General features: G+C 71.3%; 57 protein-coding genes (1 of these 57 only partly in view). 27 read left to right on the top strand and 30 right to left on the bottom strand.

Annotated features, from left to right (window positions below):
- Positions 1 to 1167 carry the 3' portion of a TonB-dependent siderophore receptor gene (locus Q392_RS19575; RefSeq protein ID WP_051953776.1) on the top strand. 1038 nt of this gene lie to the left of the window's left edge, so the window shows 1167 of its 2205 coding nt (coding positions 1039-2205); its start codon lies beyond the left edge, outside the window; the stop codon is at positions 1165 to 1167.
- 21 nt (positions 1168 to 1188) lie between these two features.
- Here the strand turns inward: Q392_RS19575 and phhA are convergent, their stop codons facing one another.
- Together phhA and hppD are read right to left on the bottom strand one after the other, a co-directional pair.
- Positions 1189 to 2061, bottom strand: a complete 873-nt coding sequence (gene phhA, locus Q392_RS19570; RefSeq protein ID WP_038211314.1) for a phenylalanine 4-monooxygenase — start codon at positions 2059 to 2061, stop codon at positions 1189 to 1191.
- 22 nt (positions 2062 to 2083) lie between these two features.
- Positions 2084 to 3208, bottom strand: a complete 1125-nt coding sequence (hppD, locus tag Q392_RS19565) for a 4-hydroxyphenylpyruvate dioxygenase (RefSeq protein WP_038211294.1) — start codon at positions 3206 to 3208, stop codon at positions 2084 to 2086.
- A gap of 138 nt (positions 3209 to 3346) precedes the next feature.
- On the opposite strand from hppD, the gene Q392_RS19560 reads away from it, so the two are divergent.
- From Q392_RS19560 to Q392_RS19520, 9 genes are all read left to right on the top strand, one after another.
- On the top strand, positions 3347 to 3820 hold the full coding sequence (locus Q392_RS19560; RefSeq protein WP_038211293.1) for an Lrp/AsnC family transcriptional regulator: 474 nt from the start codon (positions 3347 to 3349) through the stop codon (positions 3818 to 3820).
- Positions 3821 to 3954: 134 nt separating this feature from the next.
- The gene (locus tag Q392_RS19555) at positions 3955 to 4689 is read left to right on the top strand and encodes a GNAT family N-acetyltransferase (RefSeq protein ID WP_038211290.1); all 735 of its coding nucleotides are present in this window, start codon (positions 3955 to 3957) and stop codon (positions 4687 to 4689) included.
- Positions 4690 to 4767: 78 nt separating this feature from the next.
- Positions 4768 to 5649: a CorC family transporter gene (locus tag Q392_RS19550; protein WP_038211288.1), complete on the top strand. Its 882-nt coding sequence runs from the start codon at positions 4768 to 4770 to the stop codon at positions 5647 to 5649.
- Positions 5646 to 7220: an apolipoprotein N-acyltransferase gene (gene lnt, locus Q392_RS19545; RefSeq protein ID WP_038211279.1), complete on the top strand. Its 1575-nt coding sequence runs from the start codon at positions 5646 to 5648 to the stop codon at positions 7218 to 7220. The genes Q392_RS19550 and lnt overlap by 4 nt, the downstream gene beginning before the upstream one ends.
- 231 nt (positions 7221 to 7451) lie before the next feature.
- Positions 7452 to 8366, top strand: coding sequence for a glycine--tRNA ligase subunit alpha (glyQ, locus tag Q392_RS19540; RefSeq protein WP_038211277.1), 915 nt, complete (start codon positions 7452 to 7454; stop codon positions 8364 to 8366).
- A gap of 1 nt (position 8367) precedes the next feature.
- Positions 8368 to 10494 carry a glycine--tRNA ligase subunit beta gene (gene glyS / locus Q392_RS19535; protein ID WP_038211275.1) on the top strand — a complete coding sequence of 709 codons (2127 nt, stop codon included), beginning with the start codon at positions 8368 to 8370 and terminating at the stop codon, positions 10492 to 10494.
- Between the two features lie 24 nt (positions 10495 to 10518).
- Positions 10519 to 11112, top strand: a complete 594-nt coding sequence (gene gmhB, locus Q392_RS19530) for a D-glycero-beta-D-manno-heptose 1,7-bisphosphate 7-phosphatase (protein ID WP_038211274.1) — start codon at positions 10519 to 10521, stop codon at positions 11110 to 11112.
- Entirely contained in the window at positions 11112 to 11855 is a 744-nt protein-coding gene (locus Q392_RS19525) for a lysophospholipid acyltransferase family protein (RefSeq protein ID WP_038211273.1), read from the top strand. Before gmhB ends, Q392_RS19525 begins: the two co-directional genes overlap by 1 nt.
- A 10-nt stretch (positions 11856 to 11865) precedes the next feature.
- A complete protein-coding gene (locus Q392_RS19520) occupies positions 11866 to 12777 on the top strand; it encodes a M48 family metallopeptidase (protein ID WP_038211272.1) in 912 nt (303 codons plus the stop codon).
- 36 nt (positions 12778 to 12813) lie between these two features.
- On the opposite strand, the gene Q392_RS19515 is transcribed toward Q392_RS19520, so the two are convergent.
- Entirely contained in the window at positions 12814 to 14331 is a 1518-nt protein-coding gene (locus tag Q392_RS19515; RefSeq protein ID WP_038211271.1) for a tripartite tricarboxylate transporter permease, read from the bottom strand.
- A 15-nt stretch (positions 14332 to 14346) separates the two neighbouring features.
- Complete coding sequence (locus Q392_RS19510) at positions 14347 to 14835, bottom strand: tripartite tricarboxylate transporter TctB family protein (RefSeq protein ID WP_038211269.1); 489 nt, start codon at positions 14833 to 14835, stop codon at positions 14347 to 14349.
- Positions 14836 to 15156: 321 nt separating this feature from the next.
- Between Q392_RS19510 and Q392_RS19505 the strand changes: the two genes are divergently transcribed.
- The gene (locus Q392_RS19505; RefSeq protein ID WP_038211267.1) at positions 15157 to 16149 is read left to right on the top strand and encodes a Bug family tripartite tricarboxylate transporter substrate binding protein; all 993 of its coding nucleotides are present in this window, start codon (positions 15157 to 15159) and stop codon (positions 16147 to 16149) included.
- A 95-nt stretch (positions 16150 to 16244) separates the two neighbouring features.
- A complete protein-coding gene (locus Q392_RS19500; protein WP_038211266.1) occupies positions 16245 to 16466 on the top strand; it encodes an HP1242/YdcH family protein in 222 nt (73 codons plus the stop codon).
- A gap of 265 nt (positions 16467 to 16731) precedes the next feature.
- Here the strand turns inward: Q392_RS19500 and Q392_RS19495 are convergent, their stop codons facing one another.
- The 4 genes from Q392_RS19495 to Q392_RS19480 are packed head-to-tail and all read right to left on the bottom strand — an operon-like array spanning position 16732 to position 20520.
- Complete coding sequence (locus tag Q392_RS19495; protein WP_038211263.1) at positions 16732 to 16962, bottom strand: DUF3820 family protein; 231 nt, start codon at positions 16960 to 16962, stop codon at positions 16732 to 16734.
- A 58-nt stretch (positions 16963 to 17020) separates the two neighbouring features.
- Positions 17021 to 17998, bottom strand: a complete 978-nt coding sequence (locus Q392_RS19490) for a Bug family tripartite tricarboxylate transporter substrate binding protein (RefSeq protein ID WP_038211262.1) — start codon at positions 17996 to 17998, stop codon at positions 17021 to 17023.
- A 32-nt stretch (positions 17999 to 18030) separates the two neighbouring features.
- Positions 18031 to 19296 carry a DUF1254 domain-containing protein gene (locus Q392_RS19485; RefSeq protein WP_038211341.1) on the bottom strand — a complete coding sequence of 422 codons (1266 nt, stop codon included), beginning with the start codon at positions 19294 to 19296 and terminating at the stop codon, positions 18031 to 18033.
- 12 nt (positions 19297 to 19308) lie between these two features.
- Positions 19309 to 20520 carry a CaiB/BaiF CoA transferase family protein gene (locus Q392_RS19480; protein WP_051953774.1) on the bottom strand — a complete coding sequence of 404 codons (1212 nt, stop codon included), beginning with the start codon at positions 20518 to 20520 and terminating at the stop codon, positions 19309 to 19311.
- Positions 20521 to 20618: 98 nt separating this feature from the next.
- On the opposite strand from Q392_RS19480, the gene Q392_RS19475 reads away from it, so the two are divergent.
- Positions 20619 to 21584, top strand: a complete 966-nt coding sequence (locus Q392_RS19475; protein ID WP_038211339.1) for a LysR family transcriptional regulator — start codon at positions 20619 to 20621, stop codon at positions 21582 to 21584.
- On the opposite strand, the gene Q392_RS19470 is transcribed toward Q392_RS19475, so the two are convergent.
- Positions 21581 to 22738, bottom strand: a complete 1158-nt coding sequence (locus tag Q392_RS19470; RefSeq protein ID WP_038211259.1) for an acyl-CoA dehydrogenase family protein — start codon at positions 22736 to 22738, stop codon at positions 21581 to 21583. The genes Q392_RS19475 and Q392_RS19470 overlap by 4 nt on opposite strands.
- A gap of 144 nt (positions 22739 to 22882) precedes the next feature.
- Here Q392_RS19470 and purT point away from each other — a divergent pair, with 144 nt between their 5' ends.
- Positions 22883 to 24088, top strand: coding sequence for a formate-dependent phosphoribosylglycinamide formyltransferase (gene purT / locus Q392_RS19465; RefSeq protein ID WP_038211257.1), 1206 nt, complete (start codon positions 22883 to 22885; stop codon positions 24086 to 24088).
- On the opposite strand, the gene Q392_RS31400 is transcribed toward purT, so the two are convergent.
- The 3 genes from Q392_RS31400 to Q392_RS19450 all read right to left on the bottom strand — a co-directional run bounded on the left by Q392_RS31400 (position 24066) and on the right by Q392_RS19450 (position 26254).
- Positions 24066 to 24440: a hypothetical protein gene (locus Q392_RS31400; protein ID WP_051953773.1), complete on the bottom strand. Its 375-nt coding sequence runs from the start codon at positions 24438 to 24440 to the stop codon at positions 24066 to 24068. The genes purT and Q392_RS31400 overlap by 23 nt on opposite strands.
- 91 nt (positions 24441 to 24531) lie before the next feature.
- Entirely contained in the window at positions 24532 to 25428 is an 897-nt protein-coding gene (locus Q392_RS19455; RefSeq protein ID WP_084217219.1) for an ABC transporter permease, read from the bottom strand.
- Positions 25325 to 26254, bottom strand: coding sequence for an ATP-binding cassette domain-containing protein (locus Q392_RS19450; RefSeq protein ID WP_038211253.1), 930 nt, complete (start codon positions 26252 to 26254; stop codon positions 25325 to 25327). Before Q392_RS19450 ends, Q392_RS19455 begins: the two co-directional genes overlap by 104 nt.
- Positions 26255 to 26349: 95 nt before the next feature.
- Here Q392_RS19450 and Q392_RS19445 point away from each other — a divergent pair, with 95 nt between their 5' ends.
- Positions 26350 to 26658, top strand: coding sequence for a hypothetical protein (locus Q392_RS19445; RefSeq protein ID WP_038211251.1), 309 nt, complete (start codon positions 26350 to 26352; stop codon positions 26656 to 26658).
- A 12-nt stretch (positions 26659 to 26670) separates the two neighbouring features.
- On the opposite strand, the gene Q392_RS19440 is transcribed toward Q392_RS19445, so the two are convergent.
- Both Q392_RS19440 and Q392_RS19435 read right to left on the bottom strand, forming a co-directional pair.
- A complete protein-coding gene (locus tag Q392_RS19440; protein ID WP_038211249.1) occupies positions 26671 to 27015 on the bottom strand; it encodes an antibiotic biosynthesis monooxygenase family protein in 345 nt (114 codons plus the stop codon).
- Positions 27012 to 28127 (bottom strand): cytochrome P450, encoded by a 1116-nt coding sequence (locus Q392_RS19435; RefSeq protein WP_038211247.1) that lies wholly within the window; start codon positions 28125 to 28127, stop codon positions 27012 to 27014. Before Q392_RS19435 ends, Q392_RS19440 begins: the two co-directional genes overlap by 4 nt.
- Before the next feature lie 89 nt (positions 28128 to 28216).
- On the opposite strand from Q392_RS19435, the gene Q392_RS19430 reads away from it, so the two are divergent.
- Positions 28217 to 28909 carry an ArsR/SmtB family transcription factor gene (locus tag Q392_RS19430; RefSeq protein ID WP_038211337.1) on the top strand — a complete coding sequence of 231 codons (693 nt, stop codon included), beginning with the start codon at positions 28217 to 28219 and terminating at the stop codon, positions 28907 to 28909.
- Between the two features lie 9 nt (positions 28910 to 28918).
- Here Q392_RS19430 and Q392_RS19425 read toward each other — a convergent pair whose 3' ends face one another.
- Positions 28919 to 29815 (bottom strand): amidohydrolase family protein, encoded by an 897-nt coding sequence (locus Q392_RS19425; protein WP_038211243.1) that lies wholly within the window; start codon positions 29813 to 29815, stop codon positions 28919 to 28921.
- Between the two features lie 11 nt (positions 29816 to 29826).
- Positions 29827 to 31344 (bottom strand): AMP nucleosidase, encoded by a 1518-nt coding sequence (locus Q392_RS19420; protein ID WP_038211242.1) that lies wholly within the window; start codon positions 31342 to 31344, stop codon positions 29827 to 29829.
- A 64-nt stretch (positions 31345 to 31408) separates the two neighbouring features.
- On the opposite strand from Q392_RS19420, the gene Q392_RS19415 reads away from it, so the two are divergent.
- The gene (locus Q392_RS19415; protein WP_051953772.1) at positions 31409 to 32191 is read left to right on the top strand and encodes an enoyl-CoA hydratase/isomerase family protein; all 783 of its coding nucleotides are present in this window, start codon (positions 31409 to 31411) and stop codon (positions 32189 to 32191) included.
- 111 nt (positions 32192 to 32302) lie between these two features.
- On the opposite strand, the gene Q392_RS19410 is transcribed toward Q392_RS19415, so the two are convergent.
- The 5 genes from Q392_RS19410 to Q392_RS19390 form a co-directional block, all read right to left on the bottom strand.
- Entirely contained in the window at positions 32303 to 32866 is a 564-nt protein-coding gene (locus Q392_RS19410) for a TIGR00725 family protein (protein ID WP_425425189.1), read from the bottom strand.
- A complete protein-coding gene (locus Q392_RS19405) occupies positions 32829 to 33644 on the bottom strand; it encodes an ABC transporter permease (RefSeq protein ID WP_038211334.1) in 816 nt (271 codons plus the stop codon). Before Q392_RS19405 ends, Q392_RS19410 begins: the two co-directional genes overlap by 38 nt.
- Before the next feature lie 13 nt (positions 33645 to 33657).
- Positions 33658 to 34734 carry an extracellular solute-binding protein gene (locus tag Q392_RS19400; protein WP_038211239.1) on the bottom strand — a complete coding sequence of 359 codons (1077 nt, stop codon included), beginning with the start codon at positions 34732 to 34734 and terminating at the stop codon, positions 33658 to 33660.
- A 214-nt stretch (positions 34735 to 34948) separates the two neighbouring features.
- Positions 34949 to 35977: an ABC transporter ATP-binding protein gene (locus tag Q392_RS19395; protein WP_038211238.1), complete on the bottom strand. Its 1029-nt coding sequence runs from the start codon at positions 35975 to 35977 to the stop codon at positions 34949 to 34951.
- Positions 35974 to 36741, bottom strand: coding sequence for an ABC transporter permease (locus Q392_RS19390; RefSeq protein ID WP_038211236.1), 768 nt, complete (start codon positions 36739 to 36741; stop codon positions 35974 to 35976). The genes Q392_RS19395 and Q392_RS19390 overlap by 4 nt, the downstream gene beginning before the upstream one ends.
- 167 nt (positions 36742 to 36908) lie before the next feature.
- Between Q392_RS19390 and Q392_RS19385 the strand changes: the two genes are divergently transcribed.
- On the top strand, positions 36909 to 37817 hold the full coding sequence (locus tag Q392_RS19385) for a LysR substrate-binding domain-containing protein (RefSeq protein WP_038211235.1): 909 nt from the start codon (positions 36909 to 36911) through the stop codon (positions 37815 to 37817).
- Positions 37818 to 37959: 142 nt separating this feature from the next.
- On the opposite strand, the gene gorA is transcribed toward Q392_RS19385, so the two are convergent.
- The 4 genes from gorA to Q392_RS19365 form a co-directional block, all read right to left on the bottom strand.
- Entirely contained in the window at positions 37960 to 39354 is a 1395-nt protein-coding gene (gene gorA, locus Q392_RS19380; RefSeq protein ID WP_051953770.1) for a glutathione-disulfide reductase, read from the bottom strand.
- A 97-nt stretch (positions 39355 to 39451) separates the two neighbouring features.
- On the bottom strand, positions 39452 to 41407 hold the full coding sequence (locus tag Q392_RS19375; protein ID WP_038211234.1) for a TRAP transporter large permease: 1956 nt from the start codon (positions 41405 to 41407) through the stop codon (positions 39452 to 39454).
- On the bottom strand, positions 41404 to 42027 hold the full coding sequence (locus Q392_RS19370; protein ID WP_038211233.1) for a TRAP transporter small permease subunit: 624 nt from the start codon (positions 42025 to 42027) through the stop codon (positions 41404 to 41406). The genes Q392_RS19375 and Q392_RS19370 overlap by 4 nt, the downstream gene beginning before the upstream one ends.
- A 108-nt stretch (positions 42028 to 42135) precedes the next feature.
- Positions 42136 to 43254: a TRAP transporter substrate-binding protein gene (locus tag Q392_RS19365; RefSeq protein WP_038211232.1), complete on the bottom strand. Its 1119-nt coding sequence runs from the start codon at positions 43252 to 43254 to the stop codon at positions 42136 to 42138.
- 208 nt (positions 43255 to 43462) lie between these two features.
- Between Q392_RS19365 and Q392_RS19360 the strand changes: the two genes are divergently transcribed.
- Entirely contained in the window at positions 43463 to 43894 is a 432-nt protein-coding gene (locus Q392_RS19360) for a rhodanese-like domain-containing protein (protein WP_038211231.1), read from the top strand.
- Between the two features lie 41 nt (positions 43895 to 43935).
- On the top strand, positions 43936 to 44745 hold the full coding sequence (locus Q392_RS19355; protein WP_038211329.1) for a type III pantothenate kinase: 810 nt from the start codon (positions 43936 to 43938) through the stop codon (positions 44743 to 44745).
- Between the two features lie 13 nt (positions 44746 to 44758).
- Here Q392_RS19355 and Q392_RS19350 read toward each other — a convergent pair whose 3' ends face one another.
- From Q392_RS19350 to Q392_RS19340, 3 genes are all read right to left on the bottom strand, one after another.
- Entirely contained in the window at positions 44759 to 45529 is a 771-nt protein-coding gene (locus tag Q392_RS19350; protein ID WP_038211229.1) for an SDR family oxidoreductase, read from the bottom strand.
- 66 nt (positions 45530 to 45595) lie between these two features.
- On the bottom strand, positions 45596 to 46948 hold the full coding sequence (locus Q392_RS19345; protein ID WP_038211228.1) for a leucine-rich repeat-containing protein kinase family protein: 1353 nt from the start codon (positions 46946 to 46948) through the stop codon (positions 45596 to 45598).
- 159 nt (positions 46949 to 47107) lie between these two features.
- Positions 47108 to 48163, bottom strand: a complete 1056-nt coding sequence (locus Q392_RS19340) for an MBL fold metallo-hydrolase (protein WP_038211227.1) — start codon at positions 48161 to 48163, stop codon at positions 47108 to 47110.
- A 107-nt stretch (positions 48164 to 48270) separates the two neighbouring features.
- Between Q392_RS19340 and Q392_RS19335 the strand changes: the two genes are divergently transcribed.
- The 6 genes from Q392_RS19335 (at position 48271) to Q392_RS19310 (ending at position 53575) form a co-directional block, all read left to right on the top strand.
- Positions 48271 to 48723: a MerR family transcriptional regulator gene (locus Q392_RS19335; protein WP_038211226.1), complete on the top strand. Its 453-nt coding sequence runs from the start codon at positions 48271 to 48273 to the stop codon at positions 48721 to 48723.
- A gap of 66 nt (positions 48724 to 48789) precedes the next feature.
- Positions 48790 to 49500: a carbonate dehydratase gene (gene can / locus Q392_RS19330; RefSeq protein WP_038211225.1), complete on the top strand. Its 711-nt coding sequence runs from the start codon at positions 48790 to 48792 to the stop codon at positions 49498 to 49500.
- 48 nt (positions 49501 to 49548) lie between these two features.
- Entirely contained in the window at positions 49549 to 50733 is a 1185-nt protein-coding gene (locus Q392_RS19325; protein ID WP_038211223.1) for an acetyl-CoA C-acyltransferase, read from the top strand.
- A 37-nt stretch (positions 50734 to 50770) separates the two neighbouring features.
- Positions 50771 to 52018 carry a glutamate carboxypeptidase gene (locus tag Q392_RS19320; RefSeq protein WP_038211220.1) on the top strand — a complete coding sequence of 416 codons (1248 nt, stop codon included), beginning with the start codon at positions 50771 to 50773 and terminating at the stop codon, positions 52016 to 52018.
- Between the two features lie 25 nt (positions 52019 to 52043).
- A complete protein-coding gene (locus tag Q392_RS19315; protein ID WP_038211218.1) occupies positions 52044 to 53174 on the top strand; it encodes an acyl-CoA dehydrogenase family protein in 1131 nt (376 codons plus the stop codon).
- A complete protein-coding gene (locus tag Q392_RS19310; RefSeq protein ID WP_038211215.1) occupies positions 53174 to 53575 on the top strand; it encodes a YchJ family protein in 402 nt (133 codons plus the stop codon). The genes Q392_RS19315 and Q392_RS19310 overlap by 1 nt, the downstream gene beginning before the upstream one ends.
- A gap of 25 nt (positions 53576 to 53600) precedes the next feature.
- Here the strand turns inward: Q392_RS19310 and Q392_RS19305 are convergent, their stop codons facing one another.
- Positions 53601 to 53864, bottom strand: coding sequence for an acyl-CoA-binding protein (locus tag Q392_RS19305; RefSeq protein ID WP_038211209.1), 264 nt, complete (start codon positions 53862 to 53864; stop codon positions 53601 to 53603).
- A gap of 112 nt (positions 53865 to 53976) precedes the next feature.
- Here Q392_RS19305 and Q392_RS32895 point away from each other — a divergent pair, with 112 nt between their 5' ends.
- Positions 53977 to 54582 (top strand): hypothetical protein, encoded by a 606-nt coding sequence (locus Q392_RS32895; protein ID WP_211260256.1) that lies wholly within the window; start codon positions 53977 to 53979, stop codon positions 54580 to 54582.
- On the opposite strand, the gene Q392_RS19300 is transcribed toward Q392_RS32895, so the two are convergent.
- Positions 54497 to 54789 (bottom strand): transposase domain-containing protein (locus Q392_RS19300; protein ID WP_038211205.1); only part of this gene is annotated, 293 nt, incomplete at its 5' end. The genes Q392_RS32895 and Q392_RS19300 overlap by 86 nt on opposite strands.

Below are 54789 nucleotides of genomic sequence, written 5' to 3'. Positions count from 1 at the left end.
TCGGGCTATCCCAGCCTGCTCACGGGCGAAGGCATGTTCGCCTTCCCGGCCTCCTACGACGTGCGCACGCGCCAGCACGACTTCAGCGTGCAGGGCAGCGGCGGCTTCCGCCTGTTCGGCCGCGAGCACGAGGCAGCCTTCGGCTATGCGAGTTCCACGCAGAAGTTCAACGCCTACAGCCGCTCGGCGCTGACCAACTCCTTCGTGGCGCTCGGCAACTTCAACCTGCTGGGTGCCGACTACCCCGAGCCCGTCTGGAGCGGCCTGTCGTACTACGGCAAGAGCTACACGCGGCAGGAGGCGGTGTACGGCGCGGCACGCCTGAGCCTGGCCGATCCGCTCAAGCTGATCCTCGGCGCACGCGTGACCAACTACCAGCGGCGCGGCGACGATGTCTACAGCAACCCCTACCGGCTGAAATACGGCAGCGAGGTCACGCCCTATGCCGGCCTGGTGTTCGACGTCAGCAAGGAACTGTCGGTCTACGCCAGCTACACCGACATCTTCCAGCCGCAGAACGCGCGCGACATCAACGGCACCTACATCGAGCCGATCAAGGGCAAGAGCACGGAGGTCGGCGTCAAGGGCGAGTTCTTCGACGGCCGCCTGAACGCCTCGGCCGCGGTGTTCCGCATCAAGCAGCAAAACCTGGCGGTCGAGACGGGCGAGACCATCCCCGGCCTTGGCGGCCTGCCCGAGGCGGTCTACCGCGCCTCCAACGGCGCCACCAGCAAGGGCTTCGAGCTGGAGGTGTCAGGCGAACTGGCGCGCGGCTGGAACCTCAATGCCGGCTACACGCAGTTCAGTCTCAAGGACGCGGACCGCCAGGACGTGAACACGATCTATCCGCGCAAGACGCTGCGGCTGTTCACGACCTACCGCCTGTCGGGTGCGCTGAGCGGCCTGACCCTGGGCGGCGGCGTGAGCTGGCAGAGCAGCACCTACGGGAACGCCGCCAATCCGCTCGGGCTGACCCAGCGTGTGGACCAGGGCGCCTTCGCCCTGGTCAACCTGATGGCGCGCTACGACTTCAACGACCGCCTGTCCGCCCAGCTCAACATCGAGAACGCGACGGACAAGAAGCACTACGACACGTTCCAGGCCTACGGCCAGCTCACCTACATGGAGCCGCGCCGGGCCAGCCTGACGATGAAGTACCGGTTCTGATCGCGCGCGGCGGCCAGGGCCTCAGCCCAGCCCCAGGCTGCGCTCGCCGGGCAGCAGCGCGCCGGCCTCGATGTCCGGCTCGGACTTCAGCCGCTCGTACAGCGGCGCGAAGTCCGGCGCCGTCATGTCGAACAGCTGGTCGAAGCTGTCGATGACGAAGTAGGTGCTCTGGTAGCTGTCGATCTTGTAGCGCGAGCGCATGGTGCGCACCAGGTCCAGCGGCAGGCGGTGCGGCTGCGGGCTGCGCACCGCATGCTGCAGCTCGCCGACCGAGCTGAGGATGCCGGCGCCGTAGGCGCGCAGGCCCTGCGGCTGGCGGATCAGGCCGAACTCCACCGTGTACCAGTACAGGCGCGCCAGCTTCTCGCCGGCGCCCAGGTGGTGGGCCTTGATGCCGCCCTCGCCGTAGCGCTGCACGTAGTCGGCGAAGGTCGGGTCGAACAGCATCGGCACGTGGCCGAACAAGTCGTGGAACACGTCGGGCTCGACGATGTAGTCGAACTCCTCGGGCCGGCGGATCCAGTCGGTGACGGGGAACCTGCGGTTCGCCAGCAACTGGAAGAAGGGCAGCTCGGGGATCAGCCCGGGCACGGCCACGATCTCCCAGCCCGTCGCCTGCCGCAGCCGCGCGTTGATGTCCTCGAAGCGCGGGATGCGGTCCTTGACGCCGAGCGAGGGCAGCGCCGCGATGAAGGCGTCGCAGGCCAGCCCCGGCAGTTGCGCCGCCTGGCGCTCGTACAGGCGCCGGTAGGTGTCGTGGTCGGCGTCCGTGTAGCTCGCGTAGTCCTGCGGGCAGGTGTAGTCCGCCTGCACCTGGCCGCCGCGGGCGTAGTCGCCGCGCGGCGGGCGCTCCGATTCGCCGTAGACGGCCGGGGTCGGGCTGCCGGTGTTCATGGTGATGGCCGGGCCGCCCGCCTCACTTGGCGGCGCTGAGCACGCCGCGGCGCATCTGGTCCAGCTCGATGCTCTCGAACAGCGCCTTGAAGTTGCCGTTGCCGAAGCCGTCGTCGCCCTTGCGCTGGATGAACTCGAAGAAGATCGGCCCGAGCTGGTTCTCGCTGAAGATCTGCAGCAGCAGCGCGTCCTTCTTGCCGTCGATCAGGATCTTGCGCTTGTGCAGCTCCTCCACGCTTTCGCCGTGGCCGGGGATGCGCTTGTCGACCAGTTCGTAGTAGGTGTCGATGGTGTCCAGCAGCGTGACGCCGTTCTCGCGCAGCTTGTCGACCGTCCTGTAGAGGTCGTCAGAGCCCATCGCGATGTGCTGGATGCCTTCGCCGTGGTACATGTCCAGGTACTCCTGGATCTGGCCGGGCTGCTCCTTGCCTTCCTCGTTGATCGGGATGCGGATCTTGCCGCAGGGGCTGGTCATCGCCTTGCTCTTCACGCCGGTGACCTGGCCCTCGATGTCGAAGTACTTGATCTCGCGGAAGTTGAACAGGCGCTCGTAGAAGTCGGCCCACTCGTTCATGCGGCCGCGGTGCACGTTGTGCGTCAGGTGGTCGATGTAGGTCAGGCCGTTGCCCTCGGGCGCCAGCGCCTCCTCGGCCGTCAGGCCCGGCAGCGCCTCGAAGTCCACGTCGTAGAAGCCGATGTTGCCGATGTCGCCCGGCTTGGCGCCGTTCTTGCCGCGCCAGCGGTCCACCAGGTAGATCAGGCTGTCGCCGATGCCCTTGATGGCGGGGATGTTCAGCTCGCCCGGGCCGGCCTTGTCGGCGAAGCCCCAGGCACCCAGCGACACGGCGCGCTCGTAGGCGGCCTTGGCGTCCTGCACGCGGAAGGCGATGGCGCACACGCTGGGCCCGTGCTGGCGCGCGAAGCGCTGGGCGAAGGAGTCCGGCTCGGCGTTGACGATGAAGTTGATCGTGCCCTGACGGTAGAGCAGCACGTTCTTGTGGCGGTGCTTCGCGACGGCGCGGAAGCCCATGCGCTCGAACACCTTGCCCATGGCGGCCGGGTCGGGGGCGGCGTATTCGATGAACTCGAAGCCGTCGGTGCCCATGGGGTTGTCCCAGGGCTGGAAGGCGGGGGTGGTGTCGCTCATGGGGCTGTCTCCTGCGTCGCGCGGATGGAAGGGATGAAAAAGGGGATGGCAGGACTGTAGGGGCGCTGGGGATCAGTTTTTCTGCGTTTTCAAGCCTGTTTTCGAGGTTGAAAGCAGAAAAAGTGCAAAATCCATCGAATGGATGCACTTGACAAGCAGGATCGCCTCATTCTGCGCATGCTTCAGGCGGACGGCCGTGCCACCTACGAGCAACTGGCCGAGCAGGTCAGCCTGTCGCCCAGCGCCGTGCTGCGGCGGGTGCGGCGGCTGGAGGAAAGCCGCGTCATCGACCGCTACGTGGCGCTGGTCAAGCCCGAAGCCGTCGGCCTGGGCCTGACGGCCTACCTGAACGTGCGGCTGGAAAAGCACACCGAAACCCACAAGCGCAACCCCATGGACCTGTTCCGCGCCAGCGTACAGACCTGGCCCGAAGTCGTCGAATGCGCTGCCCTCACCGGCGAAATGGACTATCTGCTGCGTGTCGTGGTGGCCGACATGGCGCACTACAGCCGCTTCATCATGGACACCCTGCTCAAGCACCCCAGCGTGCAGGACTGCAAGACCAGCTTCGTGCTCGACCGGGTCAAGGCCACCACCGCGGTGCCCGTCTGAGCCTCGCCGCGAGGGTTGCGCAGGCGCCACGGCCCATGGTGTTTCGGCCCGCAAGCCGGTAAAAGCACGCACTGCGGTGACATATCGATGGCACTTCGGCTTGTAGGTTAAGGGAAAACCCTTATATTCCCCCCATGCTTTCTGCACGGACCTTCCTGAGCACGGCGCTGGGCGTCGGCGGCTTCCTGCGCCCGCCGGTGGTGGCGGCGCAGCCCGCCGCCGCACCGGCACGCGCGCCGGCGCCGGTGCTCGTGCCGATCCGCTCGATCGGGCCGCGCGAGCGCGGCCGCATCCGCCAGCACCTGCTGGGCCTGTCCGAGCGCGACCGCTACCTGCGCTTCGGCTACGCCGCCTCGGACGAGCAGATCGAGCGCTACGTGAGCGGGCTGGACTTCGAGCGCGACGAGCTGTTCGGCATCTACAACCGCCGCCTGGACCTGATCGCCATGGCGCACCTGGCCTTCTCGCCCGACGAGGCGCACCGCGACTGCGCCGAGTTCGGCGTGTCGGTCTCCGAGCACGCGCGCGGGCGCGGCTTCGGCGCGCGGCTGTTCGAGCGCGCGGTGGTCTCGGCGCGCAACGAGGGCGTGAAGATGCTCTTCATCCACGCGCTGAGCGAGAACACCGCGATGCTGAAGATCGCGCGCAACGCGGGGGCCACCGTGGAGCGCAGCGGTTCCGAGTCCGAGGCCTTCCTCAAGCTGCCGGAGGCCACCTTCGACAGCCGCATGAACGAGATCGCGCTGGACCACTTCGCCGAGGTGGACTACCAGCTCAAGACGCGCGCCAAGCAGTTCTGGTCCTTCCTGGCCGGCCTGCAGGAAGTGCGCAGCGGCGTGCGCGCCGCGCGCGACCAGTCCTCGCCCTGAGGCGCGGGCAGCGGGCGCGGTGGCGGCGGCCGCCGGCCATCCGGTATCCTTGTCCTTCCGCAACTATCGCCCCCCGCAGTGGCAGACCCCCACCCTGAGCGCGCGCCCGGACCGGTCCGGGAGGACAAGCGCAGCTTCCTGCAGAAACTCGTCGAGTTCATCAACCCCGGTCCCGATTCCCGCGACGAGCTGATCGAAACCCTGGCCGATGCCGAGGACAACGAGGTCATCGGCGCCGAGTCCCGCGTCATGCTCGAAGGCGTGCTGCGCATGGCCGACATGACGGCCGGCGACGTGATGGTGGCGGCGCCGCGCATGGACCTGATCGACATCGACTCGCCCTACGACGAGCTGCTGCACCTGGTCATCGACACCGCGCACTCGCGCTTCCCGGTGTACGAAGGCGACAAGGAAAACATCATCGGCATCCTGCTGGCGAAGGACCTGCTCAAGCTGCAGCGTTCGCCGGAGCTGAACATCCGCGCGCTGCTGCGCCCGGCCGCCTTCATCCCCGAGAGCAAGGGCCTGAACGACCTGCTGCGCGAGTTCCGCGGCAACCGCAACCACCTGGCGATCGTGATCGACGAGTTCGGCCGCGTGGCGGGCCTGATCACCATCGAGGACGTGCTCGAGCAGATCGTCGGCGAGATCGAGGACGAGTTCGACGAGGAGGAGGACGAGGGCGACATCTTCGGCCTGGCCGACCACACCTACCGCGTCAGCGGCGACACGCCGCTGGAGCGCGTGGCCGAGGCCTTCGGCATCCGCTTCACCGAGGAGCAGGAGAGCGAGGACTTCGACACCATCGGCGGCCTGGTCGCGCACGAGATGGGCCACGTGCCCAAGCGCGGCGAGCGGCATGCGGTGGGCGGCTTCGACTTCGTCGTGATGCACACCCGCGGCGGCGCGGTGCGCTGGTTCAAGGTGTCGCCGGCGCGCGGCGACGACGCCGCGGATTGAGGACGGCCGCGCTGCGCACGCTGGGCTTCCTCGTCGCCGGCCTGCTGCAGGCCGCATCCATCGCCTGGCCCGTCGGCGGTCGCCCGCTGTGGTGGCTGCAGCTGCTGTCGCTGGCGCTGCTGTGCGCGCTGCTCGATGCCGAACGCGCCGCCGGCGCCCGCTGGCGGCGCGCTGGCCTGTGCGGCTGGCTGTTCGGCACCGCCTGGCTGGCCGCCAGCTTCTGGTGGCTGTTCATCTCCATGCACACCTACGGCGGGCTGCCCGCGCCGCTGGCGGCGCTGGCGGTGCTCGCCCTGGCGGCGGCGCTGGCGTTGTATTACGCGGCGGCCTGCGCCGCCTACGTGGCCTGGGCACCGGCGCGGCCGGCCGGCGCGGTGCTGCTGTTCGCGGCGCTGTGGACGCTGGCGGAACTGCTGCGCGGCCACTGGTTCACCGGCTTCCCCTGGGGCGCGGGCGGCTATGCGCACGTCGAGGGGCCGCTGGCCGGCTATGCGCCCTGGGTGGGTGTGTACGGCATCGGCGCGCTGGCGGCGGCGCTGGCCGCCTGCCTGGGCCGGGTGATGCGCGTCGGGCGCCCCGCGCGCGCCGGTGCCGTCCTGGCGCCGGCGGCGGCGGTCGCCGTGCTGGCGCTGGCGCCGCTGGGGCTGCGTGTCCTGCACGACGACGGCGGCGCCTCGCAGTCGCGCGGGACGCTGGGCGTCGCGCTGCTGCAGGGCAACATCCCGCAGGACGAGAAGTTCGTGCCCGGCGCCGGCATCGGCGTCGCGCTGCGCTGGTACGCCGAGCAGCTGCACGCGTCGTCGGCGCCGCTGGTCGTCACGCCCGAGACCGCCATCCCGCTGCTGCCGCGCCAGCTGCCGGAGGGCTACTGGGCCGCGCTGGCCGCGCGCTTCGCCGGCAGCGGGCAGGCGGCGCTGGTGGGCCTGCCGCTGGTCGATGCGTCGGGCCGCTACGCCAACAGCGTGGTCGCGCTGCTGCCGCAGCCGCAGGGCGCCTACCGCTACGACAAGCACCACCTGGTGCCCTTCGGCGAGTTCATCCCGCCGGGCTTCGGCTGGTTCATCCGCATGATGAACATCCCGCTGGGCGACTTCCACCGCGGCGCGCTGCCGCAGGCGCCACTGGCCTGGCAGGGCCAGCGCATCGCGCTGAACATCTGCTACGAGGATCTCTTCGGCGAGGAGATCGGCGCCGGCTTCCGCGATGCCGCCGCGGCGCCCACGGTGCTGCTGAACGTGAGCAACATCGCCTGGTTCGGCGACACCGTGGCCATCGACCAGCACCTGGCCATCTCGCGCATGCGCGCGCTGGAGTTCCAGCGGCCGATGCTGCGCGCCACCAACACCGGCGCCACCGCCGTGATCGACCACCGCGGCGTGGTCACGCACCAGTTGCCGCGCCTGACGCGCGGCGTGCTGCAGGCGCAGGTGGAAGGGCGCGGCGGCATCACGCCCTACGCGTGGTGGGTGTCGCGCGCGGGCCTGGCGCCGCTGTGGGGTCTCGCGCTGCTGGGTGCGGCGGCCGGCGCTGCCGCGGCATGGCGCAGGCGCCGCGCGGCAGCGCGCTTGTAGGAGGCTGTCGGGCTTGGGCATGCCCCTGGCGGCGGCCCGAAGGGTTGAGCGACACTGCCCGCAGGCCGCGTTGCTCATGCTCGCTGCACATCATGCAGCTTGCGCTGGGCGTCTTGCCTGCGGGCTGTTTCGCTCAACGCAGGGCCATGCCCAAGCCCGACAGCCTCCTAGAATCCCCGGTTCGCCGCGAGCACCCTGCCGTGCCCGCCGGCCCCCTGCCTCGGGCCCATCATGCTGACCTTCCAACAGATCATCCTCACGCTGCAGTCCTACTGGGACGCCCAGGGCTGCGCGCTGCTCCAGCCCTACGACATGGAAGTGGGCGCGGGCACCAGCCACACCGCCACCTTCCTGCGCGCCATCGGCCCCGAGCCGTGGAAGGCCGCCTACGTGCAGCCCAGCCGCCGCCCCAAGGACGGCCGCTACGGCGAGAACCCCAACCGCCTGCAGCACTACTACCAGTACCAGGTGGTGCTCAAGCCGGCGCCCTCGAACATCCTGGAGCTGTACCTCGGCTCGCTGGAGGCGCTGGGCTTCGACCTGAAGAAGAACGACATCCGCTTCGTCGAGGACGACTGGGAGAACCCCACGCTGGGCGCCTGGGGCCTGGGCTGGGAGGTGTGGCTCAACGGCATGGAGGTGACGCAGTTCACCTACTTCCAGCAGGTCGGCGGCATCGACTGCCGACCCGCCACGGGCGAGATCACCTACGGCCTGGAGCGCCTGGCCATGTACCTGCAGGGCGTGGAGAACGTCTACGACCTGAAGTGGACGGAAGGCCTGAGCTATGGCGACGTCTACAAGCAGAACGAGGTGGAGCAGTCGGCCTACAACTTCGAGCACTCGGACGCGGACTTCCTCTTCACCGCCTTCAACGCGCACGAGAAGCAGGCCCGGCACCTGATGGAGGCGCAGCTGGCGCTGCCGGCCTACGAGCAGGTGCTCAAGGCCGCGCACAGCTTCAACCTGCTGGACGCCCGCGGCGCCATCAGCGTGACGGAGCGTGCCGCCTACATCGGCCGCATCCGCAACCTCGCGCGCAGCGTGGCGCAAAGCTACTACGACAGCCGCGAGCGCCTGGGCTTCCCGATGGCGCCGCGCGAATGGGTCGCGCAGATCCCCAAGAAAGAGAAAGCGGCAGCCTGAGATGACCCATCCGAATCTTCTCGTCGAACTCTTCGTCGAAGAACTGCCGCCCAAGGCGCTGAAGAAGCTGGGCCAGGCCTTCGGCGAGGTGCTGCTGACGCAACTGCGCGCCCAGGGGCTGGCCGATGCCGCCTCGCTGCTCACGTCCTACGCCTCGCCGCGGCGGCTGGCCGCGCACGTCACGCACGTCGCGCCGCGCGCGGCCGACAAGCCCGTGTCGCAGAAGCTGATGCCGGTGTCGGTGGGCCTGGACGCGGCGGGCAACGCCACGCCGGCCCTCGTCAAGAAGCTGGCCGCGCTGGGCGCCGACGCATCCGCCGCCGCCTCGCTCAAGCGTGCGCAGGACGGCAAGGCCGAGGCGCTGTTCTACGAGAGCGTGCTGCCCGGCGCCACGCTGGCCGACGGCCTGCAGAAGGCGCTGCTGGAGGCGATCGCGAAGCTGCCCATCCCCAAGGTGATGAGCTACCAGCTCGAAAGCGGCTGCGAGCTGCCCGGCTGGACGAGCGTGAGCTTCGTGCGCCCGGCGCACGGCCTGGTGGCCCTGCACGGCGGCGAGGTGGTGCCGGTGCAGGCGCTGGGCCTCGTCTCCGGGCGCGAGACGCACGGCCACCGCTTCGAGGCGGCCGCCGACCCGGTGGTGCTGAAGAACGCCGACAGCTATGCGCTTCAGTTGGAAGAGGAGGGCGCCGTCATCGCCGGCTTCGAGGCCCGCCGCGCCGAGATCGCGCGCCAGCTCGCGCTGGCGGCCGAGCAGGTCGGCGGCGGCGCCGAGCCGATCCAGGACGACGCGCTGCTGGACGAGGTGACGGCGCTGGTCGAGCGGCCCAACGTGCTGGTGTGCGGCTTCGAGGCCGAGTTCCTCGAAGTGCCGCAGGAGTGCCTCATCCTCACGATGAAGGCCAACCAGAAGTACTTCCCGCTGCTCGATGCGAAGGGCCGGCTGACGAACCGCTTCCTCGTCGTCAGCAACATCCGCCCGCAGGACGCCAGCGCCGTGACCGGCGGCAACGAGCGCGTGGTGCGCCCGCGCCTGGCCGACGCCAAGTTCTTCTTCGACCAGGACCGCCGGAAGACGCTGGCCTCGCGCGTGCCGCAGCTGGCCAAGGTGGTCTACCACAACAAGCTGGGCACGCAGGGCGAGCGGGTGGAGCGCGTGCGCGCCATCGCCACCGCCATCGCGGCCGAGATGGGCGGCGCGGACCTGATCGCCCAGGCCGACCAGGCCGCACTGCTGGCCAAGACCGACCTCGTGACCGACATGGTGGGCGAGTTCCCCGAACTGCAGGGCGTCATGGGCCGCTACTACGCGCTGCACGACGGCCTGCCGGCGCCGGTGGCCGACGCCATCGAGGACCACTACAAGCCCCGCTTCGCCGGCGACGAGCTGCCGCGCGGCCCGGTGGGCCTGGCGGTGGCGCTGGCCGACAAGCTGGAGACGCTGGTGGGCATGTTCGGCATCGGCAACCTGCCCACCGGCGACCGCGACCCCTTCGCGCTGCGCCGCCATGCGCTGGGCGTGGTGCGCATGCTGATCGAGCGCGACCTGCCGCTGCGGCTTTCCGCGCTGGTCGGCATCGCCGCGAAGGCGATGGGCCCGCTGCTCACGCAGGCCGATGCGCAGGGCCAGCTGCTCGACTTCGTCTACGACCGCCTGGCCGGCCTGCTGCGCGAGCAGGGCGCCAGCGCGCAGGAGGTGGATGCCGTGCTGGGCCCCCGCCCCGAGCGCCTGGCCGAGGTGCCCAAGCGCCTGGCGGCGGTGCGCGCCTTCGCGCAGTTGCCGGAGGCGCCTGCGCTGGCCGCGGCCAACAAGCGCATCGGCAACATCCTGAAGAAGTCGCCCGAGGCCGACGCGCACGTCACCACCGCGCTGCTGCGCGAGCCGGCCGAGCTGGCGCTGTACGAGGCCATGCGCAAGATCGTGCCCGACGCCGACGCGAAGTTCGATGCCGGCGACTACACCGCCTCGCTGCAGGCGCTGGCCGCGCTGCGCGCGCCGGTCGATGCCTTCTTCGACGGCGTGATGGTCAACGCCGAGGAGGCCGACCTGCGCCTGAACCGCCTGGGCCTGCTGGACTCGCTGCACCGCGCGATGAACCGCGTGGCGCTGCTGGAGCGGCTGGCTGGCTGAGCCCGCCGCGCCGATACTCGCACCATGCCCACCGCCCCGTTCAAGCTGGTCATCCTCGACCGCAACGGCAGCATCAACGTCCACCGCGACGACTTCGTCAAGAGCGAGACGGAGTGGACGCCGCTGCCCGGCGCGCTGGAGGCCATCGCCCGGCTCAACCAGGCCGGCTGGCACGTGGTGATCGCCTCCAACCAGTCGGGCCTGGGGCGGGGCCTGTTCGACGTGGCCTCGCTCAACGCCATGCACGCCAAGATGCACAAGATGCTGGCGGCCATGGGCGGGCGCATCGACGCCATCTTCTACTGCCCCCACAGCCCCGACGAGCACTGCGACTGCCGCAAGCCCAAGCCGGGCCTGTTCCACCAGATCGGCGAGCGCTACGGCATCGACCTGGCCGGCGTGCCCACGGCCGGTGATTCGCTGCGCGACCTGCTGGCCGGCGCCGCCGCCGGCTGCGAGCCGCACCTGCTGCTCACCGGCATGGGCGAGGCCTGCCGCGGCGTGCATCCGCTGCCGCCCGAGTACCCGCCCGGCACCGTGGTGCACGAGGATCTGGCCGCCTTCGCCCGCTGGCTGCTGGCGCGCGAGGAACGCGAAAGCCTGAAAGTCGCCGTCTGATGGCATTTCTTCGTTCCTTGCTGCATCTGCTTTGGATGCTGGTCACGGTGCTGCCCTGGGCCACGGTGCTGGTGCTGGCGTCCATCTTCGTGCGCGGCGCGCCGCTGTACTGGTTCGCCGTCGGCTGGCTGCGCGTGGCGCTGTGGGGCGGGCGCTGGATGCTGGGCATCCGCCATCGCGTGCAGGGCATGGAGCACCTGCCGCAGGACCGCCACGCCGGCTGCATCCTGCTGGTCAAGCACCAGTCGACCTACGAGACCTTCCTGCTGCCGACGCTGATGCCGCATCCGCTGGCCTACGTGTTCAAGCGCGAGCTGCTGCACATCCCCTTCTTCGGCTGGGCGCTCGGCCGGCTGGACATGGTGCACATCGACCGCAGCCAGCGCGCACAGGCCTTCCACAAGGTGGTGGCGCAGGGCAAGCGGCTGCTGGCGCAGGGGGTGTGGGTCATCATGTTCCCCGAGGGCACGCGCACGCAGCGCGGCCGGCAGGGCCAGTACAAGACGGGCGGCGCGCGCCTGGCGATCGAGACCGGGGTGCCGGTCATCCCCATCGCCGTCACCTCGGCCAAGTGCTGGCCGCGCAAGGCCTTCGTCAAGCGGCCGGGCGTGGTGGACGTGTCCATCGGCCCGGCCATCTCCAGCCAGGGGCGCAGGGCCGACGAGCTGATGGCCGAGGTGGAGCAGTGGATCGAGGCCGAGATGCGGCGCCTCGACCCCGAGGCGTATCGCGTCGCGGCCTGAAGGGCCTTCCATGCGGCCCCTGGTCCAACTGACGCTCGACCTGTTCGACGGGCTGCTCGCGGCGCCGCCGCCGCGGCCGGACAAGCCCAGGCCGGTGCCCGAAAGAACCCGCGCAGACGATGCCCTGCCCGGCGTGCCGCTCAACGACGCACTGGCGCCGGTGCGCTTCGCGCATCCGCGCGCCAGCCGCGAGGCGCGGCTGGGGCATGCGCTGGTGGCCTACGAGTTCGCGCGCGGCCGGCGCCGCACCATCGGCTTCGTGGTGGATGCAGACGGCCTGTCGGTGCGCGCGCCGCGCTGGGTGGCGCTGCGCGACGTGGACGCCGCGCTGCAGGAGAAGTCGGCCTGGATCCTGCGCAAGCTGGCCGAGTCGCAGCAGCGCGAGGCGCGCCAGGAGGCCACCCGCATCGACTGGCGCGACGGCGCCGTGCTGCCCTTCCTCGGCGCACCCGTGCACCTGCGCCTGGACCCGGCGCACGGCTTCGCCGCGGCCGGCGCGGTGCTCGATGCCGGCGAGGACGGCGCCGCCGGCCGCGTGCTGCGGCTGGCGCTGCCGCAGCAGGCCGGCGTGGCGCAGATCCGCGATGCGGCCCAGGCCTGGCTGATGCGCCAGGCGCGGCGCATCTTCGCCGAGCGGCTCGACCATTTCGCGCCGCTGCTGGGCGTGCGCTGGACGAAGCTGTCGCTGTCCAACGCCGCCACGCGCTGGGGCAGCGCCAGCGCCGACGGCTCCATCCGGCTGAACTGGCGGCTGGTGCACTACCGGCTGGACATCATCGACTACGTGGTGGTGCACGAGCTGGCCCACCTGCGGGTGATGGACCACAGCCCGCGCTTCTGGGACCAGGTGGAGCGCGTGCTGCCCGACTACGCGCAGCGGCGCCAGGTGCTCAAGGACGAGCCGGCGCCGCGCTGGGGGTAGGGTCAGCCGCCCCCGCCGTGGCGGGAGCGGGCTGCGTCATTCCTCGACGAACGCTTCCTCGCGCTTGGCGCTGACCGACGGCAGCAGCACGATGGCCAGCAGCGCCAGGGCGCCGATCAGCAGGCCCAGCGAGATCGGCCGCGTGACCAGCACGCTCCAGCTGCCGCGCGAGAGCAGCAGGGCGCGGCGCAGGTTCTCCTCCATCATCGGTCCGAGGATGAAGCCCAGCAGCAGCGGCGCCGGCTCCACGCGGAACTGGAGGAACACGTAGCCGACGAAGCCGAAGATGGCGACCATCCACACGTCGAAGGTGTTGTTGTTGGTGGTGTAGACGCCGATGGCGCAGAACAGCACGATGGCCGGGAACAGCAGCCGGTAGGGCACCTTCAGCAGCTTGATCCACATGCCGATCAGCGGCAGGTTCAGGATGATCAGCATCAGGTTGCCCAGCCACATCGAGGCGATCAGGCCCCAGAACAGCTCGGGGTTGCTGCTCATCACCTGCGGGCCGGGCTGGATGTTGTGGATGGTCATCGCGCCGACCATCAGCGCCATCACCGGGTTGGGCGGGATGCCCAGGGTGAGCAGCGGGATGAAGGAAGTCTGGGCGCCGGCGTTGTTGGCCGACTCGGGGCCGGCCACGCCGCGGATGTTGCCCTTGCCGAAGGGCAGCTCGCCCGGCGCCATCTTCAGCTTCTTCTCCAGCGCGTAGGACGCGAAGGACGACAGCAGTGCGCCGCCGCCCGGCAGGATGCCCAGCGAGGAGCCCAGCGCGGTACCGCGCAGCACGGCCGGGATCATCTTGCGGAAGTCGTCCCCCGTCGGCCACAGGCCCTTGACCTTGTTGGTGAAGATCTCGCGCTCGGTGTCCGGCTGCGACAGGTTGCCGATGATCTCGCCGTAGCCGAACACGCCCATCGAGATCGCGATGAAGCCGATGCCGTCGGTCAGCTCGGGGATGTCGAAGGAGAAGCGCGCCACGCCGGAATTGACGTCGGTGCCCACCAGGCCCAGCAGCAGGCCCAGCACCACCATCGCGATCGCCTTGAGCAGCGAGCCGGAGGCCAGCACCACGGCGCCGATCAGGCCCAGCACCATCAGGCTGAAGTATTCGGCGGGGCCGAACTTGAAGGCCAGCTCGGTCAGCGGCGGCGCGAAGGCGGCCAGGATGATGGTGCCCACGCAGCCGGCGAAGAAGGAGCCCAGGCCGGCGGCCGCCAGCGCTGGCCCCGCCCGTCCTCTTCGCGCCATCTGGTAGCCGTCGATGCCTGTCACCACCGAGGATGACTCGCCCGGCAGGTTGACCAGGATGGCGGTGGTGGAGCCGCCGTACTGCGCGCCGTAGTAGATGCCGGCGAGCATGATCAGGGCCGACACCGGCGGCAGCGCGTAGGTGGCCGGCAGCAGCATGGCGATGGTGGCCACCGGGCCGATGCCGGGCAGCACGCCGATCAGCGTGCCCAGGATGCAGCCGATCAGGCAATACAGCAGGTTGACCCACGAGACGGCGACGCCGAAGCCCGTGGCGAGGTTCTGGAAGAGATTGAAATCCATGGTCCGCTTTCTTCTTCAGCCGGAAATGAAGGTCGGCCAGACCTGGATCTGCAGCTTCAGCAGCAGGATGAAGGCCACGTAGCTGCCCACCGCCAGCACCACCGCCAGCAGCACCGAGTCGCGCAGCCGGAACTGGCTGCCCGCCATGCTCGCGACGATGGTCAGCGCGAAGATGGCGATGATCATTCCCATCGCCGGCAGCCCGATGCTGGGCAGCCCGCCCAGCAGCACGCCGAAGAGCAGGTTGGCGCCGAGCACGAAGCCGAGAGGCTTCCAGGCCCAGCGGGCGATCCGTCCGCCGTCGGGCGTTTCCACCACCAGCGACCGGAACACGATCGCCGCGCCCAGCAGCGCCAGCAGGATGCCGAGCATCAGCGGGAAGTAGCCGGGCCCCATGCGGGCCCCGTCGCCGATGGTGTAGTTCGTCGAGCCGATGGCGAACACGCCGCCGACCACCATGAACATCACACCCGAGAAAAAGTCAGCCTGGCTCTTGATCGCCATAAGTCTCCGCCTTGGTTGTCGAGGCGGCGAGGGTCGTGCGACGAGGCTGACCCGTGGCTGACCGGAAGCTACGGAATAGTGCGTACGATGGGTGAGGAAAATGGGCTTACGTTCAATGAGGATGGAGCTTGTTCGCTATTGAAAAAGTAGCGACCTTCGGCCAGCGGCGAGCCGGCCTTCTGCCCTCGGCAAGCCACCCCTCGCGAGCCGGAAAACCCTGCGCGCGGCCGCTTGGGCACACTGGCGCCCCCGGCGCCGCGACGACGGCCCGCCCACCACCGCCCGCGCCCCCCTGCGGAGACAGAGACACACGAGGACCCCATGCACAACGACATCCCACGCCGCGCCCTGCTGCGCGCCCTGCCGGCCCTGGCCCTGGGCGCCGCCGCCGGCCCCGCCCTCGCGCAGGCCGCCTGGCCCGCCAAGCCCATCCGCCTGATCGTGCCCTTCCCGCCCGGCGGCGGCACCGACATCCTCTCGCGCCTGATCGCCACCCAGCTCACCGAGGTGACGCGCTGGACGGTGGTGCCCGACAACCGCGGCGGCGCCGGCGGCACCATCGGCATCGCCGAGGCGGCGCGCGCCCAGCCCACGGGCTACGACATCGTCATGGGGCAGAAGGACAACATGGTCGTCGCCCCGTGGCTGTACAAGAAGCTCAGCTACGACCCGGTCAAGGACTTCGCCGCCGTCGCCCACGTGGCCTACACGCCGGTGGTCATCGTCACCCGCACCGAGTCGAAGTTCCAGTCGCTCAAGGACGTGGTCGAGGCCGCGCGCAAGGCGCCGGACGCCGTCACCTTCGGCTCGCCGGGCAACGGCACCACCATCCACCTGGCCGGCGAGATCTTCAAGAGCGCCGCGCAGGTGCAGATCCGCCACGTGCCCTACAAGGGCAGCAACGCGGCCATGATGGACGTGCTGGCCGGCAACGTGGACCTGATGGTGTCCTCGCTGCCCTCGGCCATCGGGCAGCTCAAGGCCGGCAAGCTGCGCCCGCTGGCCGTCACCTCCGCGCGGCGCAGCACCTCGCTGCCTGACGTGCCGACGGTGGCCGAGCTGGGCTACGGCAAGGACTTCGACGTCAGCACCTGGTACGGCCTGTTCGCGCCCGCCGGCACGCCGAAGGAGGTGGTGACCCGGCTCAACGCCGAGGTCAACAAGCTGCTGGCCCGCGCCGACGTGCAGGCCGCCATCCACGCGCAGGGCGCCGAGTTCCAGGCCATGACGCCGGCGCAGTTCGCCGACCTGCTCGCCGCCGACTACCTGAAGTGGAAGGACATCGTGAAGGCCTCGGGCGCCACCATCGAGTGAAGGGCCGGGCCGTGAGGCCCGGCGCCCGGGGGGCGCTACAGTGGGGTGGCGGCCGGGATGGGCCCGGCCGCGCCATCGAAGGAGGCTGTGCGCTCATGTTTCCCGAATACCGCGACCTGATCACCCGGCTCAAGGCCAGCGACCCGCACTTCCTGCGGCTGTTCGACAAGCACAACGACCTGGACCAGAAGATCAAGAACATGGAGTCCTTCGCCGAGCCCTCGACGCCCATGCAGATCGAGACGATGAAGAAGCAGAAGCTGGCGCTCAAGGACGAGCTGTATCAGATCCTGCGCAAGACCGACGGCGCGGCATGAAGTGAACACCCCCAGTCTTCGCGGACTTCGTTCCGCTTCGCCAACCCCCTCCAGGGGGCTGAGCCCGTACATGAAAGGTCCAGTGGACCTTTCATGACTGGCGAAGAGCCGAGCCACTGGCTCGGCGCGGCCTGCAAGGCCTCTCCAGCGGCCTAGCCAAGCCAGTTCCGCGGGTGTTCGCGCATGGCCTGCTCCGCGGCCTCCGGTGTCATGATGACGCGGCCGGTCCCGGTGTCGCGCAGTATCGCGACCCATTGACGCGGCGTTACGGCCGGCCGCTCCCGCGGTCCGGCCGCAGCGGCTGCAGCAGCGGCCGCAGCCCGTTGTGGTCGATCTCGTGCATCAGCGCGAGCAGCCGGCCGATCTCCCCTTTCGGAAATCCCTCGCGCGCGAACCAGGCCAGGTAGTTGCCCGGCAGGTCGGCGATCAGCGTGCCCTTGTGCTTGCCGAAGGGCATCGGGAGGGTGGTGAGGCGCTGGAGGTCGTCGGGGTTCATGGGGCTGCGCAGGGAGGGCGCAGCGAACGATAGCCGATGACGCCGCGGCGCCTCTTCCCTATTCCGCCGTGATGTTGGCCGCCTTGATGATCTGCGCCCACTTGCGCGTCTCGGCGGCGATGAAGGCGCTGAACTCGGCGGGCTGCCCGCCGCGCAGCTCCAGGCCCGCGGCCTCCGCCTTGCGGCGGACCTCGGGATCGGCCACGGCGGCGCGGATCTCGGCGTTCAGGCGCTCGGCGACGGCGGCGGGCGTGCCGGCCGGCGCGAGCATGCCGTACCAGCCGTAGCCGACGACGGTGGGCAGCCCCTGCTCGCGCAGCGTCGGCGCCTGCGGATAGAGCGGCGTGCGCGCCTCGTTGGCGACGCCCAGCACGCGCAGCTTGCCGGCCTGGATGTGCGGCACGGCGGTCGAGATCGCGGTCAGCGTGGCGTCGATGCGGCCTGCCAGCAGCTCGGTATAGGCCGCCGCGTCGCCGCGGTACTGGACGACGATGCCCGGCGTGCCGGAGCTGCGCAGCAGCAGTTCGGCCGTCAGGTGCGGCGCCGAGCCGGGCCCCGGGGAGCCGAAGGTCGCGCCCTTGGGGTCGGCCTTCGCGTGCTGGATGAATTCGGCCAGCGTCTTGTAGGGCGCCTCGGCGTTCACGACGAGGAACAGCGGCGCGATGGCGGTGCTGCCGATGGCGGTGAAGCTCTTGTGCACGTCGTAGGGCAGGTCCTTGTAGAGCGCCTCGCCGATGGCGATGGGCGCCGCGGCGTGCAGCAGCGTGTAGCCGTCCGCCGGCGCCTTGGCGACGTACTCGTTGGCGATGCGCGTGCCCGCGCCGGCCTTGTTCTCCACCACGACGCTCTGCCCGAGCCGGCGCGACAGGAAGTCGCCGAGCACGCGCGTCAGGATGTCGTTGGAGCCGCCGGCGCCGTAGGGCGAGACCAGGCGGATCGGCCGTGCGGGCCAGGCCTGGGCCCGGGCGGCAGCGGCCCACGGGAGCGCCAGCGCGGCGGCGGTGGCGGCGAGAAGGCGGCGGCGGTTCAGTGTCATGGTGTGTCTCCGTTCGATTTTGGGTGCGGGTGTCAGAGCGGCCGGATGGGCGGATAGGCGAAGCGCCGCTCCAGGTGGTCGGCATGGGGCTGGTAGAGCCGCAGCACGACGTAGAACGGCTCGCCCTGCGGGGCAGGCAGCCAGTTGAAGCCCGGCCCGGGGTCGTCGGCCTGCAGCCGGATCGCGAGGCTGCCGTCCGCGTCGTGGCGCAGACCCGGCGTGCGGTCGCCGATCGAGTAGCGGTGGATGGGGTTGGCGACGAAGAGGCAGTCGCTGCGCCGGTACATGGTGAGCGACCAGAAGGCGCCCACCTTCGGGCCCGCGCCCGGCGCGAAGCGCAGCTCGTAGCGCCGCGCGCCGTCGAGCGGCGCGCCATGGGCGTCCACCTCGGCGGTGGGGTACATCGCCTCGTCGATGCCGAGGGCGCCGATGAAGTTGCGGGCGATGCGGGCGCGCGTCAGGTGGTCGCCGCCCCAGTGGGTGCGCACCACCACCGGGATGGCCCAGCCGCCGCCCAGGTCGTGCGGCTGGCCGCCCGTGCGCAGCCGGTCGTAGACGGCGGGCAGCGCGCGGGCGAGGGCGTCGGGTGCGGGCGGCCAGGACAGCGGCTCCTCCGGCGGCGGCGGGTTGCGCTGCAGCGCCGTGTCGACGATCGAGCGGTAGGGCGCCGGCGACGGGACACGCGTGTCGCGGCCGTCGATCCAGGTGTCCACGCGCATCGCCGCGTCGCTGCCGTCCGGGCGCACGAGCCGCATCGCGGACTGCAGGCAGCGCACCTGCTGCGCATCGGGCCCGTCGTCGTCCACCAGGATGCGGCCGATGATCCACACGTCGTCGCCCGGCGCGGCGACGGTCCGCGTGATGCCGTCGGGGACCGTGCCGTGCCAGGCGGGACTGTGCACCAGCGTGCGCTGGGCGCGGCTGCCGGTCGTCCGGCGGCCCACGTAGGCGAAGGGGTTGGTCCAGGCGTCCAGCAGGCCCAGCGTCCAGTAGCGCTCGCCCATGTCGGGCGTGTCGATCACGACCGGCCCCTCGGACAGGTCCAGCCAGGCGTTGCTGTAGACGGTGTCGTTGTTCGGGCTGACGACCTCGCGGTCCTCGGGGCCGAGCCGGCGGTGCGTGTGGGTGAACTGGTTGACCCAGCGCAGCGTCGCGCCGCGGTCCTGAGAGGCGAAGCCCAGGACGGGATGGCGGCGCGCGGTGGTGGCCGCGCGCATGCGCATCATCTCGAAGAGCGGCAGGGTCTGGATCACCGCCTGCTCGGCGGCGGTCGGGCTGGAGGGCGTCTCGGCAGGCATGCTGGCTTCCATTCAGGTCACGGCGCCGGCGCGGCGCAGTGCGGCGATCTCGTCCTCGCCGTAGCCGGCCTCGGCCAGCACGCGGGCGGTGTCGGCGCCGCAGGCGGGCGCCGCGGGCGGCGTGGCGCGCGGCGATTCGCCCAGGCGGTAGGGCAGGGCCAGCGCCTGGTAGCGGCTGCCGTCGGCGGCCACCGCGTCGACCAGCATGCCGCTGGCCTGCACGTCGGGGCTGTGCAGCGCCTGCCGGTAGCTGCGCACGGCGCCCGCGACGATCTGGTGGCGGCCGAGCAGGGCCACGCATTCGTCGCTCGTGAGCGCCGAGAGGCATTCGCGCAGCACCGCCCGCAGCGCGTCGCGGTGCTGCACGCGCAGGGCGTTGGTGCGAAAGCGCGCGTCCGTCGCCAGCGCCTCGCGCCCCATCACGCGGCAGAAGCGGGCCCAGTGCTCGTCCGCGTAGGCCGACAGCACGATGTGGCCATCGCGCGTCGGCACCACCTCGGCGGCGGGCGCGTTGTGCGGCTGTCCGTCGCCGATGCGCGTGGGCTCCGGCGCGCCGCCCAGGTAGTCGCACCAGGTGGTGGCCTGCAGGTGCATCGCCACCTCCAGCAGCGAGGTGTGCAGCGTCTCGCCGATACCGGTCTTCTCGCGGCCGTAGAGCGCGGCCAGCACCGCCTGCGCGCCCAGGTGCGCCGCGGCCGCGTCGATGACCGGCGCGCCCACCTTCTGCGGCAGGCGGTCGGGTTCGCCGGTGACCGACATCAGGCCGCTCTCCGCTTGCGCCGCGATGTCGTAGCCGGGGCGCTCGCGCGAGGGGCCGCGGTCGCCGAAGCCCGAGATCGACAGGTAGACCACCCGCGGGAAGCGCCCGCGCACGGCGGCGGGGCCCAGCCCCAGCGATTCCACCGCGCCGGGGCGCAGGTTCTGGATGACGACGTCGCTGTGCGCGATCAGGCGCCAGGCGATCTCGCGGCCGGCCTCGCTCTTGAGGTCCAGCGCGATGGATTGCTTGCCGCGGCTGTAGGCCCGCAGCATCGACTCGCCGTAGCGGCCGATGTGCCGCGCCTGGTCGCCGCCCGGGGGCTCGATCTTGACCACGCTGGCGCCGAGTTCCGCCAGCACCATGGCGGCGCCCGGGCCGGCGATGTACTGGCCCAGGTCGATGACGCGCACGCCCTTCAGCGGCGCGGCGGGCCGGGGCGTCTCCTGCTGTTGTTCCGTATCCATTGCCGGCGACCTTATCCCCGCCGGCGATTCTTGAAAATTCGATATTCGTGAGGTGTCGATCACAATCGGTGATCGCCTGGAGCGCGGAGGGATTCGACATGGACGCCAAGACCGACCGCCTGGTGCGCAAGCTGCGGCTGAGGCATCTGGAGCTGCTGGTCGCGCTCGCGGACACGCCGACGATGCGCGGCGCGGCCGCGCGGCTGCACCTGAGCCAGCCGGCCATCAGCAAGATGCTGGGAGAGATCGAGGGCTGCTTCGGCGACCGGCTGTTCGAGCGCGGCCACCAGGGCATCCATGCCAACGCCCTGGGCAGGGCCGCGGTCTACCGCGCCCGGGCGGTGCTGCACGAACTGGTCCGCGCGACGGAGGACGTCGACGCCCTGCGCGACGGCGTGGCCGCCGTGCTGCGGGTGGGTGCGCCGTCCGTCACCGCCACGGTGCCGGCCGCCATCATCCGGCTGCGCGAGCGCCTGCCGGGCGCCGCGGTGCACGTGCGGGAGGGCCGCGTCCACGAACTCTTCCGGCGCCTGCTCGACGGCGAGCTGGACTGCGTGTTCGCCGCCGTCACCCCCGAGCTGCTGTCGGGCGACACGCTCCCGCTGCTGCGCCCGGAAGTCCTGCTGGGCGACGAGCTGTGCGTGATGGCGTCGTCGTCGAACCGGCAGGCCGCCCGCCGCGGCCTGCGCTGGGCCGACCTGCGCGGCGCGCCCTGGGTGGTGCCGCCGAAGGAGACGCTGGTGCGCCAGGCCTTCATGACGGCCTTCCTGAACGACGGCGCGACGCCGCCGGAGCCGGTGGTCGAGGTGATGTCGTCGGTGACGATCGGCACCGTGCTGCGCATGGACCCGTCGCTGCTGTGCGCGGTGCGGCTGGAACAGGCCATCGACGAGATCGCCCGCGGCGGCGTGCGCAGGGTGGCGGTCGCGCCGGCCATGGGCCTGCCGTCCTTCGGCCTGTACACGCGCAGCGGGCGCGCCGACCCGCCCGCGGTGCTGCGGGAATTCGCCGAGGCCGTCAGGCAGGTCGGCGAACGCCTGGCGTCGCGGCGCCGGCCGCGCTAGCGGGGCGGCCGCTTCGCGATCCCCATCGTCTTCGCCAGGATGCCCAGCATCACCTCGTCGGCGCCGCCGCCGATGGAGGCCAGGCGGCCGTCGCGGTACAGGCGCGAGACGCGGTTCTCCAGCGTGAAGCCCATGCCGCCCCAGAACTGCAGGCAGGTATCGGCCACCTCGCGCGTGAGGCGGCCGGCCTTGAGCTTCGCCATGGAGGCGAGCTGCAGCACGTCCTGCCCCGCCAGGTACAGGTCGCAGGCGCGGTAGGTCAGGGCGCGCAGCGCCTCCACCTCGGTCTGCAGCTCGGCCAGCTTGAACTGCACCCACTGCTGGTCGGCCAGCGTGGCGCCGAACAGGCGCCGCTCCTGCGCCCAGCCGATGGTCTGGGCGATGCAGTCCTCCATCGGCACCAGCGCGCTGGCGGCGCACCACAGCCGCTCCTCCTGGAACTGCTGCATCTGGTAGACGAAGCCCTGGCCCTCCTCGCCGATGCGATAGCGCTGCGGCACGCGCACCTCGTCGAAGTGGATGAGGCCGGTGTCGCTGCTGTGCATGCCGATCTTGCGGATCTTCCCGGCCTTCTCGATGCCGGGCCGGTCCATCGGCACCATGACCAGCGACTTGTTCCTGTGTGCCGGTCCGTCGCCGGTGTTGACCAGCATGCACATCCAGTCGGCCTGCAGGCTGTTGGTGATCCACATCTTCTGGCCGCTGATGACGTAGTCGCCGCCGTCCTTGCGCGCCACGCTCCGGATGCCGGCCACGTCGCTGCCCGCGCCGGGCTCGCTCACGCCGATGCAGCCCACCTGCTCGCCCGCGATGGCCGGCGCCAGGAACTCGCGCCTGAGCTCGTCGCTGCCGAAGCGCGCCAGCGCCGGCGTGCACATGTCGGTCTGCACGCCGATCGCCATCGGGATGCCGCCGCAGCTCACGTGGCCCAGCGTCTCGGCCATCGCCATGGCCCAGGAATAGTCGAGCCCCGCGCCGCCGTAGGCCTCGGGCTTGTTCAGGCCCAGCAGGCCCAGCGCGCCCAGGCCCTTGAAGATCTCGTGCAGCGGCGCGATCTCGGCCGCTTCCCACTCGTCCACGCGCGGGTTGATGTGCTCGTCGATGTAGCGGCGCAGCGTCTGCTGCATCTGCCGGTGCTCGTGCGTGTAGTGCATGGTCGCGGTCTCCTGCTGCGGGGGCGTGGCGGGCGGGGGCCGTCCACTCTAGGCGGCGCGGGGCGGGCGGGCTTGTGCCAAGTGGCTGCCGGCGGCGGCCTTACAGTGCGGGGTCGTCCCGTTTCCACTTCGCACCTGTCCGCCATGACCCGTCTCGGCACCCCCCTTTCCCCCCAGGCCACCCGCGTGATGCTGCTGGGCTCCGGCGAGCTCGGCAAGGAGGTGCTCATCGCCCTGCAGCGCCTGGGCGTGGAGACCATCGCCGTCGACCGCTACGAGAACGCACCCGGCCAGCAGGTGGCGCACCATGCGCGCACCATCGTCATGAGCGACCCGGCGCAGCTCAGGGCGCTGATCGAGCAGGAGAAGCCCGACCTGGTGGTGCCCGAGATCGAGGCCATCGCCACGCCGGTGCTGGAGGCGCTGGAGGCCGCCGGCACGGTGAAGGTGATCCCCACCGCCCGCGCCGCCCGCCTGACCATGGACCGCGAGGGCATCCGCCGCCTGGCGGCCGAGACGCTGGGCCTGCCGACCAGCCCCTACCGCTTCTGCGACTCGCTGGAGGAGCTGCAGGCCGCCATCGACGAGGGCATCGGCTACCCCTGCATCGTCAAGCCGGTGATGAGCAGTTCGGGCAAGGGCCAGAGCCGCATCGACGGCCCGCAGGACGTGCGCCGGGCCTGGGACTACGCCATGGCCGGCGGCCGGGTGAGCACCGGCCGCGTCATCGTCGAGGGCTTCATCGATTTCGACTACGAGATCACCCTGCTGACGGTGCGCGCCCGCGGCGAGGGCGGCGCTGTGCAGACGCGGTTCTGCGAGCCCATCGGGCACCTGCAGGCCCACGGCGACTACGTGGAAAGCTGGCAGCCGCACCCCATGCACCCGGCGGCGCTGGCGCGCGCGCAGGAGATCGCCGGGCAGGTGACGGCCGACCTGGGCGGGCTCGGCATCTTCGGGGTGGAGCTGTTCGTCAAGGGCGAGCAGGTGTGGTTCAGCGAGGTGAGCCCGCGACCGCACGACACCGGCCTGGTGACGCTGGCCACGCAGTGGCAGAGCGAATTCGAGCTGCATGCGCGCGCCATCCTCGGCCTGCCGGTGGACACCGCGCTGAAGAGCCCCGGCGCCAGCGCCGTCATCTACGGCGGCGTCGATGCGGTGGGCATCGTGTTCGACGGCGTGGACGAGGCGCTGGCCGTGCCCGGCGCCGACCTGCGCCTGTTCGGCAAGCCGGAGAGCTTCGCCCGGCGCCGCATGGGCGTGGCGCTGGCGCATGCGGACGACGTGGAGACGGCGCGCCGCCACGCCCGGGAGGCGGCCTCGCGCGTCAGGCCGCGGGCAACTGGCTGAGCCCACCCCTCAGCGTTTCGGGGGGGACGCCGGCGGCAGGGTCGATCGGGTCGATGAGCGCGTGCCGCACCACGATGTCGCGGTCCACCATCTTGGCGCGCACCTCCGGCTCGACCGAGGGCTGGAGCAGGTCTTCCCCGGCGTGGCCGCGGATGCTCTCCAGGTTCTCCCACACCGAGGCGACCACCACCTCGAGCGTGCCGTCCGGCAGGCCGCGGAACAGGGCGGTGGCATAGAGGTTGCCGGGCGCCCCGCGCAGCCGGGGCAGCGTGATCCGGTCCAGGTACTCGCGGCATTCATCGCCCAGTTCGAGCCGGATCCAGAAAGTCCAGGAGCGGAGGATGTGCTTCATGACGGGGTGGGCGGACAGCGGCGGGCGTTCTTGTTGTTAATGCCATTGTCTACGTTTCGCCCGCCGGCCGACCCGGCCGCCCGACCGTTCGTCAGGCGGCGAAGCGCCGCCGGGTGAGCGCCAGCGCCGCCCAGAAGGCGGCCACCGCATAGGCCGCCAGCGTCAGCGCCGGCTGCAGCCAGGCGGCGGGCCACTGGTCCATGAACAGCGGCCGCACCAGCGCCACCGCGTTGGCCAGCGGCAGCCAGCGCGCCACCGCCTGCACCGCGTCGGGCAGCTGCTCCAGCGGGAAGAACACGCCCGACAGGAACATCATCGGCGTCATGAACAGCGTGAAGTAGTAGGTGAAGAAGTCGTAGCTCTTCGCCAGCGCGTTGAAGATCAGCGCGATGCTGGAGAACACGATGCCGCAGCCGGCCAGGATGAACCAGGCCGCCAGCAGCTTGGGGCTGTGGCTGATGCCCAGCCCCAGCATCACCAGCAGGATGGCGGTGACGGTGAACAGCGACTTGAAGGCGGCCCATGCCATCTCGGCGAAGACCACGTCGTCCAGGCCCACCGGCGCGTTCATGATGCCGTCCCAGGTCTTCTGCACGTGCATGCGCGAGAAGGCCGAGTACAGCGCCTCGAAGCTGGCCGCGTTCATCGCGCTCATGCAGATCGAGCCGCTGGCCAGGAACAGGATGTAGGGCACCGCCCGCCCGTCCACCTGCACCTGCCCCACCAGCGCGCCCATGCCGTAGCCGAAGGCCACGAGCCAGATCAGCGGCTCGGCGATGTTGCCGATCAGGCTGGGCAGCGCCAGCTTGCGCCACACCAGCAGGTTGCGCAGGAACACCGGCCACCAGCGGGTGGTGATGGCGGGCGGGCGCCAGGGCGAGGGATCAGCCGTCTTCACGGATCTGCCTTCCGGTGAGCTTGAGGAACAGGTCTTCCAGGTTGGCCGGGCGGTGGAAGATGCGCAGGCCGCCGTGCGCGGCCAGCGCATCGAGCAGGCGGCGCGCGTCCTGCGTGTAGAAGAAGACGGTCTCGCCGCTCACCTCCACCCGCGCGGCGAACTGGCGCAGCGGCGACGCGGCCAAAGCCAGCGCCCCGTTGCCGTACACCTCCACCACGTCGGGCTCCAGGTGCTCGGCGATCAGCTCGCGCGGACGGCCCTCGGCGATCTTGCGGCCGTGGTCGATCACCAGCAGGCGCGAGCACAGGCGCTCGGCTTCGTCCATGAAGTGCGTGGTCAGCAGGATCGACTTGCCCTGCTGCAGCAGCGTCTGCAGGCGCTCCCACATCAGGTGGCGCGCCTGCGGGTCGAGGCCGGTGGTGGGTTCGTCCAGCAGCAGCAGCTTCGGGTCGTTGACCAGCGCGCGCGCCAGCGACAGGCGCCGGCGCATGCCGCCGGAGAGTTCGCCCGGCTTGGCGTCGGCCTTGTGCGAGAGCGCCGCGAAGTCCAGCAGCTGCGGCACCTTCGGCGCGAAGGCGCGGCGCGAGAAGCCGAAGTAGCGCGCGTAGACCACCAGATTCTCGGCGCAGCTGAAGTCCGGGTCGAGCGAGTCGAACTGGCTGACCACGCCGAGCTGCGCCTTGATCGCCCGCGCGTCGCGCGGCATGGCCAGGCCGTCCATCGCCACGATCTCGCCCGCGTCCGGCGCCGTCAGGCCCAGGCACATGCGGATGGTGGTGGTCTTGCCGGCGCCGTTGGGGCCGATCACGCCCAGGCATTCGCCGGGTGCGATCTCGAAGGAGAGGTCGTCCACCACCGTGGTGTCGCCGTAGCGCTTGAAGAGGTGGCGGGCCTGGAGGAGCGGGGCGGAGGGCACCGGGGCATTGTGGCAAAGGCCGCCGCGGCGCCGGCGCCGCCTCGGCGAACACTGTGTTTCGCCGGCCGCGCGCCGAAGGACAATCGCCCGCCAGCATGGACTACCTGCTCTTCGACCACAGCGAGGGCGACGACGGCGTCGGCCTGTTCGAGGCCATGGCCAGCGTCGCCCCGGTGCGTGCCGCTGCCGTGGAGGCCGAGATCGGCCAGGTGCTGGCGTGGGCCGAGGCAGCCTTCCCCGGCCGGCGCGCGCCGGTGGAGGCGGGCGGCGAATGGGACGCCGACCTGCACGTGGAGGACGACGGGCATGGCCCCGCGCCGCGGCGCACCTGGACGCTGTCGGTCGTCGGCACGCCCGCCTTCTGCGCGGCCTTCCGCGAACGCTTCGCGGACGCGATCGCCTGACGCGGAACGCCTTCAGCCGTGCACGGCGCGGCTGTCCTCGGGCGCCTCGTCGCGCGCGTCCATGCCGTAGTCGCGCACCACCGCCGCCACCCGCAGCCGGTAGCCGGCGAACACGTGGTCGCGGCCGGCCGCCTGGGCGCGGCGGTGCGATTCGAGCCGGCGCCAGGCGGCCAGCGCGGCCTCGTCGCGCCAGAAGCTCAGGCTCAGCAGGCGGTCGGGATCTTTCAGGCTCTGGAAGCGCTCGATGGAGAGGAAGCCGTCCATGCGTTCCAGTTGCGGCCGCAGCGCCGCCGCGGTGTCGAGATATGCCTGGCGCTGCCCGGGCGCGGGCTGCACTTCGAAGATCACGGCCATCATCGGGAGGTCTCCTGGTCGAAAAAGGGAATGCGGCAGTTGGCAGAAGGCCGCCAGCCGGCCGGCAGCGCCAGCATGCCTCCGCCGGCGCGGGTCAGCAGCCATTCCAGCGTCGTTGCCGCGATCGCCAAGGCGATGGACTGCCCGGGGCAGCGATGCATGCCGTGCCCGAAGCACAGCAGCCGACGTTCCGCGCGGTCGAGGTCGAAGCGGTCCGGCACCGGATGCAGCGCCGGGTCGCGCTGCGCGGCGGCCAGCACCAGCAGCAGGCCGTCGCCGGGCGCCAGGCGCGCGCCCTCGAAGGCCATCGCCTCGGCGGCGAAGCGGCGCGTGTTCTGCACAGGTGCATCGTGGCGGGCCACCTCGGCGACGAAGCCGGGCAGGCGGCCGGGATCGGCCGCGAGCGTGGCGTGCAGATCGGGCCGGCGCGCCAGCGCGGCGAGGGCGTTGCCCAGCAGCGCGGCGCCGGCGTCGCAGCCCTGCACCAGCAGCCCGGCCAGGTTCGAGCGGAACACCGCCGACCGGCCCACCGCCGCGCGCAGCGTGCCGGCCGCGTCCTGCAGCGCCGGCGCCGCGGCGCCGGCGGCCGCCCATTGCGCGGGCGTCGATGCGGGCGACAGGCCTTCGGCCAGCCGGCGGGTGGCGTGCACGAGCGCCTCCAGCGCGTCGTCGCCGAAGCCCAGCAGCGCGGCCAGCGACGCCACCGGCAGCGCGAAGCAGAGTTCGTCCAGCGGCCGGCGGCCCAGCAGGCGTGCCGCACACAGGGTGGCGGCCCGCACGGCGGCGGCGTCGAAGGCCGCCAGCAGCGCCTGCAGCGCCGGCTTGTGCCCGGCATGGACGGCGCCGTCGTTCCAGCGCACGAGCTGGCCGAACAGCGCCCCGGCCGGCGTGCCCGCCAGGCCGGGCGGCACCGGCGCGCCGGGTGGGCGCACGCGCAGCGCGGGATGCGCCAGCGCCCGGCACACCACGTCGGCGCGGCCGGCCACCCACAGGCCCAGCGCGGCATCGAACTGCAGCGGCGGCCCGTCGCGCAGGGCGGCGTACCAGGGGTACGGATCGGGGTGCGAGACGGCGGCGACGGCGTCGCGCGGCGGCGGCAGGTGGGGTGCGTTCATGGCGCCACTGTCGGCCGTGCCGGGCGTCCTCGCTTCGCCCGGCATCGAAGCGTCGGCCGCGCCGCCGCCGTAGCATGCGGCGCATGGACATGCCCCTGCCCGACCCCGACACGCGGCTGGCCCGCCTCGCCGGCGCGATCGCCGAGCCGGCCCGCGCCCGCATGCTGAGCTGCCTGATGGACGGGCATGCCCGCACCGCCACCGAACTGGCTGCGGCTGCCGAGGTGGCGGCCTCCACCGCCAGCGCGCATCTGGCGCGGCTGCAGCGCGAGGGCCTGGTGAGCCTGTGGACGCAGGGCAGGCATCGCTACTTCCGCCTGGCCGACGAAGACGTGGCCGCCGCGCTGGAAAGCCTGATGGTGGTGGCCGGCGCCGCCGCCGGCCCGGCCTTCCGCCCGAGCACGCCGGCCCGCCTGCGCGCCGCGCGCACCTGCTACGACCACCTGGCGGGCATGGCCGGCGTCGCGCTGCACGACCGGCTGCACGCGCAGGGCTGGCTGGCGGGCCTGCGCAGCGGCGCCTACACGCTCACCGAAGCCGGCGAGCGCGGACTCGAAGGGCTGGGCCTGGACCTGGCCGCCGTGCTGCGCAGCCGGCGCCGGCTGGCCTGCCCCTGCCTGGACTGGAGCGAGCGCCGCCCGCACCTGGGCGGCGCGCTGGGCGCGGCCTGCCTGCAGCTGGCGCTGCGGCGTGGCTGGCTGCGGCGCGAGCTGGACGGGCGGGCCGTCACCGTGACGCCGAAGGCGCGGCGCGAGGCGCCCGGGCTGTTCGGCCCGGCGTAGCGGCTGACATCAGCGCCCGGGCGCGTCCATGCGCAGCAGCCGCAGCAGGTTCGTGCGCCCGACGCTCGCCTGCGCCCCGGGGCTGAGCTGGCGCAGGAAGTCCTGCACGCTGGCGAACTTCATCTCCTCGCTGGCGCGGCTGCGGTGGCTGGCGTCGGTGCCGACGACGAAGCGCTCGGGCATGGCCTCGATCAGCGCGAGCCATTCGGGCCACACCCGCTGCCCGTCGCGCAGCAGCGTGAACTCCGGCGAGCGCGGATGGCGCGGCCAGGTGCGTGCGCTCAGTTCGTAGGTCAGTTGCGGATGCGCCTCGAGCATGCGCCGCGCCAGGATCAGGGGCGTGTAGCCGCCGTGGGCCCAGATCACCGGCACGTCGGGAAAGCGGTCCAGCAGCCGCGACAGCCCGTCCATGCGCGTGGATTCGACGTGCAGCAGCACCGGCACGCGGTGCCTGCGCGCCAGCGCCATGATGCCGTTCATCATGGGGCCGTCGAGGTCGTGGTCCATCTCGCCGAAGCCGGCCGAGGCGAAATGCACCGCGTTGATCTCGCCGATGCCGTGGTAGTCGCCGCCGGCCAGCAGCGCGTCGAGTTCGGCCAGCAGCGCGGAGGCCGCGGCTTCGTCCCCGCTCCAGGCCGCGCGGTAGGCCTGCCGCTCGGGCGAGACCGAGGCGAAGGCGATGAAGCGCTGCGGATGCCGGCGCGCCGCCTCGGCCACCGACCGGTTGCTGCTGCGTCCGCCCCAGAACACCACCGCGCGCTCGGCGCCGAAGCGTTCCATCATGTCCAGCTGCAGGCCTTCGTCGTTCAGGTGGGCATGCGCGTCGATGAACGGGATGGTCTGCGCCGGGCACGACGCCGCGGCCAGCGACAGTGCCAGGGCGGCCCAGCGTGCAGGAAGCCGCATGGCCGCCGGCGCTACTGGAACGCCACCTCCGCGAAGCTGCGCAGCTTGCGGCTGTGCAGGCGCGTGGTGCCCTCGGCGCGCAGGATGTCGATGGCACGCATGCCGATGCGCAGGTGCTGCTCCACCCGTTCGCGGTAGAAGTGGTTGGCCATGCCGGGCAGCTTGATCTCGCCGTGCAGCGGCTTGTCGGACACGCACAGCAAGGTACCGTAGGGCACGCGAAAGCGGAAGCCGTTGGCGGCGATGGTGGCGCTTTCCATGTCCAGCGCCACCGCGCGGCTCTGGCTGAAGCGGCGCTGCGGCTCGTTGCCCGGCAGCAGCTCCCAGTTGCGGTTGTCGGTGCTGGCGACGGTGCCGGTGCGCATGATGGCCTTCAGCTCGGCGCCGCGGCAGCCGGTCACGTCGGCCACCGCCTGCTCCAGCGCGAGCTGGATCTCCGACAGCGCGGGCAGCGGCACCCACAGCGGCAGCTCCTCGTCGAGCACGTGGTCCTCGCGCACGTAGGCGTGGGCCAGCACGTAGTCGCCCAGCTGCTGCGTGTTGCGCAGCCCGGCGCAGTGGCCCAGCATCATCCAGGCGTGCGGGCGCAGCACGGCGATGTGGTCGGTGATGGTCTTGGCGTTGGCCGGCCCCACGCCGATGTTGACCATGGTGATGCCGCTGCAGTCCTCGCGCACCAGGTGGTAGGCCGGCATCTGCGGCAGGCGGCCGGGCGGCGTGCCCTGCAGCGCGGCCAGTGCGTCGGCGAGCGCGCCGGCCTGTTCCGGCTTCAGGTTGTGGCGCCGCGTGACCACGTTGCCCGGCTCCACGAAGGCGATGTACTCGCTCGCCTCGTCGGCCATCGCCTCGTGGCCCAGCCGCACGAACTCGTCGATGTAGAACTGGTAGTTGGTGAACAGCACGAAGTTCTGGAACCAGTGCGGCGCCGTGCCGGTGTAGTGGCGCAGGCGGTGCAGCGAGTAGTCCACCCGCGAGGCGGTGAACAGCGCCAGCGGCTCCGCCTCGCCGGGCCGGGTGACGTGCGTGCCGTTGGCGATGCCGTCGTCCATGGCGGCCAGGTCGGGCAGGTCGAACACGTCGCGCATCAGCGCGCGGCGCTCGGGGCTGAGCGTGCCCTCGATGTGGTCGTTCTCGGCGAAGGAGAAGTGCACCGGGATCGGCTGGGTGCTGGTGCCGATCTCCAGCTCGATGCGGTGGTTGGCGAGCAGCAGGCGGAACTGGTTCTCGTAGTAGCGCGCGAACAGGTCGGGGCGGGTGAGCGTGGTCTCGAAGCGGCCGGGGCCGGCGACGAAGCCGTAGCTCAGGCCGGCGGTGGCGGGCGTGGCGTTGCGCGTGCTGGTGTGCGTGTGCACCCGCACGAAGGGGTAGCAGGCGCGCACCCGGCCCGGCAGCGTCTCGCCGGCCACGAAGCGCTGCATGGCGTCGCGCAGGTGGGCCAGGCCCTCGTCGTAGATGCGCTGCACCTGCGCCAGCGCGGCGGCCGGATCGGTGAAGCGGACGGGGGCGACGAAGGGGGGCATGTAGGGCATGGCGGCATTGTGCAATGGGCGCGATGGCGAGCGCGTGGCAGCGCTGGCCCTACAGTGGCGCACCATGAGCAAGGACCCCGCACCCCGTTCCGCCGGCCAGGCGCCGGCGCTGGCCATCGACGGCCACGTCGCCACCCTCACCCTGCGCCGTCCGGCCGTCGCCAACCGCCTGGCGGCCGCCGACCTGCCGGTGCTGCGCGCGCACGTCGACGCCGTGAACCGCGCCGAGGGCGTGCTGGTGCTGCTGCTGCGCGCCGAGGGCCGCCATTTCTGCAGCGGCTTCGACATCGCCGACATGGCGGCCAGCCAGGCGGAGGGCGCCGGCTTCGGCGACATGGTCGACGCGCTGGAGGACTGCCGTGCCGTCACCGTCGCGGCCGTGCAGGGCGGCGTGTACGGCGGCGCCACCGACATCGCGCTGGCCTGCGATTTCCGCGTCGGCAGCGAGGCGGCGCAGATGTTCATGCCGGCCGCGCGGCTGGGCCTGCATTTCTACGAGAGCGGGCTGCGCCGGTACGTCGAGCGGCTGGGGCTGGACACGGCCAAGCGCCTGTTCCTCACCGGCGAGACGCTGGACGCGCGGGCGATGCGCGAGATCGGCTTCCTGACGCACTTGGTGGCGCCGGAGGCATTGGACGGCGCGGTGCAGGCGCTGGTCGATCAGCTGGCCGGCATGGCGCCGCTGGCGCTGCTGGGCATGAAGCGCCACCTCAACCAGATCGCGCGCGGCACGCTGCTCGAGGGCGCGGTGCGCGAGGCGACGCTGCGGACGCTGGCGTCGGACGATCTGCGCGAGGGGCAACTGGCGTGGAAGGAGAAGCGGCCGGCGCGGTTCACCGGGCGCTGAGCGCGCCGTTCAATGCTCCGCCCCGTTCACGCTGAGCCTGTCGAAGCGCGTACCCGGCTTCGACAGGCTCAGCCCGAACGGGTGGTGGGGTGAGCCGGACGCGGCGTCGGATCAACCCGCCAGCAAGCACTCCACCAGCGCCGCCAGCATCTCCTGCGCATCCGCCACCGGCACCGCCCCGGGCAGCGCCACGTCGCCGTGCATCACGAACACCGGCGTGCCCCACTTCAGGCCCAGCGCCATTTCCGACAGCGTGCCCATGTTGCCGCCGATGGCCGCCAGGCAGACGGCGCTGCGCGCCACCAGCGCGTTGCGCATCTCGCCCATGCCGGTGGCGATGGCCACGCTGAGCCACTCGTTGGCGTGGCGCTCGTCCTCTTCGGGCAGGATGCCGATGGCGATGCCGCCGCCCTCGCGCGCGCCGCGCGAGGCGGCCGCCATCACGCCGCCGCGGCCGCCGCAGACGATGGCGATGCCGGCCAGCGCCAGCGCCCGCGCCACCTCGCGGGCGGCCTCGCACACCGCGGCGTCGCCGTCGCCCGGGCCGATGATGCCCACCGGCCGGCGGTGGCGGCGCGGCCCGCGCTGGCGCTCGGCCAGGCGCGCCAGGGCCTGCGCCAGCGGCGCGGGGTAGTCGTCAATGCGCGGCGGGGCCGCGTTCTCTTCTGCGTGCAATCGCATCTCCCAGTCCCATGACGATGACGCACAGCGCCATCAGCAGCAGCGACAGCGCCGCCGCCACGCCGAAATCCGAGCCGCCGTCGCCCACCTGCGCATACAGCATCAGCGGCAGGATGTTCAGCTGCGTGCCCACCAGCGCCAGCGCCGTGCCGTAGGTGCCCATCGCGATGGCGGCCACCAGGCAGGCGTTGGCGAGCACCGAGGGCGCCACCTCGGCCAGCACCGTGTCGCGGAAGGCGCGCCAGCGCGTGGCGCCCAGCGTGCGCGCCGCCAGCATCGGACGCAGGTCGAGGTTGGCGAACACCGGGTACAGCGACAGCGCCACCCGCGGCACCAGGTAGTAGGCGTAGGCAAAGCCCAGCCCGGCGGCGCCGTAGATCCAGCCGCCCACGCGCGCCGGGTCGGCGCCCAGCATCGCCAGCAGCTGCGTGACGAAGCCGGCGCGACCGAAGGCCAGGATGAAGCCGTAGGCGATCACCAGCCCCGAGAAGGCCAGCGGCAGGCCCAGCAGCGTCATCATCCAGCGCCGTCGCCCCTCGGGCTGGCGCGCCAGCTCGATGGCGACTGCGGTGCCCACCAGGGCCGACACGCCGCCGGCCGTGAGCCCCAGCGCCAGCGTGTTGCGCAGCGCGCCGGGCAGCAGCGGGTTGGCGAACAGGCGGGCGAAGGCCTTGCCCTCGCCGCCGAAGGCCTCGGGCACCAGCGCGCCCAGCGGCAGCGCGAAGAACAGCAGCATGAAGGCCCAGGCGGGCCAGGCGCCGAAGCGGCGGATCATGGTGCGGCAGTCACTTCGTCAGCGTGGCCTGCGCCCAGAGCTGGTCCACCTCGGCCTTGCGCGCCGAGGCCCTGACCACGTCCAGCGGGCGGATCTGCGGTGCGGCCGGCATCTTGGCCGCCACGTCGGCGGGCAACTGGATGCCCGGCACCGAGGGCCGCACATAACCCTGCGCGAAGAGCTGCTGCCCGGCCGTGCTCATGATGAAGTTGAGCCACAGCTTGCCGGCGTTGGGGTTGGGGCCGTTCTTCACCAGGCTGATGCCGTAGGGCGCGGCCACGCTGGCCTCCTTGGGGATCAGCACCTCGCAGGCGTCGCCCATGCCGTCCACATGCTTGGCCTTCAGGCCGTCGTTCTCGTAGCTGATCCAGACGGGGATCTCGCCCTTGAGGAACTTGGCGTAGGGTGTGGTGCCCTCCACCCGCTGCACGTTGCCGGCGGCGTGCAGGCGGCCCAGGTAGTCGGTGCCGGGCTTGACGTTGTCCACGCCGCCGCCGTTGGCGTAGGCGGCGGCGAAGACCAGCACCTGCCCCACGCCCGTGCTGCGCGGGTCGAGATACGTGACGGTGTTCTTGTACTCGGGCTTGAGCAGGTCGGCCCAGCCCGTGGGCACGTTCTTCACCAGCTTCTTGTTGACCAGGAAGGCGATGTTGAGCGTGTGGATGGTGAACCAGCGGCCCTCGGCCTCGCGGAAGACCTCGGGCAGCTTCTCGAAGTTGACCGGCCTGAAGGGCGCGACCACGTCCTTCTTCACCGCGTCGACGGCCGAGGCGGCGAAGTAGTAGGCGGTGTCGGCCTGCGGGCGGCGGCGCATCTTCTCCAGCGCCACCACGGTGGCGGCCGAGCCCAGGTCGTTGTAGGTCAGTTCGATCTCGGGGTAGCGCTTCTTGAAGTCGCGGAACAGCGACTTCCAGTTGGCCCACTCGGGGCCGGTGTCGAAGGAGACGCACATGCCCTCCTTCTTCGCCTCCTCGTACAGCGCCTTCTCGCCGGCGTACAGCTCGGGGCCGTCGAAGGCGAGGGCGCGCCCGGCGAGCGCGGTCAGCGGCAGCGTGCCGGCGGCCTGGATCAGTTGTCTGCGTTGCATGCGAGGCTCCTTGAAGAGAGGGAGAAAAGTTGCACTGACTGCTCAGCGGTCCACGGCACGCGAAATCCGAGGACGGACGGGGCGAGGTCCGAAGGCCGCGGAGCAGGCCAGGCCAGTGCACCCGTGGAGCCGGCTTGGCCGGGCCACGGGGTGCGCCCCCTCGAGGGGGGATTCGACCGGAACGAAGTCCGGGAGAAACGGGGGTGGACACATTTCAGTCGTCCAGCAGGCGGATGTGCTCGGGGGCGACGGCGATGGCCTGCGCGGCGGGCGCGTGCCCTTCGGCGAGGAAGGGGCGCGGCGCGCCGGCCACCTCGAAGTCGTAGCGCGTGATCGAGCCCAGATAGCGCGCCGCGCCGGCGCGGCCTTCGAGGCGGTTGGGCGTGCCGGGTGCGGGGTCGGGTTGCACGTGTTCGGGGCGCACCAGCAGGTGCACGGCCTGGCCTGCGGTGCGGCCTTCGGTCGGCGCAGCCAGCTCGGCGAAGCCCAGGTCCACGCGGTCGGGCGCCGAGACGCGGCCGGGCAGCAGTGTCGAGAGGCCGACGAACTCGGCCACCGCGCGCTGCGCCGGCCGCTCGTACAGCTCGCGCGGCGTCGCCATCTGCAGCAGGCGGCCGTCCTTGAGCACGGCCACGCGGTCGGCCATCGCCAGCGCCTCTTCCTGGTCGTGCGTGACCAGCAGCGTGGTGGCGCCGAAGCGCCGCTGCAGCGCGCGGATCTGGTCGCGCAGGTGGCCGCGCACGCTGGCGTCCAGGGCCGACAGCGGCTCGTCCAGCAGCAGCGCGCGCGGGTCGATGGCCAGCGCGCGGGCCAGCGCCACGCGCTGCTGCTGTCCGCCCGAGAGCTGCGCGATGGCGCGCTGCGCGTAGTCGGCCAGGCCGACCACCTCCAGCAGCTCGCGCGCCCGTGCGCGCCGCTGCGCCGCCGGCTGGCCGCGCAGCGCCAGGCCGTAGGCCACGTTGTCCTGCACCGACAGGTGCGGGAACAGCGCGTAGCTCTGGAACACCATGCCGATGCCGCGCTGGTGCACCGGCGTGCCGGCCATGTCGTGCCCGCCCAGCGCGATGCGGCCGCTGTGCCCGGTCTCCAGCCCGGCCACCAGCTTGAGCAGCGTGGACTTGCCCGAGCCGCTGGGGCCGATCACGGCGACCAGCTCGCCGTCGCCCACCTCGAAGGAGACGTCGTGCAGGCCCTGGCTGCTGCCGGGGTAGTGGTAGCTGACGCGGTCGAAGACGAGGCTCATGACGATTTGCGCAACGCGGAAGAGGAAAGCAAGGCTGCCAGGCAGGCCAGCAGCAGCAGCACGACGGTGGCGGCGCAGGCGAAGCCGGTGGCGCCGTAGAAGGCCTGCAGCAGCACCACCGGGTAGGTGCGGTTCTGGAACCCCGCCAGCAGGTTGGAGAGGTTGAACTCGCCGATCGACAGGGCCGCCACCATCACCAGCCCCGACAGCAGGCTCTGGCGCAGGCTGGGCATCACGATGCCGGTGAAGCGCTGCCACTCGGTCGCGCCCAGCGTGGCGGCGGCCTGCTCCAGCCGCTCCAGGCCCAGGTGGCGCAGGTCGGTCAGCAGCGTGTTGGTGAGGTAGGGCAGGGTGGCGATGGCGTGCGCCGCCACCAGCAGCGGCGTGCTGCCCAGCCAGGGCATGGCGTCGGTGTTGAACACGATCATGTAGCCGAAGCCCAGCGTGATCGCCGGCACGGCCACCGGCATGGCGCTGACGATGCGCGAGGCCAGCGCGTGGCCGCGGCGCGCGCCGTGGTAGAGCGAATAGGCCAGGGGCAACGCCAGCACCGCGTCGATGGCGCAGGCGGACAGCGCCACCGTGAGGCTGCTGACGAAGGCTTTGCGGAAGGACGGGTCGGCCCAGAGGTCGGCATACCAGTGGCCGGTCAGGCCCGAGGGCAGCAGCGTGTTGGTCCAGTTCTGGCCGAAGCTGCCCACCACCAGCAGCGCCATCGGCAGCAGCAGGTACAGGCCGTAGACGAGGGAAATGCCGCGAACCATGTCTCCGAATCCGTTGTGCGAGTGCCCCCGCGACACTTTCCGGCAGCGACTGTGCATGATGCCGGCGCCGGAAAATTCTAGGGAGACATGCGGCGCCGATGCGTGAAAGTTGGATGACTTCCGTTGAGCAGATGGAAAATGTCCGTCCTCCCCCGCTCAAGCCTCCGATGAAGCGCGACTGCCCCACCATCCAGGAACTGCTGGCCTTCGACGCCGTGGCGCGCTGCGACAGCCTCACCCAGGCCGCCGGCGCGCTGTGCATCACCGTCAGCGCGGTGAGCAAGCAGCTTGCGGGGCTGGAGGCTTTCCTCGGCGTCAAGCTGCTGCGCAAGCACGGGCGCGGCGTGCAGCTCACGCCGCAGGGGCGGGCCTACTGGCAGAAGATCGCGGGCAGCCTGCGCGCCATCGAGACAGCCACCTACGAGGCGCGCTCCGGCGGCGGCGACGTGGGCCTGCTGACGCTGGCCAGCGTGCCGACCTTCCTCACGCGCTGGCTGATCCCGCGCCTGCCCGCCTTCCGCCGGCGCCATCCGCAGATCACGCTGAGCTTCAGCCGGCACCTGGAGCCCTCGGACGGCATCCCGCCCCAAGTGGACGCGGCCATCCGCTACAGCCCCGGCGAGTGGCCGGGCGTGGTGGCCGAGTACATCGCGGGCCGCGAGTTCGTGCTGATCGCCTCCGACGCGCTGGCGGGCGGCCAGCACCGCATCCGCGCGCCGGCCGACCTGCTGGGCCACACGCTGCTGCACCACGAGGAGGCCACCGCCGCCTGGCCGCAGTGGGCGGCGCAGCACGGCGTGCCCGAGGGCCACGTGTCGGCCGGCCCGCGCTTCGCGCAGTACTCGGCGCTGATCCAGGCGGCGCGCAGCGGCCTCGGCGTGGGCCTGGTGCCGCGCGTGCTGGTGGAGGACGAGCTGGCCGAGGGGGCGCTGCACAGCCCCTGCGGCGCGCCGGTGGCGGTGGAGCAGGGGCACTTCCTGTGCTTCCGGCCGGACCGCACGCACCTGCCGGCGTTCGCGGCGTTCAGGGACTGGCTGCTGGCGGAGGGCGCCCGCTCGCGGAGTGCCCTCGGCTGAAAGCCGGGATGCCTTCGATCAACCCCTACCGTTCGGGCTGAGCCTGTCGAAGCCGGGTGCCGCGCTTCGACAGGCTCAGCGTGAACGGTGGAGGGTGAGCATCTCAGCGTGAACGGTTGGGGGTGAGCACCTGCCAGCTTCCTCACCCCACCGTCGGCTCGCGCATCGTCACGAACTCCTCCGCCGCCGTCGGGTGGATGCCGATGGTCGTATCGAACTGCGCCTTGGTCGCGCCCGCGCGCATCGCCACCGCGAAGCCCTGCACGATCTCGCCGGCCTCGGAGCCGACCATGTGCAGGCCGACCACGCGGTCGCTCTTCGCATCGACGACGAGCTTCATGAAGGTGCGCTCCTCGCGGCCCGACAGCGTGTGGCGCAGCGGCTTGAAGTCGGTGGCGAAGATGCGCACCTCGCCGAACTTCGCGCGCGCTGCCGCCTCGGTGTAGCCGCAGGTGCCGACGTTGGGGTGCGTGAAGACCGCGGTCGGCACGAAGTCGTAGTCCATGCGGCGCCGGCCGTCGCCGAAGAGGCCGTCCACCACCACCATCGCCTCGGCCAGCGCCACCGGTGTGAGCTGCAGGCGCGTGCAGACGTCGCCCACCGCGAAGACCGAGGGCACGCTGCTGCGGTACTCGCCGTCCACCACCACGGCGCCGCGTGCGTCGAGCTTCACGCCGGCCGCCTCCAGGCCCATGCCCTCGGTGTTCGGCCGGCGGCCGGTGGCGAAGAGCACCGTGTCGGCCTCCAGCACCTGGCCGCGCGCCAGCGAGACCGAGAGCCGGCCGGTCGTCTCGTCGCGCGTGATCGTCTCGGCCTGCGTGTTCATGCGCAGGTCGATGCCGGCCTTGCCCATCTCGCGCGCCAGGAACTCGCGCACGTCCTCGTCGAAGGCGTCCAGCAGGTGGGCCCGGCGCACCAGCTGCGTCACCTGTGCGCCCAGGCCGCGGAAGATGGAGGCGAACTCGCAGGCGATGTAGCCGGCGCCGACCACCACCAGCCGCTGCGGGAACGCGGGGAGGTCGAACACCGCGTCCGACACCACGCCCAGCCCGGCGCCCGGCAGCTCGGGCAGCACCGGCATGCCGCCGGTGGCCACGAGGATGTGCTCCGCCGTATGGCGCCGGCCGTCCACCTCGACCGTGTGGCCGTCCACCAGTTGCGCCCAGCCCTGCAGCAGCGTGACGCCGGCGCCGTCCAGCAGGCCCTGGTAGACGCGGTTCAGCCGGGCGATCTCCTTCGCGCGGTTCGCCTTGAGCACGCCCCAGTCGAAGCGCGGCGCCTCGGGCAGCGTCCAGCCGTAGCCCGGCGCCTCCTCGAAGGCCTCGGCATAGCCGGCGGCGTAGCTGTAGAGCTTCTTCGGGATGCAGCCCACGTTGACGCAGGTGCCGCCCAGCGCAGCGCATTCGGCCAGCGCCACGCGGGCGCCGCGCTGGCCGGCCATGCGTGCGGCGCGCACGCCGCCGCTGCCGCCGCCGATGACGAAGAGGTCGAAGTCGAAGGAAGAAGAAGAGGAGGAGGAGGAAGAAGAGGGAGGCATGGCAGGGCGCTGGCGTGGCCGGGGACAGGGCACTGTACCCAGCCTCCGGCACGCGCGCCGCCGCGGGGCCATTGCCCGGCGGCGCGCGCCTGCCCGCCTACTTGTACAGCAGCTGCGGCAGCCACAGCCCGATCTGCGGCCACATGTAGAGCAGGAAGATCGCCAGCACCTGGATGCCCATGAAGGGCAGCATGCCCAGGAAGATCTGGTTCAGCGTCACGTGCGGCGGACTCACGCCCTTGAGGTAGAAGGCCGCCATCGCCACCGGCGGCGAGAGGAAGGCGGTCTGCAGGTTCAGCGCCACCAGCAGGCCGAAGAACAGCGGGTCCACCCCGAAGTGGTCCAGGAGCGGGATGAAGATCGGCATGAAGATCACGATGATCTCGGTCCACTCCAGCGGCCAGCCGAGCAGGAAGATCACCACCTGGCTGAGCAGCAGGAACTGCACCTTCGAGAGGTCCATCGAGAGCACCCACCTCTCGACCAGTTCCTGCCCGCCCAGCAGCGCGAAGGCGGCCGAGAAGATGGCCGAGCCGACGAACAGCCAGCACACCATCGCCGAGGTCTTGGCGGTGAGGAAGACCGACTCCTTGAGCATCGCGACATTCAGCCGCCGGTAGGCCGCCGCCAGCAGCATGCCGCCCAGCGCGCCCATGGCCGCCGCCTCGGTCGGCGTGGCCAGCCCCATCACGATGGAGCCGAGCACCGCCAGGATGAGCAGCATCAGCGGGAAGAAGGACGCCAGCAGCATCTTGAAGATCTCCAGCCGCGCGAAGCTGGCGAAGAGATAGAAGAGCGCGACCAGGCAGCCCAGCACGGCGAAGGTGACCCACCACCAGGCCGGCGCCGGCTTCGTCGTGGGCTGGTCGGCGGTGCCGGCGTCGGCCTGCGCGGCGGCGGCCGGTGCGCCCGGCGGCTCGGCGACGCCGCCCGATGCCGGCTCGGCGCCCGGCGGTTCGGCCAGTGCGCCGCCGCCGTCCTCGCCCTCGGTGGGCGGTTCCTGCAGGCCGCCTTCCGTCGGGGGCTCCTGCAGGCCGCCGGGCTCGGCCAGGCCGGTGTCGGCGCCGCCGCCGCTGCGCGCGGCGCCGATCTCCTGGATCTCGTAGTGCTCCTCGGGCGGCACCGTCGTCACCGCGCGGAAGGTGCCGAAGGCCAGCAGCAGGAACAGCAGCGCCGGCAGCGCCAGGATGAAGCTCTGGCGCGCGAGATAGCCGATCGGCACGTCGGCGTTGCGCCGGCCCTTGAGCAGCCGCAGCAGGGCGTTGGCCTGCGGGCTGTCGGCCAGCCGCTCGGTCAGCGGCGGCAGCGGCACGCGGCGCTCCTCGGCCGTCAGCGGCGGGGCCCACTGCGGCTTGAGCTTGGCGATGAGGATCACGTACAGCACGTACAGCGATGCCAGCATCACGCCGGGGAAGAAGGCGCCCGCGTAGAGCTGCACCACCGACACGCCCGCCGTCGCGCCGTAGACGATCAGCAGCACCGAAGGCGGCAGCAGGATGCCCAGGCAGCCGCCGGCCGTGATCGAGCCGGCCGCCAGCGGCACGCTGTAGCCCGCGCGCAGCATGGCCGGCAGCGCCAGCAGGCCCATCAGCGTGACCACCGCGCCGACGATGCCGGTGGCGGTGGCGAAGATGGTGCAGGTCACCAGCGTGGCCACCGCCAGCGCGCCGGGCAGCCGCGCCATCGCCAGGTGCAGGCTCCTGAACAGCGACTCGATCAGGTTGGCGCGCTCCACCAGGTAGCCCATGAAGACGAACAGCGGCACGGCGATCAGCACGTCGTTGGCCATCGTCTTGTAGGCGGCCTGCACCATCAGGTCCAGCGTGCGCGTGATGTCGCGGTCGTAGGCCAGCCAGGTGAACAGCATGCCCATGCCCATCAGCGTGAAGGCGGTGGGGAAGCCGAGCATGATCGCCACCACCACCAGCGAGAGCATCAGCAGGCCCAGGTGCCCGTGGGTGATGGTCTCGGCGCGCAGCAGCACCGTGGCGGCCAGCACCACGATCAGGGCCATGAAGGTGAGCCCGAACCAGAGTTCCTTGCGCACCTTCATGCTTGCCCCTTCTCCTGCGCCACCACCACCGCGTCCAGCGCGGCGATGTCCTCGTCCTTCACGTGGACCATCTCCTTGAGCTTGTCCACGTCCACTTCCTGCACGTCCTCCTCGCGCGAGGGCCAGGCGCCGCGCTGGATGCACTGCACGCAGCGGATGATCTCGACGATGCCCTGCAGCAGCAGCGTGACGCCGGCCAGCGGGATCACGAACTTGAACGGGTACAGCGGCAGCGGCTCGGCCGAGAAGGTCTGCTCGCGGATCGCCAGCGACTCGCCGGCGTAGATCCAGCCGGCCCAGGTCATGGCCACGATGCCGGGCAGGAAGAAGACGATGTACAGCACCAGGTCCACGGTGGCCTGGGTGCGCGGCCGGAAGAAGCCGTAGAGCACGTCGCCGCGCACGTGGCCGTTCTTGGCCAGGGTGTAGGCGCCGGCGCCCATGAACAGCGCGCCGTACAGCATGATCTGCGCGTCCAGCACCCAGGCATGGGGCCGGTTGAGCACGTAGCGGGAGAACACCTCCCAGCTGATCAGCAGCGTGAGCGCCAGCGCGCACCACGCGAAGGTCTTGCCGACCCAGGTCGAGAGCCGGTCGACCGCCAGGAGAAAGGATTGCATGGGAGGCGGGCCGCAGGCGCGGCCGGGAGGCAGGAAGGTGGGTGCGAAAAGCAGGGCGGCACCTCGCGGCACCGCCCTGCGCCGGTTCAGGGCCTGCGGCTCACCGCCTCAGCTCTTCTTCGCCTGCCGGCTGAAGTAGTGGTTGTAGGCCATCTTGAAGTCGACCGAGTAGTCGTTCTGCCATTGCCCGGCGCGCTGCGCGAAGGCGCGCTGCGAGTCCAGCACCTTCTTGAAGGTCGGGTTCTCCTCGGATTTCTTCGCGATGGTCTTGTCCCACGAGGCCAGCTGCGCGCGCAGGATCGGGTCGGGCGTCTTGTAGAACTTGATGCCGGACTTCTTCAGGTCCTCGTAGTCCTTGGAGTTGCGGTCGATCGCCTTCCAGCTCATGTCGGCGCTGGCGGCCTCGGCGGCGTACTCGATCACCGAGCGCAGCTCGGCCGGCAGGGCGCGCACCTTCGGGCCGTTGAACAGCACCTCGAACTGCTCGCCGCTCTGGTGGAAGCTCTGCAGCATGCAGTTCTTCGCCACGTCCGGGAAGCCCAGTACCTTGTCGCTGGAGGCGTTGTTGAACTCCGCCGCGTCGATCAGGCCGCGGTCCAGCGCCGGCACGATCTCGCCGCCGGGCAGCGGGTTCACCGCCGCGCCCATGTCGGTGAACACGTCCACCGCCAGGCCCACCGTGCGGAACTTCAGGCCCTTCATGTCCTCGGCGCGCGCCACCGGCTTCTTGAACCAGCCCAGCGGCTGCGTCGGCATGGGGCCGTACAGGTACGAGACGACGTCCAGGTTCAGGCTCTTGTAGACCTCTTCCAGCAGTTCCTTGCCGCCGCCGTACTTGTGCCAGGCCAGGATCATGTTGGCGTCCATGCCGAAGGCCGGGCCGGAGCCCCACAGCGCCAGCGCCGAGTTCTTGCCGTACCAGTACGCGATCACGCCGTGGCCGCCGTCGAGCGTGCCCTTGGCCACCGCGTCCAGCAGTTGGAAGGCGGGCACCACCGCGCCGGCGGGCAGCACCTCGATCTTCAGCCGGTTGCCGGCCATGTCGTTCACCTTCTTGGCGAAGTCCTGCGCGTACTCGTGGAAGATGTCCTTGGCCGGCCAGGTGCTCTGGAAGCGCAGGCTGGTGGTCTGGGCCGTGCTCACCATCGGCGCCGACATGGCGCCGGCGGCCACCGCCGCACCCTTGAGCAGCCCGCGGCGGCGGGTCGAGGTCTTGCTGTCCGTCATTGGTTCGTCTCCGTCTGTGCTGTCCGTCTGTTTATGACGCTGAACGAAATTTCATCCAGCGCGCAGACTTTTCACGGCGCGAGCCGTCGCAGCCAAGAGGGTTTTCACTGTCTGAGGACAATCGCCGGTGCCCGTGGCGGCGCTTCGCTGCTGGTTGCAGCGCAGCATCGCGCCAAAGACCGTACGGAACCGAAGGACGAATCACGCCATGAATGCCTCCTCTTCCTCTTCCTCCGACGTCCGCCCCGCCGAGGGCTATGCCGGCGACGTCACCCCCGAGACCGCCGCGGCGTGGCTGGCCGGCGGCCAGGCCGTGCTGGTGGACGTGCGCACCGACGCCGAGCGCGAATGGGTCGGCTACGTGCCGGGCGCCGTGCCGGTGGCCTGGAAGCAGTGGCCCGGCATGGCCATGAACCCGGACTTCGACGCCGCCCTGCGCGCCGCCGTGCCGCCGGGCGGGCGGGTGGTGCTGCTGTGCCGCAGCGGCGTGCGTTCCGTGGCTGCCGCGAAGCGCGCCACCGAGCTGGGCATCGAGGCCTACAACATCCTGGAAGGCTTCGAGGGCAACGCCGATGCCGACGGCCACCGCGGCAACCAGGGCGGCTGGCGCCGCCGCGGGCTGCCCTGGAAGCAGAACTGAGCGGCGCCGCGGCCGGCGCGGCCGCGTGAATAATGCGCCGCATGAGTGCCCCCGCCCACGCCCTGCTCGCCATCGACATCGGCAACACGCGCCTGAAGTGGACGCTGTACGACCGGGCGGCGCCGGGCGCGCGGCCGCTGGCCGGCGGCGCCGAGTTCCTGGACCATATCGAGCGCCTGGGCGAAGGCGAATGGGCCGGCCTGCCGGTGCGGCCCGCGGCCATGATCGGCTGTGTCGTCGCGGGCGACCACGTGCGCCGCCGCGCCGAGGAACAGATCGACGAGGCCTTCGACCTGCCGGCGAGCTGGGTCGTCTCCAGCACCGAGGAGGCGGGCCTGGTCAACGGCTACGACCATCCCACCCGCCTGGGCGCCGACCGCTGGGTGGCGATGATCGGTGCGCGGCACCGCATGCTGGCCGCGCAGCGCGTCGCCGGCGCGGGGCCGCGGCCGATGGTGGTGGTGATGGTGGGCACGGCCGTGACGGTGGAGGCCGTCGACGCCGAGGGCCGCTTCCTGGGCGGGCTGATCCTGCCCGGCCACGGCATCATGCTGCGCGCGCTCGAATCGGGCACCGCCGGCTTGCACGTGCCCACCGGCGAGGTGCGCGAGTTTCCCACCAACACCAGCGACGCGCTCACCAGCGGCGGCACCTACGCCATCGCCGGCGCGGTCGAGCGCATGGTGCAGCACCTGCGCCGCCGCTGCGGCGCCGAGCCGGTGTGCTACATGACCGGCGGCGCCGGCTGGAAGATGGCGCCTGCCATGGCCACGCCCTTCGAGCTGGTGGAGTCGCTGATCATGGACGGGCTGCTGGTCATCGCCGAGCAGCGCGCCGTCCGTCTCGCATGAAGCGCTGCTGTCGCTACCGCCCCCAGGCGGTGCCGCCGTCCACCACCAGCGTCGAGCCCACCACGTAGTCGCCGGCGCGCGAGGCCAGGTAGATGGCGGCGCCGGCCATGTCCTCCGGCGTGCCGATGCGGCCCAGCGGCACGCGCTCGGCCACCTCGTCGCCGTGGTCGCGCGCGTCCTTGTTCATGTCCGAGGCGAAGGGGCCGGGCGCGATGGCGCTGACCACTATGCGCTCGGGCGCCAGCCGCAGCGCCATGCGCTTGGTCAGGTGGATCAGGCCGGCCTTGCTGGCGGCGTAGGAGTACGTCTCCCACGGGTTGACGCTGATGCCGTCGATGGAGGCGACGTGGATCACCTTGGCCAGGTGGTCGGTGGCGGCCTTCTTCAGCATCGGCGTGAGCGCCTGCGTGAGGAAGAAGGGCGTCTTCATGTTCAGGTCGGCCACCTTGTCCCAGCCGCTCTCGGGGAACTCGTCATACGGCGCGCCCCAGGCGGCGCCGGCGTTGTTGACGAGGATGTCGAGCGAGTCCTCGTGCTTCGCATACGCTGCCACCAGGGCCTGGATGCCGTCCAGCGTGGAGACGTCCGCCGGCAGCGAGACGCAGTGGCCGAGGGCCGACAGTTCCTTGGCCGCGCGGTCGCAGGCCTCGGCCTTGCGCGCCGAGATGTACACGCGCGCGCCGGCGGCGAGGAAGCCCTCGGCGATCATGCGGCCGATGCCGCGCGAGCCGCCGGTGACGAGGGCCGTGCGGCCTTTGAGCGAGAAGAGGTTCTGGGTGTCCACGGGATGCGTCTCCTGGGTGCTGCGTTGGAAGGCTCGTGGCGCGCGGCGGCGCCGGCAGGCCGCAGCTTAAGTCGAAGCCGCGTTCCGCCGCGGTCGCGAAAGTGCCAGCGCGTCGGCCATGGCGCCGAACGCGGGGCGCTCCTCGGGCGCGGCGAGGCAGCGCGCCTGCAGCGCCGCCAATGGCTGCAGCAGCCCGGCATCCGCGCCGTCATCCGCATGCGCCAGCAGTTCGCCCAGCAGGTGGCCGAAGGCGAGCGCCTCCATGCGCTGCAACATGGGCCGCACCGGGCCTTCGGGCAGGCAGGCCGCCGCGCCGAAGTCGCCCAGCAGGGCCTGCGCACCGCCGTCGCCCGCGGGCCGCCAGAGGATGTTGTGCGCGTACAGGTCGCCGTGCACGAGGCCGCGCGCATGCAGGTGGGCGACGGCCGAGGCCACGTCGCGGGCGATGGCACGCGCCGCCGCGGCCGGCAGGCGCAGGCCGGCCGCGTACACGTCGCGCGTGCAGGTGGCGAAGTCGGGCGGCCCGGCGAGGTTGCGCCACTCGGCGCCGAGCCGGGGCATGACCAGGCCCTGCGCGCCGTCGGGATGCCCCTGCACGCGGCCCAGCACCGGCACGATGGCCGGGTGCGTGCCGGCCGCCAGGTGCGCAGTCATCTCGCTGGCGGGCCAGCCGTCGCTGGTCATCTCGCCGCGGAACAGCTTGACGGCCAGGTGCTGTGCGTCGCCCGCCCGGTGCGCGGCGTGGATGACGCCGGAGGCGCCTTCGCCCAGCCGCTCGCCGAGCTTCAGTGCGGTCCAGGGGACGTCGACGGCGGCCGTGCCGCCGGCAGCGGGCTCGCACAGCGGGTTGCCGGCGCAGGCCAGCCAGGCCAGCCGCGGCAGTGCGTCCAGCCAGGGCGGCAGCGTCTCGAAGCGGTTGGCCGCCAGGCGCAGCAGTTCGAGCGCGCCGCAGTCCGCCAGCGTGCCGGGCAGCGCCGCCAGCCGGTTGCCGGCCAGCATCAGCTTCTGCAGCCGCGTGCAGCCGCCCAGGGCGGCGGGCAGCGTCTCGATGGCGTTGTCGGTCAGGATCAGCCAGCGCAGCCGCGGCGGCAGGGCCTGCGCGGGCACCTCGCGCAGCCGGCAGCCCTTGAAGCCGACCATCTCCAGCGCCTCGCATCGGCCCAGCGCCGGCGGCAGCACGGTGAAGGGGTTGCCCGAGCAGAACAGCACGCGCAGGCGGCGCAGCCGGTGCAGGTCGTGCGGCAGGGCGTCGAGCGCGTTGCCGCAGAGGTCGAGCACCTCCAGCGTGTCGGCCAGCGTGAAGATCTCGTCGGGAAAGGTGCTCAGCCCGCCTGCCAGGCGCAGCCGCGTCGCGCCGCGCAGGCGGCCGGCGCGCAGGTCGCCCAGTGCGGTATCCGTTGCCGATGGCGCTGCGCGCACTCCGCCTTGCATGAAACCGTACCCGGCAGGCAACGATTCAGACGGCCGCGGAGCAGGCCATGCGGGAACACCCGCGGAACTGGCTCTGCCAGGCCGCAGGGTGTGCCCCCTTGAGGGGGGATTCGACCGGAACGAAGTCCGGGAGAAACGGGGGTGGGCTCATACCCCGAAGCGGTACACGCCGTCCTCGCCCAGGCGGCGCTGCAACTGGCCGCTGAACCACAGCAGGTGCAGGTGCGCGATGGTCTCGCCCATGGCGAAGGTCATCTGGTGCAGGTCCAGCGCCCGCTTGAAGAGGATCGGCAGCGCCTCGGCCGCGGTGTGCGGGCGCTGCGTGCAGGCGGCCAGCAGTTCGGCCAGGCGGTCGCGGTGGTGGTCCTGCAACTGCCGCACGCGGGTGTGGACGCCGTGGAAGGGCTTGCCGTGCGCCGGCAGGCCCAGCGCGTCCTCGGGCAGCTCCCGGTAGCGCTCCAGGCTGGTGAGGAACAGGCGCAGCGGGTTCGCCTCCGGCTCGCCGGCATGCACGCTCACGTTGGTGGAGATGCGCGGCAACATCATGTCGCCGCCGAGCAGGGCGTTCAGTTCCTCGCAATAGAGGGCGATGTGCTCCGGCGCGTGGCCGTAGCCCGCGATGCAGCGCCAGGCGCGCCCGCCGATGTCCAGCACGTCGCCGTCCATCATGCGCACGAAGCGGTCGGGCACCGAGGGGACCATGTTGGCGTAGTAGCTGGTGCGCGCGCGCAGGGTGGCCAGGGCCTCGGGGTCGGCAAGGCCGTGCGCGGCGAAGAACGCGGCCGCCGCCTCGCCGCCGGCCAGCGTGTCGCCGGCGGTGCTGAGCACGCGCGCCACGTGGTAGTCGGTGGAGCTGATCCACAAGGGCGCCTGCCAGCGTTCGCACAGCCAGTGCGCCAGGCCGATGTGGTCCGGGTGCATGTGGGTGACGATCACGCGCAGGATCGGCAGGCCCCGCAGCTGCGTCTCGAAGACCTGTTCCCACTGCTGCTGCGCCTCCGGCCGGCTGATGCAGCAGTCCACCACGCTCCAGCCCTCGCGCCCGTCGATGCGGTCGCGCAGCAGCCACAGGTTGATGTGGTCCAGCGCGAAGGGCAGCCGCATGCGGATCCAGCGCACGCCGGGCGCGACCTCGATCGTCTCGCCGGGGGCGGGAAGCTGGTCGCCCAGCGGATAGTGGAGTTCGCGTTCGAGCAGATTCATCTTATGATGCCGGGGTTGACGTTTACGTCAACGTCATGGGTGGCGCTTCATTGTAGGCAGCCGCCCGGCAACGTGCTGTCGCCTGCGCAAAGTCCCGCCACCGTCCCATGCCCTCGACCACCTACACCATCGGCGAACTCGCCCGGGAGTTCGAGCTCACGACGCGGGCGATCCGCTTCTACGAGGACATGGGCCTGCTCGCGCCGGCCCGCAGCGGCGTGCAGCGCGTCTACACCGCGCGCGACCGCACCCGGCTGGCGCTGACGCTGCGCGCCAAGCGCCTCGGGCTGACGCTGAGCGAGGCCAAGGCGATCCTCGACATGTACGACAGCCCGCGCGACACCGCGGCGCAGCTGGAGGAATTCCTGCGCGTGCTGGGCAGCCACCGGCAGCGGCTGGAGGCCCAGCTCGCGGACCTGCAGGCCAACCTGGACGAAGTCCGGGCCCAGGAGGCGCAGGCCCGCGCCGTGCTGGCCCGCGCGCGCCGCTCCACCGCCGCTCCCACGCCGCCGCCGCGGCGACGCAGTCCGCCGCCGAGCCGGGCCGCCGCCGCGCGCTGACTTGCGCATCCGCGAACGCCGCCGGCATCCTCCGACATCCCCACCGCATCACCCACTCTCCCCACCATGCCCTCCATCGACGATCTCTTTGTCCACAACCGCGCCTGGTCCGAACGCATGGAGCGCGAGCGCCCCGGCTTCTTCACCAGCCTGGTCAAGCAGCAGACGCCCAAGTTCATGTGGATCGGCTGCTCCGACAGCCGCGTGCCGGCCAACCAGATCACCGGGCTGGACCCGGGCGAGGTGTTCGTGCACCGCAACGTGGCCAACATCGTGGTGCACTCCGACCTCAACGCGCTGTCGGCCATCCAGTTCGCGGTGGACATGCTCAAGGTGCGGCACATCATGGTGGTCGGCCACTACGGCTGCGGCGGCGTGAAGGCGGCACTCGAGGGCACGCGCGTGGGCCTGGCCGACAACTGGATCCGCCACATCCAGGACGTGCGCGACCGCCATCACGTCATGCTCGAATCGATGCCGGAGGAGGTCCGCGCCGACGCGCTGTGCGAGCTGAACGTGGCCGAGCAGGTGGTCAACGTGGCCGTCAGCACCGTGATGGTCGATGCATGGAGCCGCGGCCAGGAGGTCACCATCCACGGCTGGGCCTTCGGCGTGCACGACGGCCTGCTGCAGGACCTGGAGATCAGCGTCGACGGCAGCCAGCCGCTCGAATCCATCTACAAGGCGGCGGTGCAGCGCATCCGCTTCAAGTGGAGCAAGCCCGCCGGTGGCGACCCGGTGGCGATCGAGCCGCGGCGCCAGCGCGAGGCGCCCTGAGCCGCGGGCCGTCCCTCGTTTTCATCGTTACAGCAAGAGGAGTCCATCATGAGCGAATCCATCGTCATCCTCGGTGCCGCGCGCACCCCCATGGGCAGCTTCCAGGGCGACTTCGCCTCGCTGGCGGCGCACGACCTCGGCGGCACGGCCATCCGCGCGGCCGTGGAGCGCGCCGGCGTCCGGCCCGAGGCGGTGGGCGAGGTGCTGTTCGGCAACTGCCTGATGGCCGGCCAGGGCCAGGCGCCCGCGCGCCAGGCCGCGTACAAGGGCGGCCTGCCCGACAGCGCCGGCGCCGTCACCCTGAGCAAGATGTGCGGCTCGGCGATGAAGGCCGCGATGCTGGCGCACGACCTGCTGCTGGCCGGCACGCACGAAGTGATGGTGGCCGGCGGCATGGAGAGCATGACCAACGCACCCTACCTGCTGCTCAAGGGCCGCGGCGGCTACCGCATGGGCCACGACCGCATCTTCGACCACATGATGCTCGACGGCCTGGAGGACGCCTACCAGCCCGGCCGCAGCATGGGCACCTTCGGCGAGGACTGCGCCGCCAAGTACGGCTTCACCCGCGAGGAGCAGGACGCCTTCGCCATCGCCAGCGTGCAGCGCGCGCAGCATGCGACGAGCGACGGCCTGTTCAAGGCCGAGATCGCGCCGGTCACGGTCAAGGGCCGCGCCGGCGAGACGGTGATCGCCATCGACGAAGGGCCGGGCAAGGTCAAGCTGGACAAGATCCCCACGCTCAGGCCCGCGTTCAAGAAGGAGGGCGGCACGATCACCGCCGCCTCCAGCTCGTCGATCAACGACGGCGCCGCCGCGCTCGTGATGGCGACCGAATCGCATGCGAAGAAGATCGGCGCCAGGCCCATCGCCCGCCTGGTCGCCCATGCCACGCACGCGCAGCAGCCCGAGTGGTTCTCCACCGCGCCGGTGGGCGCCGTGCACAAGCTCTTCGCCAGGTCCGGCTGGAGCGTCAAGGACGTGGACCTGTGGGAGGTGAACGAGGCCTTCGCCGTGGTGCCGATGGCGCTGATGAAGGAGCTGGGCGTGTCCCACGACGTGGTCAACGTGCACGGCGGCGCCTGCGCGCTCGGCCATCCCATCGGCGCCAGCGGCGCGCGCATCATGGTCACGCTGATCCATGCGCTGCAGGCCCGCGGCAAGAAGCGCGGCGTCGCCACGCTGTGCATCGGCGGCGGCGAAGGCACCGCCGTCGCCATCGAACTGATCTGATTTCCTTTCCACGATGCCGCTCAAAGGGAGAAGCGCCATGTCCTCACCACGCATTCAACGTCATTTGCTCGCCGGCCTGCTGGCGATCGCCCTCGCGCCCGCGGCTTTCGCCCAGCAGCGCGACGAGGCGCTGTTCAAGGCTGCCACCGACGAGCAGCCGGCCGTCGTCAAGACGCTGGAGCAACTGGTCAACATCGAGACCGGCACCGGCGACGCCGAGGGCATGGCCGCGGCCGCCCAGTACCTGGAAGACCGGCTCAAGGCCCTGGGCTATGCCGTCACCCGCCACAAGGCCGCCGGCATGGTGGTGGGCGACAACGTCGTCGGTACCCTCCAGGGCAAGGGCGGCAAGAACGTGCTGCTCATCTCGCACATGGACACCGTCTACCTCAAGGGCATCCTGGCCAAGGCGCCCTTCCGCGTGGAAGGCGACAAGGCCTACGGCCCCGGCATCGCCGACGACAAGGGCGGCAACGCGGTGGTGCTGCACACGCTGGCGCTGCTCAAGGCGCGCGGCTTCCAGGACTTCGGCACGCTCACCGTGCTGTTCAACACCGACGAGGAAAAAGGCTCCTTCGGCTCGCGCGACCTGATCCAGGCCGAGGCTGCCAAGGCCGACTACGTGCTCTCCTACGAGCCCACCTCGGCCGGCAAGGAAGGTTTCTCGCTCGGCACCTCGGGCATCGCCTACGTGCAGGCCAACATCAAGGGCAAGGCCTCGCACGCCGGCGCCGCGCCCGAGCTGGGCGTCAACGCGCTGGTGGAGGCCGCCGACCTGGTGCAGCGCACCATGGACATCGACGACAAGGCCAAGGGCCTGCGCTTCAACTGGACCATCGCCAAGGCCGGCGCGGTGAGCAACATCATCCCCGACAGCGCCACGCTCAACGCCGACGTGCGCTATGCGAAGAACGAGGACTTCGAGGCCGCGATGAAGGTGCTGGAAGAGCGCGCGCAGAAGAAGAAGCTGCCCGACGCCGAGGTGAAGATCCTCGTCACCCGCGGCCGCCCGGCCTTCAACGCCGGCGAGGCGGGCAAGGTGCTGGTCGACAAGGCCGTGGCCTTCTACAAGGAGGCCGGCGGCGAGGTCGGCGTGGTCGAGCGCACCGGCGGCGGCACCGACGCGGCCTATGCGGCGCTGGCGGGCAAGCCGGTGATCGAGAGCCTGGGCCTGCCCGGCTTCGGCTACCACAGCGACAAGGCCGAGTACGTGGACATCAGTGCCATCCCGCGCCGCCTGTACATGTCGGTGCGGCTGGTGATGGACCTGGCGCAGGGCAGGTGAGGCCGACCCGGCCGGAGACCCCGCCATGCTGCTGACCACCGACCAGGAAGCCATCCGCGACGCGGTGCGCCAGTTCGCGCAAGCCGAGCTGTGGCCGCACGCGGCGCAGTGGGACCGCGAACACACCTTCCCGAAGCAGGCCCACCAGGGCCTGGCGGCGCTGGGCGCCTACGGCATCTGCGTGCCCGAGGAGCACGGTGGCGCCGGGCTGGACTACCTTACGCTCGCGCTGGTGCTGGAGGAGATCGCCGCCGGCGACGGCGGCACCAGCACCGCCATCAGCGTCACCAACTGTCCCGTCAACGCCATCCTCATGCGCTACGGCAGCGCGCAGCAGAAGCGCCAGTGGCTGGAGCCGCTGGCGCAGGGCCGGATGCTCGGCGCCTTCTGCCTGACCGAGCCGCAGGCGGGCAGCGATGCGTCGAGCCTGCGCACCACGGCCCGGCGCGACGGCGACGGCTACGTGATCGACGGCACCAAGCAGTTCATCACCAGCGGAAAGAACGGCCAGGTCGCCATCGTCATCGCCATGACCGACAAGGCCGCCGGCAAGAAGGGCATGAGCGCCTTCCTCGTGCCCACCGACACACCCGGCTACACCGTGGCGCGGCTGGAGGACAAGCTGGGCCAGCATTCCAGCGACACGGCGCTGATCCAGTTCGACGGCTGCCGCATCTCCGCTGAAAACCTGATCGGTGCCGAGGGCGAGGGCTACAGGATCGCGCTGGGCGCGCTGGAGGGCGGGCGCATCGGCATCGCGGCGCAGAGCGTGGGCATGGCACGCAGCGCCTTCGAGTTCGCGGTGAACTACGCCAAGGAGCGCAGCGCCTTCGGCGGCCCCATCTTCGACCAGCAGGCCGTGGGTTTCCGGCTGGCCGAGTGCGCCACGCAGATCGAGGCGGCGCGCCAGCTCATCTGGCATGCCGCCGCACTGCGCGATGCCGGCCGGCCGTGCCTCAAGGAGGCGGCCATGGCCAAGCTCTTCGCCAGCGAGATGGCCGAGCGCGTGTGCAGCGCGGCCATCCAGACGCTGGGCGGCTACGGCTACGTGAGCGACTTCCCGCTGGAGCGCATCTACCGCGACGTGCGCGTGTGCCAGATCTACGAGGGCACGTCGGACATCCAGAAGCTGCTGATCACCCGGGCGCTGGCCTGATGGAAGGTGACTGCCCCTGCGGCCGCACCGGCGCGCGCGGCCGCGTCCGGCCGTACGCCGAGTGCTGCGGCCGCTTCGTCGAGGACTTCGAAGACACGCCGGCGCCCGATGCCGAGGCGCTCATGCGTTCGCGCTACACCGCCTTCGTGCTGCAGCGGGCCGACTACCTGCTCGCGACCTGGCACCCATCCACCCGCCCGGCGGCGCTCGACTTCGAGCCGGGCCTGCGCTGGCTCGGCCTGCAGGTGAGGGCTCACCTGCCGGATGGCGCGTCGCATGCGCAGGTCGAGTTCGTCGCACGCATGCGCCATGCTTCCGGACGCGCGTCTCGCCTGGCCGAGCGCAGCCGCTTCGTGCGCGAGGGCGGGCGCTGGTACTACGTGGACGGCGATCTCGGTTGAACGAGCGGGCGCCGCGGCGCCGGGCTCACGCGCTGCGCAGCGACTCGATCAGGTCGACGTACTTCTGCTTGGCGTCTTCCGCCGACGTGCCCTTGAGTGCCGTCCACGCATCCCACTTGGCGCGAGCCACGATGTCGCTGAAGCTGGGCTTCTTGCCGGTGTTGTCGCCCTCGGTCGCCTGCTTGTACAGCGCATAGATCTTCAGCAGCGTCGGGTTGTCGGGGCGCGCGGGCAGCAGCTTGGCGTTGGCCTGGGCGGCTTCGAAGAGGGTGTCGATTTCGGAGGTCATGGGCACCGGAAGAGTAAAGCAGAGGTTGTCATCCAACTGTCATCGATAATGTATAGGCGCCTGGGCCATGCATCGGGCGCATGACGCACGTCATGGTTCGATGAAATACACGATGATTTCCTTGCTGCTGTTCGCGGTGAGCGTCGGCCTGCTGTGGAGACACCCTGGACGTCGCACCGCCCTTTGGCTCGCTGTCGCCAGCTTTCTCTATGCGGTGCTGTGCATCACCCGTGCGGCGATGACGCATTTCACCGCGCAGGGTCTCACGGAAGCGGTTGTCTTCACGCTGCTGCACGATGTCGGCAACGCTGGCGTCGGCGGCTACTGGAAGCTGATCGTGGCGTGCACGCTGGGCCTCCTGTTGGTGGGGGCGCTCAGCTACGGGGTCTATCGGCTGGTGAGGCGGCATCCCCCGCGCCGCAGTGCCTGGTGGCGCCTGGCGTGGGTGCCGATGGTCGGCGCCGTGGTGCTGAACCCGCTCACCCAGGATGCCTATGGCCTGGCTCGCTTCTATGCGGGCACGGGCGCTTCGACGGAGTTCGACAAGTACTACCTTCCGTATACGAAGGCAGGCGAAGCGTATGCGTCCGGCGAAGTCACCTTGACCGCCAGTGCGTCGCCGGTGACAGCCCTCAAGCGGAAGGCGACCAGCGGTGCGGCAGCAGTTCGTCGATGCGGCTGGCCGGGTGGGCCGGCAGTCGTTCCAGCACGTCCTTGAGGTACGCATAGGGCTCGTGCCCGTTGATGCGCGCCGAGTGCAGCAGGCTCATGATCGCTGCTGCGCGCTTGCCCGCGCGCAGGCTGCCGGCGAACAACCAGTTCGACCTTCCGAGGGCGATGGGCCTGATGTGGTTCTCCACCCAGTTGTTCGAGATCGGCACGTCGCCGTCGTCGACGAAGTGCGTGAGCTCGCCCCAGCGCTTCA

This window comes from Xenophilus azovorans DSM 13620 (assembly GCF_000745855.1).
In the GTDB taxonomy this organism is placed as follows: Bacteria; Pseudomonadota; Gammaproteobacteria; order Burkholderiales; family Burkholderiaceae_C; genus Xenophilus; species Xenophilus azovorans.
Note: the sequence above shows the minus strand (reverse complement) of the source record. Positions and strands in the feature narration are given on the sequence as shown.

Coding starts and splice junctions, on each gene's coding strand:
- phhA (WP_038211314.1), bottom strand. CDS start 2,061: ATGAACACCGGCAGCCCGACCCCGGCCGTCTACGGCGAATCGGAGCGC.
- hppD (WP_038211294.1), bottom strand. CDS start 3,208: ATGAGCGACACCACCCCCGCCTTCCAGCCCTGGGACAACCCCATGGGC.
- Q392_RS19560 (WP_038211293.1), top strand. CDS start 3,347: ATGGATGCACTTGACAAGCAGGATCGCCTCATTCTGCGCATGCTTCAG.
- Q392_RS19555 (WP_038211290.1), top strand. CDS start 3,955: ATGCTTTCTGCACGGACCTTCCTGAGCACGGCGCTGGGCGTCGGCGGC.
- glyQ (WP_038211277.1), top strand. CDS start 7,452: ATGCTGACCTTCCAACAGATCATCCTCACGCTGCAGTCCTACTGGGAC.
- glyS (WP_038211275.1), top strand. CDS start 8,368: ATGACCCATCCGAATCTTCTCGTCGAACTCTTCGTCGAAGAACTGCCG.
- gmhB (WP_038211274.1), top strand. CDS start 10,519: ATGCCCACCGCCCCGTTCAAGCTGGTCATCCTCGACCGCAACGGCAGC.
- Q392_RS19525 (WP_038211273.1), top strand. CDS start 11,112: ATGGCATTTCTTCGTTCCTTGCTGCATCTGCTTTGGATGCTGGTCACG.
- Q392_RS19520 (WP_038211272.1), top strand. CDS start 11,866: ATGCGGCCCCTGGTCCAACTGACGCTCGACCTGTTCGACGGGCTGCTC.
- Q392_RS19515 (WP_038211271.1), bottom strand. CDS start 14,331: ATGGATTTCAATCTCTTCCAGAACCTCGCCACGGGCTTCGGCGTCGCC.
- Q392_RS19510 (WP_038211269.1), bottom strand. CDS start 14,835: ATGGCGATCAAGAGCCAGGCTGACTTTTTCTCGGGTGTGATGTTCATG.
- Q392_RS19505 (WP_038211267.1), top strand. CDS start 15,157: ATGCACAACGACATCCCACGCCGCGCCCTGCTGCGCGCCCTGCCGGCC.
- Q392_RS19500 (WP_038211266.1), top strand. CDS start 16,245: ATGTTTCCCGAATACCGCGACCTGATCACCCGGCTCAAGGCCAGCGAC.
- Q392_RS19495 (WP_038211263.1), bottom strand. CDS start 16,962: ATGAACCCCGACGACCTCCAGCGCCTCACCACCCTCCCGATGCCCTTC.
- Q392_RS19490 (WP_038211262.1), bottom strand. CDS start 17,998: ATGACACTGAACCGCCGCCGCCTTCTCGCCGCCACCGCCGCCGCGCTG.
- Q392_RS19485 (WP_038211341.1), bottom strand. CDS start 19,296: ATGCCTGCCGAGACGCCCTCCAGCCCGACCGCCGCCGAGCAGGCGGTG.
- Q392_RS19480 (WP_051953774.1), bottom strand. CDS start 20,520: ATGGATACGGAACAACAGCAGGAGACGCCCCGGCCCGCCGCGCCGCTG.
- Q392_RS19475 (WP_038211339.1), top strand. CDS start 20,619: ATGGACGCCAAGACCGACCGCCTGGTGCGCAAGCTGCGGCTGAGGCAT.
- Q392_RS19470 (WP_038211259.1), bottom strand. CDS start 22,738: ATGCACTACACGCACGAGCACCGGCAGATGCAGCAGACGCTGCGCCGC.
- purT (WP_038211257.1), top strand. CDS start 22,883: ATGACCCGTCTCGGCACCCCCCTTTCCCCCCAGGCCACCCGCGTGATG.
- Q392_RS31400 (WP_051953773.1), bottom strand. CDS start 24,440: ATGAAGCACATCCTCCGCTCCTGGACTTTCTGGATCCGGCTCGAACTG.
- Q392_RS19455 (WP_084217219.1), bottom strand. CDS start 25,428: ATGCGCTGGCCGCGCACGGCGGCCTGCGCATCTTCCACCGCCCGGCCA.
- Q392_RS19445 (WP_038211251.1), top strand. CDS start 26,350: ATGGACTACCTGCTCTTCGACCACAGCGAGGGCGACGACGGCGTCGGC.
- Q392_RS19440 (WP_038211249.1), bottom strand. CDS start 27,015: ATGATGGCCGTGATCTTCGAAGTGCAGCCCGCGCCCGGGCAGCGCCAG.
- Q392_RS19435 (WP_038211247.1), bottom strand. CDS start 28,127: ATGAACGCACCCCACCTGCCGCCGCCGCGCGACGCCGTCGCCGCCGTC.
- Q392_RS19430 (WP_038211337.1), top strand. CDS start 28,217: ATGCCCCTGCCCGACCCCGACACGCGGCTGGCCCGCCTCGCCGGCGCG.
- Q392_RS19425 (WP_038211243.1), bottom strand. CDS start 29,815: ATGCGGCTTCCTGCACGCTGGGCCGCCCTGGCACTGTCGCTGGCCGCG.
- Q392_RS19420 (WP_038211242.1), bottom strand. CDS start 31,344: ATGCCCTACATGCCCCCCTTCGTCGCCCCCGTCCGCTTCACCGATCCG.
- Q392_RS19415 (WP_051953772.1), top strand. CDS start 31,409: ATGAGCAAGGACCCCGCACCCCGTTCCGCCGGCCAGGCGCCGGCGCTG.
- Q392_RS19400 (WP_038211239.1), bottom strand. CDS start 34,734: ATGCAACGCAGACAACTGATCCAGGCCGCCGGCACGCTGCCGCTGACC.
- Q392_RS19395 (WP_038211238.1), bottom strand. CDS start 35,977: ATGAGCCTCGTCTTCGACCGCGTCAGCTACCACTACCCCGGCAGCAGC.
- Q392_RS19390 (WP_038211236.1), bottom strand. CDS start 36,741: ATGGTTCGCGGCATTTCCCTCGTCTACGGCCTGTACCTGCTGCTGCCG.
- Q392_RS19385 (WP_038211235.1), top strand. CDS start 36,909: ATGAAGCGCGACTGCCCCACCATCCAGGAACTGCTGGCCTTCGACGCC.
- gorA (WP_051953770.1), bottom strand. CDS start 39,354: ATGCCTCCCTCTTCTTCCTCCTCCTCCTCTTCTTCTTCCTTCGACTTC.
- Q392_RS19375 (WP_038211234.1), bottom strand. CDS start 41,407: ATGAAGGTGCGCAAGGAACTCTGGTTCGGGCTCACCTTCATGGCCCTG.
- Q392_RS19370 (WP_038211233.1), bottom strand. CDS start 42,027: ATGCAATCCTTTCTCCTGGCGGTCGACCGGCTCTCGACCTGGGTCGGC.
- Q392_RS19365 (WP_038211232.1), bottom strand. CDS start 43,254: ATGACGGACAGCAAGACCTCGACCCGCCGCCGCGGGCTGCTCAAGGGT.
- Q392_RS19360 (WP_038211231.1), top strand. CDS start 43,463: ATGAATGCCTCCTCTTCCTCTTCCTCCGACGTCCGCCCCGCCGAGGGC.
- Q392_RS19355 (WP_038211329.1), top strand. CDS start 43,936: ATGAGTGCCCCCGCCCACGCCCTGCTCGCCATCGACATCGGCAACACG.
- Q392_RS19340 (WP_038211227.1), bottom strand. CDS start 48,163: ATGAATCTGCTCGAACGCGAACTCCACTATCCGCTGGGCGACCAGCTT.
- Q392_RS19335 (WP_038211226.1), top strand. CDS start 48,271: ATGCCCTCGACCACCTACACCATCGGCGAACTCGCCCGGGAGTTCGAG.
- can (WP_038211225.1), top strand. CDS start 48,790: ATGCCCTCCATCGACGATCTCTTTGTCCACAACCGCGCCTGGTCCGAA.
- Q392_RS19325 (WP_038211223.1), top strand. CDS start 49,549: ATGAGCGAATCCATCGTCATCCTCGGTGCCGCGCGCACCCCCATGGGC.
- Q392_RS19320 (WP_038211220.1), top strand. CDS start 50,771: ATGTCCTCACCACGCATTCAACGTCATTTGCTCGCCGGCCTGCTGGCG.
- Q392_RS19315 (WP_038211218.1), top strand. CDS start 52,044: ATGCTGCTGACCACCGACCAGGAAGCCATCCGCGACGCGGTGCGCCAG.
- Q392_RS19310 (WP_038211215.1), top strand. CDS start 53,174: ATGGAAGGTGACTGCCCCTGCGGCCGCACCGGCGCGCGCGGCCGCGTC.
- Q392_RS19305 (WP_038211209.1), bottom strand. CDS start 53,864: ATGACCTCCGAAATCGACACCCTCTTCGAAGCCGCCCAGGCCAACGCC.
- Q392_RS32895 (WP_211260256.1), top strand. CDS start 53,977: ATGATTTCCTTGCTGCTGTTCGCGGTGAGCGTCGGCCTGCTGTGGAGA.